Origin of the sequence: Sporosarcina sp. P20a (assembly GCF_002743175.1) — a bacterium.
In the GTDB taxonomy this organism is placed as follows: domain Bacteria; phylum Bacillota; class Bacilli; order Bacillales_A; family Planococcaceae; genus Sporosarcina.
The window spans coordinates 1-57,671 of the sequence record NZ_PDYT01000008.1 but is presented as its reverse complement, the minus strand read 5'-3'; the positions used below and the strand labels follow the sequence as shown (position 1 = coordinate 57,671).

Annotated in this window: 47 protein-coding genes; 28 read left to right on the top strand and 19 right to left on the bottom strand. The window is 40.6% G+C overall.

The genetic code is table 11. The features are described from left to right. Positions 1-294 precede the first annotated feature (294 nt). Positions 295-1,194, bottom strand: coding sequence for a diacylglycerol/lipid kinase family protein (locus tag CSV72_RS09190; RefSeq protein ID WP_099678082.1), 900 nt, complete (start codon positions 1,192-1,194; stop codon positions 295-297). A gap of 131 nt (positions 1,195-1,325) precedes the next feature. Between CSV72_RS09190 and CSV72_RS09185 the strand changes: the two genes are divergently transcribed. Then, entirely contained in the window at positions 1,326-1,883 is a 558-nt protein-coding gene (locus CSV72_RS09185; protein WP_099678081.1) for a DUF488 domain-containing protein, read from the top strand. Between the two features lie 33 nt (positions 1,884-1,916). Here CSV72_RS09185 and CSV72_RS09180 read toward each other — a convergent pair whose 3' ends face one another. Then, positions 1,917-2,282 carry a DUF2188 domain-containing protein gene (locus CSV72_RS09180; protein WP_099678080.1) on the bottom strand — a complete coding sequence of 122 codons (366 nt, stop codon included), beginning with the start codon at positions 2,280-2,282 and terminating at the stop codon, positions 1,917-1,919. 371 nt (positions 2,283-2,653) lie between these two features. On the opposite strand from CSV72_RS09180, the gene CSV72_RS09175 reads away from it, so the two are divergent. Next, positions 2,654-2,845 carry a hypothetical protein gene (locus CSV72_RS09175; protein ID WP_233191198.1) on the top strand — a complete coding sequence of 64 codons (192 nt, stop codon included), beginning with the start codon at positions 2,654-2,656 and terminating at the stop codon, positions 2,843-2,845. Beyond that, a complete protein-coding gene (locus CSV72_RS09170; protein ID WP_099678078.1) occupies positions 2,838-4,256 on the top strand; it encodes an amidase in 1,419 nt (472 codons plus the stop codon). The genes CSV72_RS09175 and CSV72_RS09170 overlap by 8 nt, the downstream gene beginning before the upstream one ends. Before the next feature lie 339 nt (positions 4,257-4,595). On the opposite strand, the gene mgtE is transcribed toward CSV72_RS09170, so the two are convergent. Together mgtE and CSV72_RS16730 are read right to left on the bottom strand one after the other, a co-directional pair. Then, entirely contained in the window at positions 4,596-5,954 is a 1,359-nt protein-coding gene (mgtE, locus tag CSV72_RS09165) for a magnesium transporter (RefSeq protein WP_099678077.1), read from the bottom strand. A 302-nt stretch (positions 5,955-6,256) separates the two neighbouring features. Beyond that, on the bottom strand, positions 6,257-6,394 hold the full coding sequence (locus CSV72_RS16730) for a hypothetical protein (RefSeq protein WP_158232185.1): 138 nt from the start codon (positions 6,392-6,394) through the stop codon (positions 6,257-6,259). A gap of 273 nt (positions 6,395-6,667) precedes the next feature. Between CSV72_RS16730 and CSV72_RS09160 the strand changes: the two genes are divergently transcribed. Next, positions 6,668-7,249, top strand: a complete 582-nt coding sequence (locus CSV72_RS09160; RefSeq protein ID WP_099678076.1) for a 3D domain-containing protein — start codon at positions 6,668-6,670, stop codon at positions 7,247-7,249. Between the two features lie 117 nt (positions 7,250-7,366). Here the strand turns inward: CSV72_RS09160 and CSV72_RS09155 are convergent, their stop codons facing one another. The 3 genes from CSV72_RS09155 to CSV72_RS09145 form a co-directional block, all read right to left on the bottom strand. Continuing rightward, positions 7,367-8,779: a GGDEF domain-containing protein gene (locus tag CSV72_RS09155; RefSeq protein ID WP_099678075.1), complete on the bottom strand. Its 1,413-nt coding sequence runs from the start codon at positions 8,777-8,779 to the stop codon at positions 7,367-7,369. A 247-nt stretch (positions 8,780-9,026) separates the two neighbouring features. Next, on the bottom strand, positions 9,027-9,326 hold the full coding sequence (locus CSV72_RS09150) for a hypothetical protein (RefSeq protein ID WP_099678074.1): 300 nt from the start codon (positions 9,324-9,326) through the stop codon (positions 9,027-9,029). Positions 9,327-9,417: 91 nt separating this feature from the next. Beyond that, complete coding sequence (locus CSV72_RS09145; RefSeq protein WP_099678073.1) at positions 9,418-9,894, bottom strand: VanZ family protein; 477 nt, start codon at positions 9,892-9,894, stop codon at positions 9,418-9,420. A 323-nt stretch (positions 9,895-10,217) separates the two neighbouring features. Between CSV72_RS09145 and CSV72_RS09140 the strand changes: the two genes are divergently transcribed. Beyond that, the gene (locus tag CSV72_RS09140; protein WP_099678072.1) at positions 10,218-11,204 is read left to right on the top strand and encodes an S-layer homology domain-containing protein; all 987 of its coding nucleotides are present in this window, start codon (positions 10,218-10,220) and stop codon (positions 11,202-11,204) included. Positions 11,205-11,389: 185 nt separating this feature from the next. Then, complete coding sequence (locus CSV72_RS09135; RefSeq protein ID WP_099678071.1) at positions 11,390-12,895, top strand: FMN-binding glutamate synthase family protein; 1,506 nt, start codon at positions 11,390-11,392, stop codon at positions 12,893-12,895. 39 nt (positions 12,896-12,934) lie between these two features. Here the strand turns inward: CSV72_RS09135 and CSV72_RS09130 are convergent, their stop codons facing one another. Further along, positions 12,935-13,618 (bottom strand): C40 family peptidase, encoded by a 684-nt coding sequence (locus tag CSV72_RS09130; RefSeq protein WP_099678070.1) that lies wholly within the window; start codon positions 13,616-13,618, stop codon positions 12,935-12,937. 183 nt (positions 13,619-13,801) lie between these two features. Then, complete coding sequence (locus CSV72_RS09125) at positions 13,802-14,431, bottom strand: YflT domain-containing protein (protein ID WP_099678069.1); 630 nt, start codon at positions 14,429-14,431, stop codon at positions 13,802-13,804. A 282-nt stretch (positions 14,432-14,713) separates the two neighbouring features. Between CSV72_RS09125 and CSV72_RS09120 the strand changes: the two genes are divergently transcribed. The 4 genes from CSV72_RS09120 (at position 14,714) to CSV72_RS09105 (ending at position 16,691) form a co-directional block, all read left to right on the top strand. Next, a complete protein-coding gene (locus CSV72_RS09120) occupies positions 14,714-15,055 on the top strand; it encodes a hypothetical protein (RefSeq protein ID WP_099678068.1) in 342 nt (113 codons plus the stop codon). Between the two features lie 303 nt (positions 15,056-15,358). Beyond that, complete coding sequence (locus tag CSV72_RS09115; protein WP_099678067.1) at positions 15,359-15,943, top strand: TetR/AcrR family transcriptional regulator; 585 nt, start codon at positions 15,359-15,361, stop codon at positions 15,941-15,943. An 84-nt stretch (positions 15,944-16,027) separates the two neighbouring features. Further along, positions 16,028-16,414, top strand: a complete 387-nt coding sequence (locus tag CSV72_RS09110; RefSeq protein WP_099678066.1) for a DMT family transporter — start codon at positions 16,028-16,030, stop codon at positions 16,412-16,414. Next, the gene (locus tag CSV72_RS09105) at positions 16,377-16,691 is read left to right on the top strand and encodes a DMT family transporter (RefSeq protein ID WP_099678065.1); all 315 of its coding nucleotides are present in this window, start codon (positions 16,377-16,379) and stop codon (positions 16,689-16,691) included. Before CSV72_RS09110 ends, CSV72_RS09105 begins: the two co-directional genes overlap by 38 nt. Before the next feature lie 97 nt (positions 16,692-16,788). Here the strand turns inward: CSV72_RS09105 and sda are convergent, their stop codons facing one another. Continuing rightward, positions 16,789-16,905: a sporulation histidine kinase inhibitor Sda gene (sda, locus tag CSV72_RS09100; protein ID WP_233190482.1), complete on the bottom strand. Its 117-nt coding sequence runs from the start codon at positions 16,903-16,905 to the stop codon at positions 16,789-16,791. Between the two features lie 763 nt (positions 16,906-17,668). Between sda and ilvD the strand changes: the two genes are divergently transcribed. The 9 genes from ilvD (at position 17,669) to CSV72_RS09055 (ending at position 30,431) form a co-directional block, all read left to right on the top strand. Next, positions 17,669-19,336: a dihydroxy-acid dehydratase gene (ilvD, locus tag CSV72_RS09095; RefSeq protein WP_099678064.1), complete on the top strand. Its 1,668-nt coding sequence runs from the start codon at positions 17,669-17,671 to the stop codon at positions 19,334-19,336. 359 nt (positions 19,337-19,695) lie between these two features. Then, the gene (ilvB, locus tag CSV72_RS09090; RefSeq protein ID WP_099678063.1) at positions 19,696-21,444 is read left to right on the top strand and encodes a biosynthetic-type acetolactate synthase large subunit; all 1,749 of its coding nucleotides are present in this window, start codon (positions 19,696-19,698) and stop codon (positions 21,442-21,444) included. Further along, positions 21,441-21,956 (top strand): acetolactate synthase small subunit, encoded by a 516-nt coding sequence (gene ilvN, locus CSV72_RS09085; RefSeq protein ID WP_099635050.1) that lies wholly within the window; start codon positions 21,441-21,443, stop codon positions 21,954-21,956. Before ilvB ends, ilvN begins: the two co-directional genes overlap by 4 nt. A 32-nt stretch (positions 21,957-21,988) precedes the next feature. Then, positions 21,989-23,023 (top strand): ketol-acid reductoisomerase, encoded by a 1,035-nt coding sequence (gene ilvC / locus CSV72_RS09080; RefSeq protein ID WP_099678062.1) that lies wholly within the window; start codon positions 21,989-21,991, stop codon positions 23,021-23,023. After that, the gene (locus CSV72_RS09075; RefSeq protein WP_099678061.1) at positions 23,010-24,551 is read left to right on the top strand and encodes a 2-isopropylmalate synthase; all 1,542 of its coding nucleotides are present in this window, start codon (positions 23,010-23,012) and stop codon (positions 24,549-24,551) included. The genes ilvC and CSV72_RS09075 overlap by 14 nt, the downstream gene beginning before the upstream one ends. 66 nt (positions 24,552-24,617) lie before the next feature. Then, positions 24,618-25,718 (top strand): 3-isopropylmalate dehydrogenase, encoded by a 1,101-nt coding sequence (leuB, locus tag CSV72_RS09070; RefSeq protein ID WP_099678060.1) that lies wholly within the window; start codon positions 24,618-24,620, stop codon positions 25,716-25,718. Positions 25,719-25,862: 144 nt separating this feature from the next. After that, a complete protein-coding gene (gene leuC / locus CSV72_RS09065; protein ID WP_099678059.1) occupies positions 25,863-27,275 on the top strand; it encodes a 3-isopropylmalate dehydratase large subunit in 1,413 nt (470 codons plus the stop codon). Positions 27,276-27,288: 13 nt separating this feature from the next. Further along, complete coding sequence (gene leuD / locus CSV72_RS09060) at positions 27,289-27,873, top strand: 3-isopropylmalate dehydratase small subunit (RefSeq protein ID WP_099678058.1); 585 nt, start codon at positions 27,289-27,291, stop codon at positions 27,871-27,873. Between the two features lie 290 nt (positions 27,874-28,163). Further along, positions 28,164-30,431 carry an S-layer homology domain-containing protein gene (locus CSV72_RS09055; RefSeq protein WP_099678057.1) on the top strand — a complete coding sequence of 756 codons (2,268 nt, stop codon included), beginning with the start codon at positions 28,164-28,166 and terminating at the stop codon, positions 30,429-30,431. 361 nt (positions 30,432-30,792) lie between these two features. On the opposite strand, the gene CSV72_RS09050 is transcribed toward CSV72_RS09055, so the two are convergent. Then, positions 30,793-32,817, bottom strand: a complete 2,025-nt coding sequence (locus CSV72_RS09050; RefSeq protein WP_099678056.1) for an S-layer homology domain-containing protein — start codon at positions 32,815-32,817, stop codon at positions 30,793-30,795. 309 nt (positions 32,818-33,126) lie between these two features. Between CSV72_RS09050 and CSV72_RS09045 the strand changes: the two genes are divergently transcribed. The 3 genes from CSV72_RS09045 (at position 33,127) to CSV72_RS09035 (ending at position 38,733) form a co-directional block, all read left to right on the top strand. Then, positions 33,127-34,596 carry an O-antigen ligase family protein gene (locus CSV72_RS09045; RefSeq protein ID WP_099678055.1) on the top strand — a complete coding sequence of 490 codons (1,470 nt, stop codon included), beginning with the start codon at positions 33,127-33,129 and terminating at the stop codon, positions 34,594-34,596. A 589-nt stretch (positions 34,597-35,185) separates the two neighbouring features. After that, positions 35,186-37,462: an S-layer homology domain-containing protein gene (locus tag CSV72_RS09040; RefSeq protein WP_143561162.1), complete on the top strand. Its 2,277-nt coding sequence runs from the start codon at positions 35,186-35,188 to the stop codon at positions 37,460-37,462. A 122-nt stretch (positions 37,463-37,584) separates the two neighbouring features. Further along, positions 37,585-38,733, top strand: coding sequence for a polysaccharide pyruvyl transferase family protein (locus tag CSV72_RS09035; RefSeq protein WP_099678053.1), 1,149 nt, complete (start codon positions 37,585-37,587; stop codon positions 38,731-38,733). Between the two features lie 80 nt (positions 38,734-38,813). On the opposite strand, the gene CSV72_RS09030 is transcribed toward CSV72_RS09035, so the two are convergent. Continuing rightward, positions 38,814-39,488 (bottom strand): LytTR family DNA-binding domain-containing protein, encoded by a 675-nt coding sequence (locus tag CSV72_RS09030; RefSeq protein WP_233191196.1) that lies wholly within the window; start codon positions 39,486-39,488, stop codon positions 38,814-38,816. Positions 39,489-39,691: 203 nt separating this feature from the next. Between CSV72_RS09030 and aceA the strand changes: the two genes are divergently transcribed. Both aceA and CSV72_RS09020 read left to right on the top strand, forming a co-directional pair. Continuing rightward, complete coding sequence (aceA, locus tag CSV72_RS09025; protein WP_099635062.1) at positions 39,692-40,972, top strand: isocitrate lyase; 1,281 nt, start codon at positions 39,692-39,694, stop codon at positions 40,970-40,972. A 227-nt stretch (positions 40,973-41,199) separates the two neighbouring features. Then, complete coding sequence (locus CSV72_RS09020) at positions 41,200-42,369, top strand: pyridoxal-phosphate-dependent aminotransferase family protein (protein WP_099678106.1); 1,170 nt, start codon at positions 41,200-41,202, stop codon at positions 42,367-42,369. A gap of 1,346 nt (positions 42,370-43,715) precedes the next feature. Here the strand turns inward: CSV72_RS09020 and CSV72_RS09015 are convergent. After that, entirely contained in the window at positions 43,716-45,389 is a 1,674-nt protein-coding gene (locus CSV72_RS09015; protein WP_099678052.1) for an N-acetylmuramoyl-L-alanine amidase, read from the bottom strand. Positions 45,390-45,605: 216 nt separating this feature from the next. Next, the gene (locus CSV72_RS09010; RefSeq protein WP_233191195.1) at positions 45,606-46,493 is read right to left on the bottom strand and encodes a C40 family peptidase; all 888 of its coding nucleotides are present in this window, start codon (positions 46,491-46,493) and stop codon (positions 45,606-45,608) included. A gap of 316 nt (positions 46,494-46,809) precedes the next feature. Between CSV72_RS09010 and CSV72_RS09005 the strand changes: the two genes are divergently transcribed. Further along, positions 46,810-47,907, top strand: coding sequence for a glycosyltransferase (locus CSV72_RS09005; protein ID WP_099678050.1), 1,098 nt, complete (start codon positions 46,810-46,812; stop codon positions 47,905-47,907). Beyond that, complete coding sequence (gene murJ / locus CSV72_RS09000) at positions 47,904-49,187, top strand: murein biosynthesis integral membrane protein MurJ (protein WP_099635654.1); 1,284 nt, start codon at positions 47,904-47,906, stop codon at positions 49,185-49,187. The genes CSV72_RS09005 and murJ overlap by 4 nt, the downstream gene beginning before the upstream one ends. 1,089 nt (positions 49,188-50,276) lie before the next feature. On the opposite strand, the gene CSV72_RS08990 is transcribed toward murJ, so the two are convergent. Continuing rightward, on the bottom strand, positions 50,277-51,869 hold the full coding sequence (locus CSV72_RS08990) for a SulP family inorganic anion transporter (RefSeq protein ID WP_099678048.1): 1,593 nt from the start codon (positions 51,867-51,869) through the stop codon (positions 50,277-50,279). Between the two features lie 202 nt (positions 51,870-52,071). On the opposite strand from CSV72_RS08990, the gene CSV72_RS08985 reads away from it, so the two are divergent. Beyond that, positions 52,072-52,809, top strand: coding sequence for an SDR family NAD(P)-dependent oxidoreductase (locus CSV72_RS08985; protein ID WP_099678047.1), 738 nt, complete (start codon positions 52,072-52,074; stop codon positions 52,807-52,809). Positions 52,810-52,879: 70 nt separating this feature from the next. Here CSV72_RS08985 and CSV72_RS08980 read toward each other — a convergent pair whose 3' ends face one another. From CSV72_RS08980 to CSV72_RS17040, 4 genes are all read right to left on the bottom strand, one after another. Beyond that, the gene (locus CSV72_RS08980) at positions 52,880-53,569 is read right to left on the bottom strand and encodes a C40 family peptidase (protein ID WP_099678046.1); all 690 of its coding nucleotides are present in this window, start codon (positions 53,567-53,569) and stop codon (positions 52,880-52,882) included. A 351-nt stretch (positions 53,570-53,920) separates the two neighbouring features. Next, on the bottom strand, positions 53,921-55,573 hold the full coding sequence (locus CSV72_RS08975; RefSeq protein ID WP_099678045.1) for a b(o/a)3-type cytochrome-c oxidase subunit 1: 1,653 nt from the start codon (positions 55,571-55,573) through the stop codon (positions 53,921-53,923). A 3-nt stretch (positions 55,574-55,576) separates the two neighbouring features. After that, positions 55,577-56,077 (bottom strand): cytochrome c oxidase subunit II, encoded by a 501-nt coding sequence (locus CSV72_RS08970; RefSeq protein WP_099635645.1) that lies wholly within the window; start codon positions 56,075-56,077, stop codon positions 55,577-55,579. Between the two features lie 26 nt (positions 56,078-56,103). Beyond that, positions 56,104-56,241: a cytochrome c oxidase subunit 2A gene (locus CSV72_RS17040; protein WP_233190525.1), complete on the bottom strand. Its 138-nt coding sequence runs from the start codon at positions 56,239-56,241 to the stop codon at positions 56,104-56,106. A 339-nt stretch (positions 56,242-56,580) separates the two neighbouring features. On the opposite strand from CSV72_RS17040, the gene CSV72_RS08960 reads away from it, so the two are divergent. Beyond that, complete coding sequence (locus CSV72_RS08960; RefSeq protein WP_099678044.1) at positions 56,581-57,285, top strand: glucosamine-6-phosphate deaminase; 705 nt, start codon at positions 56,581-56,583, stop codon at positions 57,283-57,285. Positions 57,286-57,671 lie beyond the last annotated feature (386 nt).

Sequence of the window (57,671 nt, the reverse complement as noted above, 5' to 3'; positions counted from 1 at the left end):
ATACCATGCTATGTGAAATATTAAATGGTATTGTTCATTAAAAAGAATAGGTGAGGGATAAAGGTTGGAGGTATACACAGTTAACTGTTCTATACATAGAAAAGAAGAGTTTCCTTACTGACTAGCGATGCAGAAATAACGTCTTGAGCACAGCATCGATTAGTAGTCTGGAAGGACAACTCAGCGTGGAAATAAATAACTTCACTTATGTACCAGATGGGATAGTACGATTTTGCAGTAGGATTTGGAATTTACATAAGGGAGTGCGATATAGCCAATTGCAGAGTTATTATCTTAGAGCGCGTTTACATGAATCATTCGTAAATGACCAGGTAACACGGTAATTTGCTGTGCAGTTTCTTCATACATTTCTCCGTCCATATCGACCTTATTCCCAATAGGTTGCATGATTTCTAGAGCTGTGACTTGAATGTATTCGAGTTCGTTTAATTGCTCATTTTCCACAGTCGGATTTTGTAACGCAAATAATTCGCGAAAAGCAGCTAAGTTGGAATCACGCACAATTAAAACATCTAATTTACCATCAAAAGGAGATAGAGAAGCGATGGGAAGTTGAGTTGTACCGATATAGCGACCGTTAAGAACGAATAGTAAAATAGCGTCACCTTCTAACTCAGTGTCCGTAGATTGGATTTTATAATGAAATGGTTCTGTCCGATTCAGCGTACGTAATGTACTGAGCACATAACTGATAGAACCAAGACGTTTCTTTTCATCTGAATTGATGTTTTCTGATGTTTCGGTGACAAGTCCGATACCCCAAAAATTCATAAAGTAGTGCTCGCCAACTTTCCCGATATCGGTATCGATAATGGAGCCATTAAGTAGAGAAGTAGCTGCTTCGTTAAGAGATTGCGGAATACCTAAAGTACGGCTGAAATCATTTGATGTACCACCAGGTAATATTGCGATGATAGGACGTATAGCAAGAGGTGCGATACTATTTAAGCAAGTGTGTACAGTGCCGTCACCGCCAAGTATGATGAGCAAATCGACTTGGTCGCTATATTTTACGCAAGCTTGTTGAAGTTGTTCTTCGGAAGTAGTGTTCAACACGATGAGTTCATCTACTGCTTGTGCAAAAATATGGAGTGTCTTCTCAAGCTTTAGATGTGTATCATCTTCTCCAGCTGTCTGATTATAAACAAAGAGTGCGCGGTTGAAATGAAGCATAAGTGTCACTTCCTTTTTTCCTTTAGTATTCCCTAATTCAAGATGTAGAAACCATGCGTTGAAATGAAGTAAAGCAAATGGTTATTTATGAAAATCTCGGGGAATGGTAAATATAAAAGGGGTGAGAATATATGGATATCTATACAGTTGGTCATTCCACGCATACAAAAGAAGAGTTTTTGAAGTTATTGGATGATGCACGTATTGAGAAGTTAGTCGATATCCGTGCGTTTCCTGGTAGTCGCAAATTTCCGCATTTCCATGAGGATCGGATGAAAGTATGGTTACCTGCACATCATATCGCCTATGAACATTGTGGTAAGTTAGGTGGTCGTAGAAGGAAATCCAAAACAATTGATGATGAAATAAATGATGGTTGGAACAATCAATCGTTTCATAACTACGCGGATTATACGTTGACAGAGGAATTTCGAGAAGGAATTGCCAACTTGATGAAGGAAGCTAAAGAACAGCGAATTGCCATATGCTGTTCCGAACGGCATCCGGCAAGATGCCATCGCTTGTTGATTAGTAATTGGCTAGCTACACATGGTTGGAATGTGAAACACATTATAGATGGCCCGAAAGAAAAGGCGTTGATAGAAAACCATGTCGTAGGAAAGTGGGGTGCGGAACCTGTAGTGACAAAAGATGATGAAGTAACATATCCCCCTGATAAGGAAAAATAACAGGAAAGCCCTATGAAGCAAAGGGCTTTCGTGTTATTCGTACAATGTTTTATCGTGCGATCCATCTGCATGATAAACAGATAATATACCTTCGTGTTCTGTAACGTACTTTTTTGCCTTTTCAAGTAAAGCTAATTTAGTATCTTCTTTAAATAGGACATGACCGCTCCCGGACTTTTTGAAAATCCACTCATCTTCCCGAGGCTTTACTTCATAATGCACACGACCTTCACTACTACCTTCTACATATTCATGGGCTTTCGTAGTGGCTATAGATATAGCGCGATCTTCTTCATAATTCTCACGCAGCAAAGCGTTGGCAATTTCAATCGCTTTATTACGTACTTTGGGATTTAGATTTTTTAATGAAGCAGGGTAATCCTGTTTGCTCCATGGCATCAGACATCACCTCCTGTTTCAATAATCCCCCTTTTCATCCAACATAAACAACTAAATAGGAGAAATGCGAACGATCTGAAATGTGATAATCGGCTAAAGTAATGAAGAGTACTAAATTAATTTTTTATACAGCTGATCAAAATGTTGCTAACTGTTTCTGTTCCTATGTCTAGAGGTAGAGATTTGTTTTACTCATTCATACTAAAGAAGGATTAACTGTTACTCAATTTACAATAGTTTGATTATTCATTTATTGAATGATAGAGTATATATATTCTTACGTACTTAGCAATTTAGCTTTGTTTTGATAGTCGACCATTTCTTGTGATCTCAATAGGATAACCCTATAAAGATAAATATTAACTTGAGGAGTGAAGGTATTGTCTCTGTCCGTTAAGCAATTATTGGATAACAAAGGGATTCAGGCCAAGCCCGAGCATCTAGAAGTCTTGGAAAGTCGCTGGAAGGGGATGCAAGAGTTAAGAGGAACATTAGAAGGTGTGAAAATCGAAGACGCCGATATCGGACTTCGAAATATCCCCGGAGGTGATCATATTGGCTAAAGAATTGATTCAGAAACCGGTGGAAGAATTGGCGCCGCTCTTAAAAGATGGATCATTATCGCCAGTTGAGTTAACTAATGCTGTGCTAGACCATGCTGAAGAAACGCAACATACAATAAACGCTTATATGACAATCTACCGCGAGGAAGCGGAACAGTCGGCACGTGAAGCAGAGAAAGAAATTAAAAATGGAAATTATCGAGGGATGTATCACGGAATTCCGATGGCTTTGAAAGATAATTTATATTTTAAAGGTAAAGTCACCACCATGTCTTCTAAAATTCATAAGGATTTCATTCCAGAAGACGATGCGACTGTAGTAAGCAAGTTAAGAGATGCAGGAGTCATTTTCACTGGTAAACTGAGTATGCATGAATATGCTTGGGGAATTACAAATAATAATCCTCACTACGGAGCAGTTAGAAATCCTTGGAACACGGACATGATTCCAGGTGGTTCGAGTGGCGGCTCAGGTGCAGCTGTTTCGGTTGGTTCAAGCGTCGCTTCTCTCGGAACTGATACAGCGGGATCTATCCGAATCCCATCATCCATCTGTGGTATTGTCGGTTTAAAGCCAACGCACGGGCGTGTCAGTAAATACGGATGTTATCCGTTGGCGTGGTCGCTTGATCATATCGGGCCGATGACAAAGACAATCAAAGATGCAGCTGGGATGATGGATATCATTTCAGGGTATGACGAAAAAGATCCAACTTCTATTAATACACCTGTTGATCAATACTTGGAGAAGATTAAGGGCGACGTAAAGGGTCTGGTCATTGGTGTAAATGAAGAATATTTCTTCAATGAAGTGGACAACGAAGTGGATCAAGTAGTGCGTGGAAATATTAAAGCACTAACTGATCAGGGGGCGAGAGTTGAAGTGGTGAAGATTCCAACTCTAAAATATGCAGAGTGGGCGGAGCTTGTCACGTCACTTTCAGAAGCGTCTACAATTCATCACGAAGACATGTTGAAGCGGCCACAGGATTTCGGTGACGATATCCGAATGCTGTTTGAGCTTGGTGAACTACCATCAGCTGTTGACTATCTTCAAGCACAGCAAGTACGTCGTCAACTTAAGCAGGAATTCGAGGAAGTATTCCAAAAAGTTGATGTGCTTATAGCGCCGACATTGCCAGTAGTAGCTAGTAAAATCGGCGAGGATACTGTAGAGCTGAACGGCAACCAAGTGGACCTAATTGACAATATTATACGCTTTACTGGACCAGGTAATTTAACAGGTCTTCCTGCATTATCAGTACCAGGTGGTTTCAAAGGAGACCTTCCAGTCGGAGTGCAAATTATTGGACCAGCTTTCTCAGAAGCGTTGTTGCTTGATGTTGGTTATGCAATCGAGCAAACAAATCCTATGAAGAATAGGAAACCACCTTTACTCTTAAAGGCATAATAAAACAAAAAGCCCCGCGGTCAACCCATGGCCGCGGGGCTTTTTGTTATGTACTCGCTCTTCGACGAAGCGGTACAGACTATTCGACTTTACTTCTTCGCTATCACAAACCCAGCTGCACCAAACTTCAACCCAAATCCGTTTGTGCAATTGCTGTTACTAGTAGTATAACCTATCAAAAACGTAATAAACGCAAATCATCAAACTGTGAAGAATGTCATCTTTCTGTAGTGTTTGGCATCAAATTGAGATAAGTTACATGAACCTTACACTAACCTTTCATTAACATATAGTATGCGGAATGTTCTAATTATATACACGAGTGATCAGAATATTCAATTACATTAATTTCGAGATAAACATCGTCGCAATTCCAAAATAAATCAGTAATGAAAGGATGTCATTGATCGTCGTAATTAAAGGGCCCGAAGCTACAGCTGGATCTATTTTGAATTTATTGAGGATTAAAGGAATAACCGTTCCTGCAATCGTTCCAATAATCAGTGTGGCCACTAAAGAGGAACCGACTACTAATCCTAGTGTAAAACTACCTTGCCATACATAGGCGATCACGGAGATGACGGTACCACAGACGACACCTAATATAATACCGACAAGTAATTCTCTAAAGACTAAGTGTAGCGACTTTTTCATATTCAAGTCTTCAGATACTAGTCCACGTACCACGACCGCTAATGATTGTGTTCCTGTGTTACCAGTCATTCCCGCAATCATCGGCATAAAGAAGGCGAGAGCGACAACCGCTTCCAACGTTTCTTCGAATTTAGAAATGATACTACCTGAAACGAGTCCGATAAATAATAATAGAATGAGCCAAGGGAGTCTACGATAGGCTGCTACTAAAGGTTTTGTGTTGAAGTCGATAGACTTACCGGAAGCAAAAAGCATTTCAATATCTTTGTTTGCTTCTCTAACAACTAAATCAAGTACTTCATCAGCCCGTATGATTCCCACCAATATATTCTTTTCATTGACAACAGGTAGTGATACGAAATCAAATCGTCCAATCATTTTGGCTACTTCGCCTTGATCAGTCGTATCAGATACCTTTGCAAGACCGGTCTCCATAATTTCTGTTACAATACAATCTGCCTTAGCGAGCAATAAATCACGGTAGGAAAGCACACCTACTAATTGCTTTTCATCATTAATGATATATACGTAATTTAAGTAATGAGCAAAGGATTCATAATGCTTAAGCTTTTCAATCGTTTTTTCAACAGTGTATGACTGATGAACCCATACATAACGCGTCGTCATAATCCGTCCTGCTGAATCAACTGGATACTTTCGGCGCTGCAAAATATTTCTCTTTTCTTCTAGGCGTAATTTAGCTATGAGTTTATCCGCTTGTTTATCTGATAGATCAGACAAAAGGTCGGACAAGTCTTCACTTTTCATTCCCTCTAGCAGTTCTGTAGAACGAATTGGCCCGACTAAATCCAGTACGCGTAACTTTTCATTTTTTGAAAGAAAGCCTAGCATCTTAACCAATTGATCTTTATCCAATACTTCTAAAAATGTAGTATGTCGTTTTCGTGGCAATCGTTTATACTGAGCAGCTATTTCTTTAGGTTGTAGTTCTTTAATTGCTTTTTTCACGGATTCCAGATTACCATCTTTGATTAATTGTATAATTGCTCGTGAAACATCATCTTGATCCCAAATCACCGGCATGTAACGCACCTCGCTTATTTGTAAATAACTATAGTCAATCATTCCCTACTATAGAAGGAAAGAAACCACATGACGCAAAGGAAGTTATTTTAGCCAATAAAAAAGCCTCCAAAGAGACTTTTTTGAATGAATTGAGTGTGTTTTTGTCAACTAATATTGAATCAGTTAAAGGATTATAGCTATAATTTTTAGCTAGTGGATTCGGGTCGATCAATGGATTTCGTTCGATTGCTCCTCGAGTAGGTTTGTGAATTTGATCTGTTATATAGGAAGTATGTGTTATTTTGGCATATAGATGTAAGTCAACCAATTCCGTATTCGAAATGATCATGATAGTGATATGTTTCTTCTTCGGAGGTACCCATTCCAATCAACGCAACCGCAAGGCGGCCTTCGATAGCATGTGTGACTGTTTGTTCAACTACATATCTTTTCTTCATAGAGTAGATCTTCCTTCAAATTAGTAGAATATGTTTTTTGCATTACTTATAAAACTCGCCCATACAATCTAATTAAAACTTGAAATTGTATGGATATATCAAAATGTAATATAGAATGCAGGACTTACTACCCCAATTGTCATTTAATTCGAATGGAAAACACGTTATTTGTAATATATTAGTAGGTACTGTCATTGCATTGTTTCACGTTTGTAATCTAACTGTAATATAGACTTGGTAAGATAAGGCTATCAAATCGTTAGGGGTGGCATATTGAAGAAGTTATTATTTGCAATGACAGTAGCCATGTTAATCACAGTATTCACAAGCGGGATGAATGAAACATCGGCCGCAGCATCAGTTCACACAGTTAAAAAAGGTGACACACTATATAAAATCTCTCTACAAAACAATGTGTCTGTCTCTAATATTCAGAAATGGAATAACTTAAAATCAACAGTTATTTATCCAAATCAAAAATTGCGTTTAGTAAAGTCTTCTAAAGTGGCGGCAAGCACACCGAAGAAACAAAGTGCACCATCTCGTTCAAATGGAGATAGTGTATCGAAAGAACTTATGGTAAGCGCAACAGCATATACAGCACATTGTAATGGTTGTTCAGGTATTACAAGAACAGGCTTGGACCTACGTAAAAATCCAAACTTGAAAGTAATTGCAGTAGATCCACGTGTTATCAAATTAGGAACAAAAGTTCACGTTGAAGGTTACGGATATGCTATCGCTGGAGATACTGGCGGAGCAATCAAAGGTAATAAAATCGACGTATTCATTCCAACTAAATCAGCTGCCTACCAATGGGGCCGTAAAAACGTAAAAGTAAAAGTTCTTAATTAATATATTGAAAGCCTACATAGCATTCTTGCTGTGTAGGCTTTTATTATTGAAGATTTTTCTTTTTCTATTTTGACAAGAAAAAACATGAATCCCGTTATACTGGTATCCATGTTTGAATTATATGAATGAAACGACTTGGTTCTTGCCATTCTTTTTTGCTTTATAAAGGGCGAGATCCGCTAAGTGAAATAGATCATTGAAGGCATTCATACTGCGCATTTTATTGTCACTGAGTCCTATGCTAATAGTTATTGGAATGGGTATCACATCTGAAGTAGATGACAATGACTCAATTTTTCCGGCAAGTAAAGTAGCTTTTCTTTTTGCATTAGCCAAAGAAATGTCTTGCATAACTAAAACAAATTCATCGCCACCGAAACGAGCTAGTACATCTTCTTTTCGTATTTCATTAATAGAAGTATGAGCAACAAATTTAATGGCTTCATCGCCAATTAGATGACCATATGTGTCATTGATAGTTTTTAAATTATCGATGTCGAATACAATACAAACTACGGATTTATTAGTTGTTTTGGCTTCCGTCAACCATAGGTTAGTTGTTTCTTCCAAATACTTCCGGTTATAAATGCCTGTTAAGTAATCCTTATTTTCATTGGTTTTACTAGAAGACCCTTGCAGACGGATTTGCAATTCGAGCGCAGCTTTAACTAATTGACTGTCTTCAATTTCATGCAATAAATCGATATACTCCTTCTGAATAATTGCTAATTCATCAAAACTACATAGATTTTCTGCCAACACAATTCGTTTTTGCTGGATATCTTTCAGTAAAGAATAATCTTTCAGTTTTTCCTCACGTTGTTTTGCCATCGTATAAAAGTGGAAAGCCTTTTCGGGCTCACCAATTAAATCATAGAATCTACCTTTTAAGATTTCAAGAAAAGCTATTTCACGTGGGTGATGATTCATAGTAGGTAATTGGCGCAAATAATCAAGACTAGTCATAGCAAGAGGAGCATTTTGTAGATTAATGGCGGATTCAATCAAGTGTAAATGCGCTCGAATCAATAGATTTTCTCTGTTTACATCTTTCATCTCTGCGAAAGAAACCGCTAATTGTGCAAATTCCAAAGCTTGATCATATTGTTCTATCTTATTGTGCAAAAGGCTTAGTTTATTGTAGGCCATGCTGACATAAGCATAATCTTCATTCTCGACCGCTATGGATAGCATGTCTTCCAATAACTTCTGCCCTCTGTCATAATCTAAAGCAAAAAAGCTGACGAAATATTGCAAATAATAAGAACGCATACAATCGGGCCTCTTGCCATGCAAAACACATTGTGTATGATGCTCTTCTATATGAAAGAGAATTTTTTCAAAATCACCTGTGTAATAATGAGAGATCGCACAAATGTAATGCGCAGATAAAACGGCATCATTGTTTGAAGATGATAGACCAGTTTTTAATAGATTTTCTGCATGTTTAATGACTAGGTCATAGCGTCCTTCGTTTCTTGCTCCATTGATTTTGCTATAAATAGCCGTTATCTCATTTTCCCTTGCCATAGCTGTTCTCCTCCGATATAGGAAGTTTTAGTATTTTATATAGATTTAATGTAATGTTCTTTATTTCCATAAGTGTAATGCTATTATACCAGTTGAATAATAAAATGACATATTAGAAAGTACCTATTTAACAAGCGTTTAACGAAAAGTAGTATAGACAATAGTTATACTTACCCCGTAGTGTAAAAGTATAAACGTCCTACCTCAGAATATGAAGTAAGACGTTAGATTATACACTGTATATTTCTTAATTGGATTGGATTTGTTTAAATATAGAAATGAAGTGTTCTGGTTCTTCTTCGATTTCAAATGTAAAAACACCTTCATTTGTATGAAGATAAAATAATCCTGTATGACCGGAGAAAGGGCGATAGGATATATCAAAAACGTTCTTTAGAGGGAAAATTCGCTCGGACGTCGTAATCCGATCTTGGAATAAGCAAATTGTGTGATAAGACTTTTGGTGCGTTTGTTCTATGCGGTCCACGACTCGGTGGATGGAAATATAACCTAGCGAAAGAATTTGCTGATCATCTGAGTTATTCATTAGATAACCTCCTGTTTCGTCAATATCATAACACAGAGTCTGTGCTCATAAAAACGTTAGGAATACTATTGACCTAATTAATACTATGGATCTAATTTTTACGTAATTGATTGGCTAAACGAATAAACACTAGAAGCAAAAGAAATGTTACGGCCCCTGCTGTATCTAAATAAACGTCTTGCATCGTAGCTGTGCGGCCTCCTGTAAAGTATTGGTGCAATTCATCAGCGCATGCTAATAGAAAGGTAAATAGAGCAGCCAATAATATGCGGCTCTTACTCTTAGGTAATAGCCAATAAATGACTAAAGATAAAAATCCAAACGTGATGAAGTGTGCAGCTTTTCGGATCAAGAATTCTACAAAATGATAATATCCACGTTCTTCAATAGAAATGGTTCTATTCCAATAAGTAAATTCCCATGTGGATAAAGAATTTATGCCGGGCTCGTTTGGTAGCAATTCTTGTAATGTTGAAACAAGTGATTGTTGTTCGTATGTCTGACTAGATGAGATCGACAGTCCGACTATAATGCTGATTAATAAAAGAAGCGCGAGTAATTTTTTCATATAGGAATTGTATCATGAAAAGCAACTTATCATGTAAGCCATGTATATTTCACTTTGGTTACAAGTAGATGTCCATAGTTAATTGTGTGATATGTCCACTATGCTTCAGGAGGAAGTTTTACAATTCAAGAGAATAATTTCTGTGATATCTCTTACCGACTGTGTAAGGGTATGCTACTATATAACTTAAGTAGCCAATAATCTCTCGATGTATGTTTGTTCTGCTGAACTAGTAATTTTGGTGAAATGGAAACAGGGTGATTTTATACTATTGTGTAAACAGCCTGCAATCGTGGTCGTAAACAAAAGGAGGAAATGTTTTCATGAAATCAAAATCGAAAAAGAAATTTAATAAGTATCTAACAGGTATAGCATCAGCGGCATTAGTAGCATCAGTGGTTGCTCCAGTTGTCACTGCAGCAGATTATACTGACGTGGCAGAGAATAACTCACACAAGAATGCTATAGAAGCACTATCAAAAGCGGGTGTTATCTCTGGTTATCCGGACGGTTCATTTAAGCCAAATAAAACCTTAACTCGTTCTGATGTAGTGAAGTTAATGGGGAAGTGGCTAGTATCAATGGATTACAAAGTTCCCACAGACTATAAGACAAATCCACGTTTCACAGATTTAACTGCAAAGTCCAATGATGAACTCTTACAAGCAGCTGCAATTGTTAAAGACAATAACGTTTTCAGAGGATATGAAGATGGATCATTACATGCAACGGGATCCATTACGCGTGAAAACATGGCGATTGTTTTGGTTCGTGCTTACGACTCAGTTAACAAAACAAATTTATCAGCATATGTACAAAAACAAAAGTTTACTAAAGATGTAATAGATTTGAATAAAGCTAAAGCTGAAGCACATACTGCAATTGACGTACTCGACTTCTTTGACATTACGAATCCAGCTGCACCAAACTTCAGACCAAAAGATACAACAACACGTGCACAATTCGCTTCATTTCTTTATAAAACTTCACAAGTAAAAATGCCAGACGGAGAAGCACCGGAAGTAGCTGAAATTACCTCTGTTGAAGCAATTAGTGACAAGCAGATTGAGTTAAAAGGAAAGAATTTGCAAGTGCTAAAGGCTGAACAACTGACAATTGAGGGTAATGAGCTAGCTTCTTTTAAAGCCAATGGAGACGGAACGAAAGCGGTACTAGATTTAAAAAACGAACTCACGTCGGGTAATGAGTGGACGCTTACTTTGACGACAAAAGCTGAAACTGAAGGACAACCAGATACAATCACTTCTTATAAGTTCACATACGAATTTAAAGTAGAGGAAATCTCATAAGCTTTCAACTTAAATGAATGGCGGAATTTCTGCAAAGCAGTCTGAAATGAATCTATAACAAAGAAGTATTATGTATGCCCTCGCCCTATTCCTTGAAGACATTCAAGGAATAGGGCTTTTTTGCGTTTAATTAGCTACTTATCATGGGTACAGGTAGAGTACAGACAATCAGAAAGGAGTGAAGCTTGAATTGGTTAGAAGGTATTAATTTTACAACTTCACTAGTAGTGCTGATCATATTAGCGATTCCGATTAGTATAGGCATCTTTTTATACTTCTATGATCGTAGTCAAAAGCAACATGCTATTTTACGTAACTATCCTATCTTGGGAAGGGTTCGCTATATGTTTGAAAAGGCGGGTCCGGAAGTTAGGCAGTATTTATTCAATGGTGATAATAGCGGCAAGCCATTCAGCCGCGAAGAATACCTACATATGGTGATGCCGGGGAAGTATTTAAATAGTGTCATCGGGTTTGGGTCTAAACGAGACTTTCAAGAGCCAGGTCACTACATTCGCAATGCCATGTTTACGAAGCAAAATGAAGAAATGCGTGTGGATAATGATAATCTATTGAGTACGATGCGCTATGAAGTCGACACGGACAATTTATTCTCGCGTAAAGAACATCGTGAAGAAGTGACCACATGGCCTTGGCTATTACCCGAGGAAGATGCGATTGTATTAGGTTCGAATTGTGAGCATCCATTTGTCGTGCGTAGCTTATTAGGTCAGTCCGGTATGAGTTACGGAGCACTCGGAGACCATGCGATTACTGCATTATCTAAAGGTATTGGTATGGCCAAAGGTGCATGGATGAACACGGGTGAGGGCGGCGTATCCGATCATCATTTGATAGGCGTAGCAGATATTATTGCGCAGATTGGCTCAGGGTTATTTGGATTCCGAACAGAAGATGGACAGTTCGATATTGAAAAAGTGAAAGAGAAAGCACAAATACCGCAAATTAAAGCGTTTGAAATTAAGTTGGCCCAAGGAGCAAAAATGCGTGGGGGACATGTAGAAGGAGAGAAGGTTACAGAAGAGATTGCGGCTATTCGAAATGTGAAACCTTATACTTCTATTAACAGTCCAAATCGTTTTAAGCAGTTCCATGATTATCCAACGTTGTTTTCATTCATTGAAGATATCCGTCATGCGGGAGGCAAACCTGTGGGCATCAAAATAGTTATAGGCGGAAAGCAAGATGCTGAAGATGGTGCAGAAGGTGGGTCGGGGGCTACCTATCAAGACTTGGCGGACAGTGTAGGCTTACCACTTCGTTCGTCCCTCATTTTGCTAGATGATGCGTTACGTAAGTTTGAAGTGCGTGATCGAGTAAAAGTGATTGCATCAGGGAAAATCATCACACCTGATAAGGCTGCGATTGCCTTGGCTTTAGGTGCGGACTTGATACAAGTTGCTCGTGGCTTCATGATTTCAGTAGGTTGCATCATGGCAGAGCGATGTCATACGAATACATGCCCAGCTGGTGTGGCAACGACGGACAAGAGTTTACAGCGAGCACTTGTTGTAGAAGAGAAGAAATTCCGTGTGACCAACTATATTTTGACGATGAGAGAAGGATTATTCCGTGTGGCGGCCGCTGCAGGTTTGGATTCTCCCACCAAGTTTGAACGACATCATGTAATCTATAAAGATGAGCGCGGAAACATCCATTCAATTGAATAAAAAACGACCCGATGAATGATCATCGGGTCGTTTTACTGATTATAATCTTCTGAAACTATTGAATTTAGATTTCCAGTATGGATTGTTTAGATTCACCACTTCGGATTTCTTACCACCTGCATGAACAAATTTATTGTTACCAACATAGATTCCTACATGCGAAATACCTTTGCGGTATGTGTTATGGAAGAATACTAAATCTCCAGGTCTTGGTGATTTAATTTTTGATGATTGTTTGAATTGTCCAGTTGTTGTTCGAGATATAGACTTGCCATTTTTCTTGAATGAATACTGGATGAATCCACTGCAATCGAAACCTCTAGTTGTAGTTCCGCCGAAACGATATGGGATTCCACGCAAGTTCATTGCTGTTTTCACAACGCCAGATCCTCCGCCTTTAGTAGGTGAAGCCGCTGCTACTGCTTTGCCTGTAGATCTCTTTAATAAGGAACTTGAAACATATCCTCTTTTACCATTGATCTTAACTTTATACCACAATTGTTTACCTGCATATTTTTGATGTGTCAGTTGAACACGAGTACCTTTTTTTAATGTGAAGACTCTTCTATGTTTTGTTCCAGCATCTGCACGTACGTTTGCATTATGTATTGTTATGTATGTACCACTCTTAGCTGTAGCTTTACTTGCCGCATCTGCTGTACCGCCTGAGAATCCGACGAACATGGCTGATGCCATCAAAATTGAACATAAAAACTTTTTCATGAATGACTCTCCTCCGAAGTAATAGATATCACTTTCTAGCTGCAAGTAATATCTTACACGACAGATTACGAGTTAAACATTACGTTCATATTAAGAAGGTGTTACAAGAATCGTGTTTTGTAAACAAAATGTAACAAAGTGAAGAACCTTCCTATAGTAAAGGAAGGCTCATAACAAATGGGATTATTCTTTTGGAAGAGTGGAAGGCCCTTTATCCTCTATTTGTTCGGATAATACGGCATCCTCTTCTTCAGAAGTAAGATCATTTGTCTGGATTGTATCGTCTTGAGTAGTAGCCACCAGAATTTCTGGATGAGGTGAGTTTTGCAAAGGTTCATATCCGCCATAAGACGGTTCAGATACCGTCTCATCAATAAATGGATCTGTCGCTTTAGTGGAGTCAATGATTGGCTTAGATACATTAGGCGATAATCCATCTGTATAGAAAGGTTCATTTTTCGAATATACGCTGAAAGCCAATCCTTCATCTACATATAGCATCATGCCACCGTGTTGGACTTCTTCGTAATAACGGTCTACTTGAATCGTATCCATCCCGATGCCATACATCATTTGTTTAATATGATTTTCTCCAGTTAAGAATCCTATAAAGCGATCTTTCCAAGTATCATATGCTGAGTATACATCCGCGCCAGTTCTGCTACGTAGCATGGATACATCGGTTTCATTTTTAGCGATTACATAAATGTTATCATCAAGGTAACCCGTTTCTTTTAATTCCTCTATCTTGCTTAGAAGGTCAGCATCGTTATAATATACACCAATAAATGTTTTGCTTATGAGTTCATCCATTGTAAAGCCTCCTTCTTTTATAGTTGCTTTATATAATATACCCGTTTCGCGTTCTTCAAAAACCTGTAGGTAGTTGGTAAAAGATTGCTTATGATTATAAACATGAAATAATAAATTGAATGACTTTACAAAGAGTAGTTACCTCCTAAATATTTGTCAATGATTTATCGATATGGTAATGTGTGAAATATAAAGAACTACAGAAAAGGACGGTTTTTCATGTATAAAAGACTGATGTATGTTCCTCTTTGTCTATCATTTTTGTTATTGGGAGCATGTAATGTGGATTCAGATAAAATAGAACCAGAAAAAACCGATCCTGTACCAAAAGTTGTTAATGAAGATATAGAAAAATCGGATATGAAAATAATTGATAATGATTTAAAAAAAGAATTTGAAAAAGAAGAGGGGGTATCTGAGCTTAGTTTAGTCATTACAGAAGATGCAGGAGGATTTATATTATTAGATTTTGAGGTGGATGAGGACATGAAACAGGAAGAAGCGAAACTCATCACTAAAAGATATTATGAAAGATTAGAAAAAGAATACTCCGCATATAGCATTGATATCCAAGCACGCAAAAGTGGAGAAACTTTCGTACATGAAACTAAAGAAGTCAAATAATGAATGTGGAAATACCGTCCTATTAAAAGGGCGGTATTTTTATCGTTAACACTTATAGATTATTATTCAACTTTTTCACTATCAAAACATCTGATAATAGTTTTAATGTGTACTTTGCATCAAATGATGGTAGATTTGAAGAGTATTAAATAAATGTAAAAGTAATCATCGTCACCATGTAGATGGTTACTTTTTATATTGCTGTACGCGTACTGACTGCTACATTCATGAATTTAGTTAATTTGTTAGAAAAGAATCATTGCGATATACTAATTAGAATCTATAGAGAGAGTGGGGAATTCATTGGGGAAAAAGACAGCGATAATACATTCAGCTATAGAAGTATTTCAAGAACAGGGAATTGAGAAAACGAAGATCTCGGATATCGTCAAGCGTGCAGGAATCGCACAAGGGACGTTTTATTTATACTTTCCATCAAAGTTATCCCTTATGCCTGCAATTGCGGAAGTGATGGTCATGAAAACGATTGAAATAGTCAAAGAAACGGTTGATGATGAAGCGACGTACCCAAAACAGTTCGAACAAATGGTAGAGGCAATATTCGAAGTGAACAAAGAGTATTACGAAATATTGGCCGTCATTTATTCAGGCATTGCTTCAACAGAACATATTCGGGAGTGGGAATCGGTATACGCACCATTTTATGAATGGGTCAGTGAAAAACTTGAAGCCGCCAAAAAGGCAGGTGCGGTTCGCCAATCGATTAAACCTGACCGGACAGCAAAGATCATTATCGGTCTTATTGAATCGACGGCCGAGCAAGTATTCCTGTATGCACAACATGATGAAAGTGAAGCCGATAGACAGAAAGAAGAAGTCCTTGATTTTATGTCGTATGCACTGCAATTTCAAACAGTGAAAGGTTAACATAGCAAAATGTTAGCTTTTATGTTAAAATGAATGATAGTCAGTCATAAAGATGTGATGAGAAATAAAATTGGAGTGAATAGTATGAATAAAGCATGGCTATATGTCGCATTAACTAGTTTCTTTGAATTAGTGTGGATTTTTGGATTTAACACAGCGACTCACTGGTGGCACTGGATATTTATCATAGGCTTTATATTTGTGGATTTTCATTTCCTCACAAAAGCCTGCGAGGGGCTACCGACAGGAACGGTCTATGCAATATTCGCGGGAATCGGAACAGTCGGTACATCTTTAATGGATGTCATGTTCTTCGGTGAACATATTAGTATAGGGAAGATCTTTTTCATCTTCATTCTAGTACTGGGTGTTGCAGGATTAAAGATAGCGGATGGGCAGGATGAAAAGAAAGCGCTGAAGGGAGTGAAAGACGATGGGTTGGATTCTAGTATTCTTGGCAGCTCTAAGTGAGTTTGCCGGTGTTATCGGCTTGAAAAAGTTTAGTGAGAACAAGACATTGGGTAACGGCTTGCTATACTACGGAGGGTTCGGTATAGCGTTCTTCTTTCTGTACAACTCCTTTAAGTTCCTGCAAGTTAGTACAGCGTATGCCGTGTGGATTGGCATAGGTACAGCGGGTGCCGTACTCATTAATATGGTGTTCTTCGGTGAATCGAAGAGTACAGGTAGAGTAGTGAGTCTTATCCTCATCGTCATCGGTGTAGTTGGACTCAAAGCTTTATCATAAATTATATCTCCTATATATAGAAGGAGATGTACTAATAGAATGGAAAATGGACATGCCTATGTCAATTAGGCATGTCCATTTTATTGTATCCGAAAGATCAGCTACTGAGTTTTATCGATTCCAAGGCACGTTTACGTATCTCGTGTTCTAACATTTGGATGAACTCGAGATTTAGTTGATACTTTTGCGCCTGTTGATAGGAATAGAGTAACATTTGATCCGATAAATGTAGCACAGTAGAATCGCCTCCTTTAGGATGAATTGATTGAAATCAGTCTGCATGCTTCTCTCTAGATGTTATCTCTTACTTTACCAAAGGAATCCAAAAAGAACAAGCGTTCGAATTGTCCACAGTACCGGTGGGTAAGCTGTGGGTAATATGTGTATCGTTTACATAAACTGCCAAGATATGCGGTGTATAATGTGTATAGAGTTATGAACAAAATATAAATGTCGAATGCTGTCGAGCGAAACTTGTCATCTGCAATGAATAAAAAACGAATTCTTGAATAGGGCCAGCAAAGTAATAGTTGAAATCTAGAAAATTGATACGTAAGTAGAAGTGTGAACTAGTGAGGAAGAAAACGAAAAATCTGATCAATTCATACCAAGTAATAGGGTCTGGGTGGATTATTGATTGAAAGTACAACCTTGTCATCTATTTATATAGTATCGATATTACCTAAGTTTCCTTTCTTCAATGAAAGAAACGAGATTAAGTCAAAAAAAATTTAATGAATTTCGATATGCAATATATCGCACTGTGGTGCGTGTGTAAGCGTATTCAGATGTTTTTAATTAGTCACAATTAACGAAAAACTTTAAAAATACGGTTGACCTTTATTCATATACAAGATATGATTACAACAATCTAGTTCATAGCGGTGAACATTTCACTAGCTGTTCAGAATATTCAACTGAATGAAATTAATATAATTAGCAATTGATTCGTTCAATTAGTTTAGGAGAGATTGCAAATGAGAAGTGACATGATAAAAAAAGGAATCGATCGTGCACCACATCGTAGCTTACTATACGCAGCTGGTGTTAAAACGAAAGATATGAACAAACCATTTATCGGAGTGTGTAACTCCTATATAGATATTATTCCGGGACATATGCACTTGAACAAATTCGCGGAAGTAGTTAAAGAAGCGATTTGGGAAGCGGGCGGCGTGCCGTTTGAATTTAACACAATCGGTGTAGATGATGGAATTGCAATGGGGCATATTGGTATGCGTTATTCATTGCCAAGCCGAGAGTTAATTGCAGATTCAGCAGAGACAGTCATTAATGCGCACTGGTTTGATGGAGTCTTCTATATACCTAACTGTGACAAAATCACACCAGGTATGCTGATGGCAGCTGTTAGAACAAACGTCCCTTCTGTATTCGTTTCAGGTGGACCGATGGAAGCTGGTGTTTCCGCAACAGGCGATGTTCTATCATTAACCTCTGTGTTTGAAGGTGTTGGAGCTTACAAGAGCGGTAAGATGTCAGCTGAAACGTTGCTTGATATTGAGCAGAATGCTTGTCCTTCATGCGGATCTTGTTCAGGCATGTTCACAGCGAACTCCATGAACTCGTTGATGGAAATGCTCGGTATGGCTCTTCCAGGAAATGCGACAATTCTTGCCACGTCGGATGATCGTCATAGACTAATTAAAGATGCAGCGAAACACTTAATGAATTGTATTAAAAATGATATTAAACCACGTGACATCATCACGAAAGAAACAATCGACGATGCATTCGCACTTGATATGGCAATGGGTGGTTCGACGAATACAGTCCTTCACACATTAGCGATCGCTCACGAAGCAGAAATTGATTACAATATTGAAGATGTTAACGAGGTAGCAAAACGAGTGCCGTACTTATCCAAAATCATGCCAGCTTCCGATTATTCGATGGATGATGTTGAAAAAGCCGGTGGTGTCAGTGCAATTATCAATGAATTGTGTCAAATTGATGGAGCGATACACAAAGATCGTATTACAATCACAGGCAAGACGATTGCAGAAGATGTTGCAGGACATGAAATTACGAATACAGATGTCATACGAACGAAAGATAATCCATATAGTCCAGTAGGTGGCCTGTCCATTCTATTTGGAAACATTGCTCCTGAAGGTTCTGTCATTAAAGTGGGGGCAGTTGATCCCTCTATCACGGAGTTCAGAGGAGAAGCAATTGTCTTTGAATCACAAGAAGAAGCGCAAGAAAATATTGATAATGACACTGTCAAAGCAGGCCATGTTGTCGTCATTCGATATGAAGGACCTAAAGGTGGACCGGGGATGCCAGAAATGTTGGCACCAACTTCCGCGATTATGGGTAAAGGGCTAGGTAAAGAAGTTGCGTTGATTACAGATGGTCGTTTCTCTGGGGCTTCGCGAGGTATTTCAATTGGACATATCTCACCAGAAGCAGCATCCGGTGGACCGATTGCACTTGTAGAGAACGGAGATATTATCGAAATTGATCTGACGAAACGTACGATCGAACTTGTAGTATCTGATGAAGTTCTTGCAGAACGTCGTCATGCATTGAAACCATTTGAACCTAAAATTAAAAAAGGATATCTTGCTAGATATTCGCAATTAGTTACTTCAGCAAGCACTGGTGGAGTTATGAAAATTTAATATACAAAACGTTGATGAGGTTAAAGTAGATAGAAAATGTATTCACAGAGAGCCGGCGGTGCTGCAAGTCCGGCAATACAGCTATTTGCGACATCCCCTCGGAGTGGATTGCTAAAAGGTATACCGATTAGGCAGTCTCGGGCTCGATTATCGGGCTCGTTAGCAATGAGAAAGTACAGCTTCGGCTTGCTTTTTCTTAAGGTGACTAACGTCACGAACTAGGGTGGTACCATGAAAGCTTTTTCATCCCTATGTAAAGAGAGTAGAATTCTTTGCGTGGGATGAAAAGGTTTTTTTTTTAGGAAAAAACGCCATTGGCTAAAATATATATAGTTGAAAATTGTAAGGAGGAGTTCAGTATGAGTGCTGAAGTACAAGAAAAACAGACTGCATCTACTATGCCAAAGGAACAAGCCGTAAATAAACCTGCAGATGGTTCTGCCATCTTGATTCAATCGCTTAAAGAACAGAACGTAGAAATAATCTTTGGATATCCTGGAGGAGCAGTTCTCCCAATCTATGATGCGCTATATAACGATCCGATACCACACGTATTAGCACGTCACGAACAAGGTGCAATTCACGCAGCAGAGGGATATGCAAGAGTTTCTGGGAAAACAGGTGTGGTCATTGCCACATCAGGTCCAGGTGCAACGAACTTAGTAACGGGCATTACAGATGCCATGATGGATTCACTTCCATTAGTAGTTATTACAGGTCAAGTAGCAACTACAGTGATTGGATCGGACGCTTTCCAGGAAGCGGATATTATTGGAATTACTCAACCAATTACAAAACATAACTATCAAGTGCAAAGTGTAGCGGACATTCCACGTATTTTGCGTGAGGCTTTCCACATTGCCTCCACAGGAAGACCAGGCCCGGTCGTAGTCGATGTACCGAAAAATGTTGCAACAGATCTCTTTGTACCCGTTGAAAAAGAAGATAAAGAAGTGAATTTGCCTGGTTATCAGCCAACTACTACACCAAATTATCTGCAAATTCAAAAAGCTTCGAAAGCTATCTCTAGTGCAAAAAAGCCCATGATTCTTGCAGGTGCAGGTGTACTTCATGCAGGCGGAACGGCCGAGCTGAAGGAACTTATCGAAACGCATCGTATTCCAGTAGTCAATACATTACTTGGCTTGGGTACAATCCACGGAGAGCATGAACTGTTTTACGGAATGGCTGGAATGCACGGTACGGCAACTGCCAACTATGCTCTAAGCGAATGCGATTTATTGCTCAATGTGGGTGCTCGTTTTGATGATCGTCTAACAGGTAACTTGGATGCATTCTTGCCGAATGCACGGGTCATTCACATAGATATCGACCCAGCAGAGATTGGTAAAAACGTTGTGACTGAAATTCCTATTGTAGCTGATGCGAAAGAAGCGTTAACAGCATTGCTGAAGGCGGATTTCAAATCACCAGACACAGTAGAATGGGTAGGCTATTTGAATGGTTTAGCAGACAAATATCCACTTTGGTATCAAACGGATGAGGGAGCATTATTACCGCAACAAGCACTTGAGATTATACATCGGATTACAAATGGTGATGCGATCGTCACAACAGACGTTGGACAGCACCAAATGTGGACTGCTCAATATTACCGTTTCAATAATCCGGATAACTGGGTAACTTCAGGTGGATTAGGAACAATGGGCTTTGGCTTCCCAGCAGCAATCGGTGCACAACTTGCAAGACCGAAAGATCGTGTCATTGCAATTGTTGGAGACGCAGGCTTCCAAATGACAGCACAAGAGCTTTCACTTCTTCAGGAAATGCGGATTCCGGTGAAAGTCATCATTTTAAATAACGGTGCACTAGGTATGGTACGTCAGTGGCAAGAGACATTCTACGAAGAACGTTACTCACAGTCACTAGTTCCGGTACAACCAGACTTCATTAGATTAGCAGAAGCATACGACCTGAAAGGGTATCGTATTCACAATGTTGAAGAAGCTGAAAAGGTATTTACAGAAGCGCTATTATCTGACGAGCCGGTCTTGATTGATTGCCGAGTGAAACAACGTGAAAACGTCTATCCGATGGTTGCTCCAGGTAAAGGATTACAAGACATGATTGGAGTGAGTCCTCAGTGAAACGAATTATTACAGTAACAGTAATTAATCAGAGCGGGGTATTAAACCGTGTAACGGGACTGCTAATGAAGCGTCAATTCAATATTGAAAGTATGACTGTTGGTGCTACGGAACAGCCAAATAGATCCAAGATGACCTTTCAAGTTCACGTAGAAGATGAAACTAAAATTGAACAACTTGTAAAACAGCTGCAAAAGCAGATTGATGTTATTACAGTGAAAGATATAACAGACAAAGCAATCGTGTTACGTGAGTTAGCGCTAGTAAAGGTCATCTCTCCACCACAGATTCGCTCTGAGATGAATAGTATTGTGGAACCTTTCCGTCCGACTATAGTCGATTCCGGAAAGAATGTAGTAACGTACCAAGTAACGGGTGACCCAGATAAAATCGAAGCGTTTATCGATTTGCTGAAACCATATGGCATCAAAGAATTAACACGAACTGGCGCAACCGGCTTTGCCCGAGATATGCAAAAGGTTCAAGCACCACAGTTGTCGATTTTAAAATAATAAAACACACACACACTTAGGGGGAAATTAAAATGACGAAAATGTATTATAACCAGGATATCAATGAAGGACTATTAGAAGGAAAAACTATCGCAATTATTGGATACGGTTCACAAGGGCACGCACACGCACGTAACTTGAAAGATTCAGGCTTTAACGTAGTAGTAGGTGTTCGTGCTGGAAAATCATTCGACCAAGCAAAATCGGATGGTCTTGAAGCACTTTCAGTAAAAGAAGCTTCTGAAAAAGCAGATTTGATCATGATCCTACTTCCGGATGAAAACCAAAAAGCAGTATACGAAGCAGAAATTGAACCAGCTCTTGCTAAAGGAAAATCTTTAGTATTCGCACACGGCTTCAACGTACACTTCGGTGAAATTAAACCACCTGCTGACGTAGATGTATTCTTAGTAGCTCCAAAAGGACCAGGACATCTTGTACGTAGAACATTCGAAGCTGGCGGCGGAGTTCCTGCACTATTCGCAGTATATCAAGACGTATCTGGCCAAGCTAAAGACGTTGCTCTTGCGTATGCAAAAGGTATCGGATCTGCTCGTGGCGGCGTTTTGGAAACAACTTTCGAAGAAGAGACAGTTACTGATCTATTCGGAGAGCAAGCTGTACTATGTGGAGGCTTAACTTCACTAGTTAAAGCTGGATTCGAAACTCTAGTAGAAGCTGGGTACCAGCCTGAACTAGCATATTTCGAAACATTGCACGAAACAAAACTAATCGTTGACTTAATGTATGAAGGCGGAATGGCTGGAATGCGTTACTCCATCTCTGACACTGCTGAGTGGGGCGACTTCGTTTCTGGACCACGCGTAGTCGATGCAGATACAAAAGCACGTATGAAAGATATTCTAACTGACATCCAATCAGGTAAATTCGCAAAAGAATGGATTGAAGAGAATGAAAACGGACGTCCTAATTTCAACGCAATCGAAGAAGCAGAAGCTAAGCACCAAATCGAAGAAGTAGGACAGAAGCTTCGTTCTATGATGCCATTCATCAACGAAGGAGCTAAATCAAAAGAGGAAGAAGTGGTAGCGAGTGAGAAAAATTGATCTTTTCGATACAACTCTTCGCGACGGTGAGCAATCTGCAGGTATTAATTTAAATACGGTAGAAAAACTAGAGATCGCTCGTCAGTTAGAAAAACTAGGGGTAGCAGTTATTGAAGCAGGATTTCCTGCTTCTTCCCCAGGTGATTTCGAAGCCGTTCAACGCATTGCCAATACAGTGAAAAATTCTACTGTTACGGGTCTTGCTAGAGCAATGAAAAATGACATTGATATAACATGGGAAGCGTTACGTGGCGGAGAACAACCGCATATCCATGTGTTTTTAGCTACATCACCCATTCATATGGAGTATAAGTTAAAGAAGTCTCCGGACGAAGTAGTGGATATTGCAGTAGATGCAGTCAAATACGCCAAACAGTATTTCCCTCTCGTTCAGTGGTCAGCAGAAGATGCTTTCCGTTCTGATAAGGAATACCTTGTACGTATTATTAATCAAGTAATTGCGGCAGGAGCTACGACTATTAATGTTCCGGATACTGTAGGCTATGCAACACCTGCAGAATATGGCGCTCTATTCAAGTATTTGAAAGAGAATGTAACAGGAATAGAGAACGTGAAGCTTTCAGCTCATTGTCATGATGACCTTGGGATGGCTGTTGCAAACTCCATTGCAGCAGTTGAGAATGGTGCGGACCAAGTAGAATGTACGATTAACGGTATTGGAGAGCGCGCAGGCAATGCAGCATTAGAAGAAATTGCTGTCGCCATGCACATCCGTAAAGACTTCTACAATATAGAAACTGGGATCAACTTAAAAGAAATCAAAAAAGCTAGTCAGCTTGTTAGCCGGTTGACAGGGGTAGTTATCCAGCCAAACAAAGCAGTCGTCGGAAAGAATGCATTCGCCCATGAATCTGGAATTCACCAGGATGGCATGCTGAAAAACCGTGAGACATACGAAATTATCACGCCAGAATTAATTGGTGAAACGGATATACCGTTAGCATTAGGTAAACACTCCGGACGTGCTGCGTTCAAAGATCGGGCAATGACTATGGGGTTTGAATTGACTGATCACCAATTAAATGAAGCATTTGATGACTTCAAAAAATTAGCAGACCGTAAAAAGGAAATCACAGAAGACGATTTGTTTGTTCTATTTACAGGACAACAATTGGCGGATACGGATACACCGATTTACGAATTGCATAATGTTCAAGTACAATACGGTACAAATAATATTCCGACAGCTACTGTGACAGCGACAGTGCCAAGCGGAGAAACAGTTACTGTGGCAACGACTGGTGCAGGTTCTGTTGAATCGATCTTCAACGCACTGGAATTGGCAATTAAAGGTGAAGTACTCATTCTCGATTATCGTGTAACATCGATCGGTAAAGGCCGCGATGCACTGGGAGAGGCAGTAGTCAACTTAAGACATAACGGACTCGAGCTTACGGGCCGAGACGTAGCGCAAGACGTGCTAGAAGCGTCTGCAAAAGCTTATTTGAATGCTATCAATCGTCAACTAGTTCGCGAACAATTGCGGAAAGAAGAGTTAATGAAATAGGCAACATATCAAAGGGATAGAGTATTCGATCGAGTGATACGAGATTGATCAAGGAGGAGAAGTTCTATGGAAAAGAAAGTAGCAGTATTACCCGGAGACGGCATAGGCCCCGAGGTAGTAGCAGAGGCAGTTAGAGTATTGGAAGTGATCGGCAGACGTTTTAACCATACATTCCATACAGAATATGGACTAATCGGTGGAGCGGCGATTGATGAAAAGAATAACCCACTTCCTAAAGAGACAATTGAGTTATGTGAGTCAAGCGACGCCATTCTTCTAGGAGCAGTGGGTGGCCCTAAATGGGATCAGAATCCATCTGAATTACGACCGGAAAAAGGGTTGCTTGCGATACGTAAACATTTTGATCTATTTGCAAACCTTCGTCCTGTTGCAGCTGTACCTTCTTTGATCCAAGCTTCTCCTTTAAAAGAAGAAATCGTCAAAGAGGTCGATATGATGATTGTTCGGGAATTAACTGGAGGTCTTTACTTCGGTAAACCGAGCCGTCACACAGATCAATCGGCTGTTGATACGCTTGTATATACACGTGAAGAAATCGAACGTATTGTCGACAAAGGTTTCGAGTTGGCTCGCCTACGTAAAGGCAAAGTAACTTCTGTGGACAAAGCGAATGTGCTCGAATCTAGTAAGCTTTGGAGAAAGATTGTAGATGAGAAAAAGTTGCAGTATCCAGATGTGGAAGTAGAGCATCAGCTAGTGGACTCCGCAGCGATGAAGTTAATTACAAACCCTGCATATTTTGATGTAATCGTTACTGAGAATATGTTTGGAGATATTTTGAGTGATGAAGCGTCTGTTATTACAGGATCACTTGGATTACTACCTTCAGCGAGTGTCCGTTCAGACGGTTTGGGTCTATATGAGCCAGTACATGGTTCGGCCCCAGATGTAGCAGGGCAAGGCGTAGCTAATCCAGCGGCAACTATTCTTTCTGTCGCTATGATGCTGAAGTATTCATTTGGATTAGAAACTGAAGCAACAGCAATTGAAAAAGCAGTCAATACAGTATTCGAAGAAGGTCACTTTACAGCAGATTTAGCTGGTAAGGATCAACGTTCATTAACGACTAAAGAATGGACAGATAAGATTGTAGATGAACTGGATCTTCAGTTCGTTTCCAACAGTATCATGTTCTCGTATATTTAAATAAATACCGCTGTCTATGTCTCGACATGCACATGAGGGCATACCGAAACTGGTGCGCCCTTTGTGTGTAGCTAGAGAAATGACTGACGAGTTGAATCTGATGCCACACATTCATATGGTAATGGCTTGGAAGGGGAAACAATTATGGCTAAAACAATTATTGAGAAAATATGGGATGAGCATATTGTGTACGAAGAAGAGGGAAAGCCGGATCTACTATATATTGATCTTCATTTGATTCATGAAGTGACATCACCACAGGCATTTGAAGGGTTGCGTCTCGCAAACCGTAAAGTGCGTCGACCGGATCTTTGTTTTGCTACTATGGATCACAACGTTCCGACTAAAAATTTACCGGTAATCAATGACCCAATTGCCAAGAAACAAATTACAACACTTGCAAAAAACTGTGAAGAGTTTGGCGTTCAATTGGCTGATATGGAACATCCGGATCAAGGAATTGTACATATTATCGGTCCTGAACTTGGATTGACACAGCCAGGAAAGACCATTGTTTGTGGTGACAGCCATACTTCAACACATGGTGCATTCGGAGCGATTGCATTCGGAATCGGCACAAGTGAAGTAGAGCATGTATTATCTACACAAACACTATGGCAAGGTAAACCGAAAACGATGGAGATCCGCGTGACAGGTAAAATCGGCTTTGGCGTAACAGCTAAAGATATTATACTTGCAATTATTTCAAAGTTTGGAATTGGTGTAGGTACTGGACATATAGTCGAGTACACAGGAGAAGCAATTCGTGGACTTACAATGGAAGAGCGTATGACAATATGTAATATGTCCATTGAAGCGGGAGCAAAAGCAGGTTTAATTGGTCCAGACGAAACAACAATCATTTATCTACGTGGTCGCCGTTATGCATCACAAGGCGAAGAATTTGAAGCGGCAGCAGAGCGTTGGCTCGCATTGAATACGGACGAAGGCGCAGTCTATGATCAAGTTCTCGAAATTCATGCAGACGAAATCGAACCATTTGTAACGTGGGGAACGAACCCATCTATGGGATCTGGGATTTCAGCTAACATTCCTACAACTGCAGACTATGTATCTGAAACAGACAAGTCCGCACTTCGTTCCGCGATGGAGTACATGGGACTTGAAGAAGGAATGGCGTTAACGGATATTGAAATTCAACACGCATTTATTGGTTCATGTACAAATGCGCGTCTTAGCGATTTGGAAGCAGCGGCGAATGTGGTAAAAGGTAAACACGTTCATCCGACTGTAACTGCAATTGTCGTACCAGGTTCACGCACTGTGAAAAAGCAGGCGGAAGATATCGGTCTCGATAAAATCTTCACGGATGCAGGTTTTGAGTGGAGAGAATCAGGATGTAGTATGTGTTTAGCTATGAATGATGATGTAGTACCAGCCGGCGAGCGCTGTGCTTCTACATCCAACCGCAACTTTGAAGGACGCCAAGGTGCAGGCTCACGCACACATCTAGTCAGCCCATCCATGGCTGCAGCGGCTGCTCTACACGGACATTTCGTAGATGTTCGTAAAATTGAAGCAGCAGTGCAAATTTGAGGAGGGTATTCAGATGGAACCTATTAATAAAATAGAGAGTGTACTCACTCCATTAGATAAAAATAACGTTGATACAGATCAGATCATTTCCAAGGAATTCTTAAAACGCATTGAGCGTACTGGCTTCGGACAATATTTATTCTATCACTGGCGTTTTAATGCAGATGGCACAAAAAATGAAGAGTTCGTGTTGAATGATCTTCGATATGATGGTTCAACTATCCTCGTTGCACATGAGAACTTCGGTTGTGGGTCATCCCGTGAACACGCACCTTGGGCAATTTTGGATTACGGCTTCCGTGTAGTCATTGCTCCAAGCTTTGCAGATATCTTCTACAGTAACTGCTTCAAAAATGGAATATTACCGATTACGTTATCTGTTGCAGAAATTGATGAATTTTTACACAAAGGGAAAGAAGCCCCGTATACATTAACAGTTAGTCTTGAAGACCAGACTGTAGCGGGCGAAGATGGTTCGGTGTATAGCTTCAATATCGATCCATATTCTAAAAAGATGTTGTTAAACGGTTGGGATGAGATTTCGCTAACTTTCCAATATGAAGACAAGATTACAGAATACGAACAGAAGCATGCATGATTCAAAACAGTTCATCGCTTACTTAGCATGAACTGTTTTTTACGTATTCGGGTACCTGTTGAAAAAGTAAAAATAAGTTGTGAAACTTTGAAACTAATTCTGTCTTTTTGCGTCTGTACGGTGCGGTTTCGGAAAATAGAAAAGTGGCCTTAGTAAGTATCGCAGCTAGATGGTATGGAATCTTCTTCCTCTACGATGATAGTCCAATTGAAATGTTTGGTATGCTATAATTGTCGAAGGAAACTACATACTAATACCAAGAAATTTAAAGACTGGGGTTGATTTTAAAGATGTTCAGCGCATCAAAGAAAAGTACATTCGCAATTTTAAATTCATTTCTAATCGCGACGTTAGTATGCTTCATTGCACTACCAATCAATGCGCAAGCAGAAACGGTAAACCAGCGTTTCTCCGATGTAAGCAATGAATATTGGGCAAAGGATGAAGTAACACAACTCGTAGAAGAAGGAATCATTAACGGGTATCAAGATTTACAATACCGTCCCGGAATTAGCATCAAACGTGGGCAAGCTGCAAACTTGCTGACTGCTGCATTGAAATTGCCTGAAGCTCCCTATCAGCCGATATTTAAAGATGTCAGCTCAAAATCTTCCTACTTACGCGGTGCCATGTCTACTTATCAAGAAGGCATATTTAGAGGGAAGCCCGATGGCAACTTCGGTGTTAGTGATGAATTAACACGTGAACAAATGGCAAGTGTGTTAGTTAATGCATTTAAATTAAAAGACACAGGAGAAAAAGTACACTTTACGGATGAGAAAAGTATTAGTGAATCTCACAGATATGGCGTAAAAGTACTGATGCAGCACGGTATTACAACAGGTAAAGAGGATGGATCTTTTGCGCCGAAACTTTCCGTAAACCGTGGTTCATTCGCTGTATTCCTACATAGAGCAATGATTCAAGCAGGACTGCTCGAAAAAAAACAACCGATTGTTTTTAATAAAACACAAACTATGGGGAAATTTGAACCCATTCGTTTTAATCAATATCTTACGGAAGTGCCCTTAACACAAGAGGGACAGACGTACTTACGTTCAAACCATTACATGTCTTTATCCGCTAAACGGGTAAAAGCACATGGACATGCAACAGATCATATTTATGTCTATGGCGTTAGTGAAAGAAAAAGCACGAGAGTCACTGTAACGAAACGAGAATTGCCAAACGGTGATTACTTTACATTCGTTGAGTTAAGAAACCCGGACCGTCTGCCGATCCGTGTCGACTTGGTACGTATCGATGGCGATATCCAAACGAATACAATAGAACGATTTGACAAATTCCCAATGAAAAAAGATGTGGATGATACATTCGGATTCGATATTGCTACTTCGCCAGTTGGTGTTCTTGAAACAATTTCACAACAAGGTACTGGACAGCAAATGATTTCGAAAACATATCGTTCACGTGAACTGGAGTTAAAGTATCGTAATGGTGCAGTCAGCCGGACACGAGAACTTCAGGACGAGAAAGAAACTTACAGCAATATTTTAATGGGCAATAATCGTGTGTCAGTGTATGAATTAAACTCTAGAGGATACGATGTGGTGGATCAATGGTATCTTTCATCCAATAAAAAACTATTCTCGTCAAAGGAAAGATTGGATTCATGGCTTCGTGAATCTATTACCAACTATAAAAAGCGCAACAAATGGTATACAGCTGAAGGCCCATACAATAAGATGGCAACAACTATCGAACCAATGCCTGCTTCAGGGCGAGGATATGGTCGGAATTTACTTCTAGTAAAAGAAGATCGTGTCATGTTGTTATACAATCAAACGAAAGAACGCTATTATGAAGATATTTTGCATAACTCCTTTACGAACTTAGCTGTCTTCAGAGGAAGTAAGCCATATTGGGAAACTGAAGTGACGAGTACGTATTTGACAAATTTATATAACTTCACAGCACCTTTCGTCGATACGCGTTTCAATGAACAGATTGCCTTATTCCTTTATAATGGAGGAAAAGCATTCAATCATACAGACTACAACGAAGGTTTGCGAAACTATGCGAACCTACTTGTACAGCAACATAGAAAAGGGAATGTAAACTTCCTGTCTCCAACTGCATATTATATCCCGGATTACTTCCCAGCAAAATCACAGGTGAAGACCCATACGTCAATGAACCATTTACTTGGCGGCATGAATATACTCTTGCTCGCGTTCCAGGAGTTCAATGATCCGGTCTATTTGGAAAATGCCAGTGCCATTGAAAAAGCGATACGATTTGAAGAAAAGAACTGGACCCGTTCTAATGGGGACATTTGGTACAAACGTGCACCAAATGGTCAGTTTTCAGGAACAGATTATGTTCATCTGACATTGGAAGACTTGATTCACTCTTATGAAAAATGGTCGCAAATCGATCAATCGAAAGCCAAAGTATTTGAGCGGATGATTAAGTCGAAAGCTGGTTATTTGAACAGTACGAAAAAAGGTTATACGACTAAGATCAAAGAAGGTCTAAAACGCATCAACATGTCTAACTTATTGCCAGCAGGTAAAGAGTATACGGACGCGTTATAATAATGAAGACACCATCTCCGTTCGTTTAGGAGATGGTGTTTTTTTGTTGTTTTGCGGAGTAATTATGGGAGATGAAAATGTTGTGTGACGTTTCAGGTTATCCTTCTGAAGAGTAATAGAGCGGTTACTAACGGGCATAGAGCGCTTGCCGAGATTCATAGAGCGATTAATTAGTTAGATAGAGCGCTTTCGAGGGACCATAGAGCACTTCTCAAGGTTTATGAGCGGATATCGTGGAACTATGAGCGTTTCCTCTTAAGGAAATGACAGTAAGCGACTGCCGATCAATCAATATTGATTACTCTTCACACTAAAAACCACCAACTCCAAAGCTTCCGGAGATGGTGGTTTCATTGTGTATTTAATTAACGAGCGTCACTAGATCGGAACGGATCCAGCCGTATGGTTCGTTGATTTGTTGCGTTCCTGGATTACTATCCATGCGCACCTTGTACCAAATGAAGCCATCCGCGCCTGTCGTACGATCTGTAACAATCAACGGATAACCGAATGCTGCCAGATTGCCTGGATGCTTAGGCTTGTACGAGAATAGAATATTATTTCTATTCACCGCTTCAGGGCTTGTCCGGATATTAACCGCAGTATTGCCAGTGTATGAAATCACAGCTAATTGCGCTTGGTTTGCATCTTTATTCCCGAGGAACTGATCGATCCGCCACATATGGCCGGCAATCTTGCTTCCCCAGAAAGGATCGGATGCATACTTCATATTGAAACCGACTGCTTTATTACCCGGAGCTGCGCCATTGGCATAAGCGCCGAGTGGATTCGCATAGTTTAAGTTGATGTAGCGAGTGATGAATGCATCGACACTTCTCGTAGGGTTACCGTAGACTTCACCTTTATCCGGTGAAGAGTCGAATACGCGGATGCCGAAAATATTATTTTTCTGCTGAGCATTGCCACTCATGCCGTAATCACTCTCATGTATAGCGGTTGCTAAGATGAACATCGCATTCACATTATGCTGTTTCTCCATTTGTTTCACATACGTACCCAGTCCAATTAATTTAGACTTGGATGTAGCGTTTTTATAGCGTGCAATACCTGTCTTCTGTCTTGCTTGTAATGCATTAGAAATAAAACGATCCAGTTCCTGTCCTGTGTAAGTGGAAGGCTGGCGCACCGATTGGAATTGGAAATACGGATAATAGGTAATCGTTGCTGAACCGTTCATTTCTTTAAAATGAACTCCATCGTTACTCGTATAGCTCTGTCCTTTTTTCATTGCAGAAGAAGCAGGGCCTACTGTATACTCTGCGTAACTACCTTTATATTGTTTCGTTTTGGCATCGTAAGTACGATAATAGGGTTGGTGAATTAGTAAGCCATCACTTGTTACTTTATATTGGCTTGCACCTTTAGATAACAGTGAAGGGACTAGATCGATTTCCGCGTGTTTCGCATAATAGGTATAGCCACCTACGTCTACGACAACGCGTTCAGGGCTACTGCCTATATAGTCTAGTTCATAACCTTTTTGCACATATGTCACTTCGTTTTTTAATGCAGGATCACTATATAATGACGTATATTGCTTAGGGTTTTCTGAAGCAAACGCCTGACCTGACTTCATTTTGATAATTTTATTATTAACGGAAATGGTCTGAACGATGGAAGAAGCATTATATGCAGCCAATGCGTCTTCAAACGTGATGTATGATTCATCTGTTACATTCAGCTGACTGTTGGAAATCGAGCTAACTTTATGCACTTTAGGATTCTCCGTACCGCCAACATTCGTAGGAGGACGGGTACTACCTTTTCCATCAGCCACTGCGAACATACGGAATAAAAATGCAGAAGCATGAGCAATCGTTGCGTTACTTGTCGGTTTGAAATACCCTTGATCGCCTCGTATGATATTCAATGAAGAAGCCGCAGAAACAGCCGGTACGAAGTTCGACGAGATTTTCTTGCTATCTTTAAATTGAACGGTAGTTGAATTGACAGGGATATTAAGGAAGCGGAATGCTTTAAATATCATGCCTGCCATTTGCTGTCGGGTAATCTGCTGATTCGCTTTAAATGTACCATCGGGATATCCTGCTAAAATTCCAGCGCCTGCAGCGTTTTGAATTTCAATTGTGCGGGAATGGTTTGCTGTTAAATCTTTAAAGGTATATCTTGTCGAAGCAGGTAATTCGAGTGAACGTGCCAAATAAGAAGCAAATTCTCCTCGTGTCACCGCACGATTCGGATAGACATTCCCTTTGGCATCCTTTTGAATTACTCCTTTATCTACCCAAAATGTCAGCTCTTGCTGCATTTGATGACCAGTGAAATCATTTGCACTCGCCACCGGTGTGAAGATAGGAGAAGCAACTAAAAGTAAAAGTGTCAGTAATGTAATCAAACGTTTCAAATCAAAACCTCCTATATAAATCTCCTACTATTGTAGCAGAAAGGACTAGTATTGGTAAGCGCTTTTTGGTATATTAATAGACCCTTATTATAATAAACTCCTATATGGTAGTGGGTGTATATAGATCAATAGGGTGAAAGTGCATACTAATTATGTGAATTACTCATTCGCGTTGAAATACCAAATATAGCAATAAACGACAATCTACAATTATTCGAAAAGATGCAACGAATGCTTTCACTATTCCGTCCTAGATAGTGATATAATGCAACAAGGAACTAGCAAGCGTAGAAAGGGTTTTATAGACTAATGAATATATGGAAACAGCGAGTAGAAAAACAATCTACAAGTACAATACTGATTGCAGTAGCTGTGATGCTCATTGCATTATTGTTACCATCAAAAATAGCGTTACTCGGAACGGCCTTATTTTTTGTCCTATTTTCTATTATTAAACCACAGCAAAGTATTCTATTTCTGGTCATCTACGTCAACATCCGACCATTTTTGCTGGAAGTGAATAGTGGACTGAAGTTGATAGGAGACTTAATTATTTTTGTCGTATTTGCGTGGACTTTGTTCCATTACCGGCATAATATCCGTTCACTATTTACATTCAAATGGTTTGAGTGGTCCTACTTCGCCTTTATTTTATTTGGCTCAATCGTAGGATTCCTAAACGACGTGACACCAACATCTATCATTTTCCAAGTTCGAACATTTTTGATTATGTATTTGCTATACTACATCATTTCAAGAATGACGTTGACGAACAAATGGTTGCAACAACTTGCCTGGACGACGGTTTGGTTGAACATTGTGATGTCGCTTCATGGCTTAGTAGAAAAACTGTCATTGCGTCAGTTACTGCTACCTGAAGAATGGAAGTATAAAGTTTTATCTGCAACAAACGCTGTGCGTATTTACGGACTTACCGGTAATCCGAACTCTTTGGCATTATCTCTGTTTTTCGGGATTATCGGGATCGTTTATTTGCAACATATCTACCAGCAAAATAAATACAAATGGACATTCCGTGTTTTGCTTGTATTGTTCTTCGGTATTCTAGTTCTTACTTATTCAAGAGGAACTTGGATTTCAGCAGTAGTGTTCGGTATAGTCTTCATTCTCATGACAAGAAAATGGTATCTCTTGAAGCGATTGGTGATTGCAGGTGTTGCATCAATTATCCTGATATATTATCCAGTTAACCTAGCTGTACAATATATACAAACGTTGGGTGTAGAAATAGAAGTGAAGCCTGACGGAGCTGGAAGTATCGGAGGCCGCTTCGGCGAAACGTTTGATGAGAAGAACTTAGCCCTCATGACAGAAAGCGGACGATTCTTCTATATAAGTAAAGGGTTTGAGATCTTCAGCGATCATCCTATAACGGGTACCGGATTCGGTTCATTCGGTGGTTCGGCCACTTTGTCTTACGGTTCACCGATTTATGATCACTATGGCATCAGTTCGGATATCTATGGAGGGAAGTATTTTTATTCAGACAATCAATATATTCAAGTCATTGCAGAAACCGGTGTAATCGGCGTATTGATTTTTGCGCTCTTCTTGCTTAGTATGCTGTGGTACTTCTGGAAATCACGACACACGAATTTCGGTGTGTTTATGATTGCGCTATGGTTTTCAACAGGCGTTTCCGGAATGTACTATAATATTTGGGAACTGAAGATGTATACTTTATTCTACTTTATCTTGCTTGGCGCATTTGTTGCGTTTAGCAAGCAGCGCGACTCATTGAAACTTACGAATGGTTAATCCATTCGTAGGTTTTTTATTTGGTTTGTTCGCGCATAGTTTTATGTAGGTGATCATAGTAAGGGGATAACCGCTCATTGTTCTTGTGCGACCGCTCTATGCTGTATGGGATTCGCTCTATGTCGGCCGCTATCCGCTCAAAGCTGCCCCGCAACCGCTCACTGCCGGCCGTTATCCGCTCAAAGCGACACGATAACCGCAGAAGGCCGACCGCTATCCGCTCATAGCTACGCCGAAACCGCTCAATGTGGGCCGCTATCCGCTCATAGTTGCTCCGCAACCGCCCAAAGCCAGCCGTTATCCGCTCAAAGTGACACGGCAACCACTCAATGTCGGCCTCTATCCGCTCATAACTACCCCGCAATCCGCTCAAAAACGTCATAAACCCAATCCAATCTATCAAGAAAACCCAAAATCACTCTCAAATTCCATAATTCCTCATTTCTTTTACTTTTTCGTTCAAACGGTACATGAAAACATAGGCCTAATTTGATAGACTATAGATTGATAAGAGTAGGAAAGGTGGAGTTGTGTTATCGTACAAAATACTTTGCTGTCTCGCACGAAGCGGAAAGTAGTCGTTACCGCTATGTCAGCAGCTATGCTAATTTCATTGCCATTTTCAGCGGCAGCAAGCACGAAAGTTGTTTCTAGTTACCCCGTGTCTTCAGGTGTTACCTATTCTCACTATACATATTCAGCAAGTAGTCACATCAATCACATAGGCGTTGATCTGAGTGACCCGTTCACGAAACTGAAAATGGGTCTTCCCGCACCTATATCAAAAACAGCGCCTACATTGACTTTGGCAAACCGAGATTCTAAAGAAGGCCATCGCGTTGTAGGTGCAGTAAACACTTCGTTCTTCGATATGAAGACAGGTATGCCGATGTATTTGTTGTCCGAAGGCAATGAAATCGTTAATGGCGGCGTCATCTCGAGTGCGAGCTCATATTATGTCAGCCATCCGATTGCGTTTGGTGTAACGAGTAACGGTCTTTCAGAAATTGATTATTTTAATCTAGGAATTGAAGTCGGAGTCAATGGCAACGCCTTTCAAATGACGGGTCTGAACCGTGAGCGTCAGGCAGATGAAACGATCGTCTTCACCCCGCAGCATGTGAAAAACACGACCGGTTCCAATGAATACGGTATTGAATTAGTTGTTGAAACGAGTGCGCCGATCACATCGACACATTACGGACAGAAACTTCAAGGTAAAGTGGTTAACGTACGTGGTTATGGAGATAAAAAACCAGTAACTATACCGAAAAATGGTTTTGTCGTATCCATCCATGGAAAAAAAGGATTGGATCGCTTTAAATCCGTCGCTGTTGGAGATCCGCTTTCATTGAATCTATCGATCGATGATAAATGGAAAGACTCTGAATTCATGATGGCGAGTGGCCCGATGCTTGTTAAAGACGGACAACGTCATATCACTATGGATACGAATAACTGGCGTGCCACAGCAAAGACGGCAAGAACGGCTATTGCGATTAGCAAAGATAAAAAACAAGTGCATATGGTGACGGTTGATTCAAGAGCTGGATACAGTAACGGCATGACATTGACTCAATTTGCAAATTATCTTGTATCTCAAGGATATGACCGCGCGTTGAACTTCGACGGTGGCGGTTCCACTACGATGGGAATTCGTAACTACGGTAGTAACCAAGTAGTCTTGGCTAATCGTACATCCAATTCTACACAACGAAATATCTCAGCTATTCTCGAAGCGGTAAGTACTGCACCAACAGGACAACCAGCATACGTAAGTGCTTCCCGGTCACAAATGGGGGAGATGTTAGTCGGTGCAACTGCTGATTTGAAAATCAATCATGTATTGGATGCGCATTATAATCCCATTGTGCCGAATGCATCCCAAGTGAAGACGACATCTGCAAAAGGAACGGTTGAAGGAACAGGTCTGACATATAAAGCAGTTCAGGCAGGAGAAGATCGTATCAGCGTCAACTATGGATTAGCTGAACAATCTTTCCCAGTCACTGTCATTGACCAGCCTGCAAGACTCGATGTGAAATCTTCTGCATCAAGCGTCAAGCCAGGGGAGAAAATCACATTTACTGCGACTCCGGCGGATGCTTCTGGAAAACCGATCATCTATCAACCGCACCAATTAGTATGGAGCGTTACAAATGATCTGGGTTCCATCACTTCTTCTGGAACATTTACGGCAACGAAAGCAGGAAAAGGCCAAGTACAGGCGACTCTAGGTAAGAAAGTGATCTCTGTATCGGTTGAAGTGAAGTCAACTGAAGCTCCGCCTAAACCAGTGGAGCCAGGTCCTGTGCCGCCTATTGTAGATAATCCAAGTAATGAATTGTTCAAAGATGTACCGTTGTCTTATGCTTACGCGACAGAAATCTATTTCTTACGTGATCGCGGTATCATTAATGGAGACACGGACGGAACATTCAATCCTGGTAATACGTTATCAAGAGAGCACGCGGCATTAATTTTAAGTCGAGCTTTCAATCTACCACCAGCAGAGGAAGCGCGAAGAGAGTTCAGTGATGTACCAAAGACCCATCGCTATTACAATGAAATCAGTGCAATCGCCAATGCTAATATCGTAGGCGGCCATTCTGACGGGACATTTGATCCAACAGGACAATTGACTCGTTCGCAGATGGCGATGATTTTAGTCAAAGCCTATAGTTTAGAAGGAGAGTCTACGAAGAAATTCATAGACGTCTCACCGCAACATGGTGCGTACAAGCAGATTCATATTTTGGCGAACCACGGAATTACGACTGGGAATGAAAAAGGCGAATTCATGCCAGGTAAACCGGTCAATCGTGCTCAATTCAGTGCATTCCTATATAGAAGTATAGCGAAGTAATTATAGAAGCTTTCCAATCCCTGGTATGTCCTTGGATTGGAAGGCTTCTCTGTCTTTTGAATACACTATAAAAGGTCACTCTGCTATACTTATAGCAAATGAACTGTAGAGGATGGTATAAATTGAAAATAGGAATAGTAGGGAACTATGGAAATGACAATAACGGCGATGAAGCCATTTTATTGAGTCTCATTTCACAAGTTACATCGACCTTCAATGTCCCAAGCGACGTCATTACGGTATTCAGCAATAACCCGAAGCAAACTGCGAAACGCTATCAAGTGATGAGTGCACCTTTATATTATAAAAAGGGAAACGCAGTGAAAACGTTCGGTGCCACGTATCTTCAAAACAAAAAAATCGTTAAAACATTCGACTTGCTCATTATAGGCGGTGGCGGAATTTTAATGGATCTTTATAAACGCGAAGCACCATTATATGGATCGTACGCTATGATGGCTAAAAATTCTGGTGTTCCGTATGTCATTTACGGTTGTGGAGCAGGTCCGCTCAGTAGTGAATTAGGTAAATGGTTCATTCGTTACATGGGCAAACATGCTGAAAGTATTTCAGTGAGAGATCCTGAATCAGCTGATTTATTGAAGGCAGTAGGTGTACAAAAACCTGTAGAAGTGATAGGGGATCCAGCATTTTCATTAAAACGTGAGCGCAAAGCGACAGCTGATCGTCCGTTGAAAATCGGTATAACAGCTGTACCTTATTATCATGCGGGGTACTGGCCGGAGAGTAAGGAAGATATCTATCAACAGTATATAGAAGGAATGGCGAGAAATTTGGACGAACTGGCGGCTAAACAGCCTGTCGAAATCACATTCTTCGCTACCAAGTTTCCTCAAGATGCCGACGTTACGAAAGATATTCAATCCTTAATGAAGGAAGCCCAAAAAACTACGGTTATCGATCGTAATCTATTACCAGTTGACTTACTGCAAATTTCTGCTGAACAAGATATAGTAATTGGCACAAGACTACACTCATTAATTCTAGCTACATGTACGGCAACACCTGTCATAGCCGTTTGTTACCATCACAAAGTGACAGATTTCATGAAACTTGCTGACCTATCAGAAGTGGCGATTCCAATCGGTGAAATGCATAAAGCAGACGACCACTTCTCCAAAGCCTTTGATTCACTGGCGGTAGATTGGAAAGAGACGTGTGCTAAAACTGAAAAACTTTCCGCTTCATTATATGAAGAAGCAATGAAAGGGACAAAACAATTTACAGACGCAATTAAAAAGAACAAATAAAAAGGCATATGAAATGAATCATATGCCCCTGCTGAAGACCCATCCTAAATAAATTGGAACGGTCTTCAGTCTTTTTTATATTAAAATCCTAAAAGCGCTCGCACTTCATTTAAATACGTCTGACTTACTGGTAGCTCCGTACCGTCAATCAGCTTAATCACAAGATTCGAAGAGAAATCCCGCGAAATCTTTTCAATACAATCCATATTAATAATGTACGAACGATGAATCCGTAAGAAATTCCTCGGCAAACGAAGGTGTAAATCTTTCAGCGTGAAACTAATATTATAATTATCGCTCGCTGTGTAAAACCACGTCTTTTTATGTAAACTTTCTACATAACTGACTTGATCCAATGGAATAGGGAACCACTCATCATCTTTCTTCCCTGTTAGAAACTGCAACTGATCTTTCTTGAGTACATGGAAGTTAGGGGGAAGGATAATGATTAACGCACCATTTTCACCTTGAACATCAATAGGATAGCCAATACCGAAGTACGATGTACCATAAAGAGAGTTATCCATGACGACTTCCACTTTCCGCTGATCTTTGATCGTAACTTCAGCAATACTGCCCGTCTGGATATGTTGACCTTCCCGCAAATGAATATCATGCATGCCTGGAACGTAATAAATATAGTGATCAGAAACGGCAATAGCTATAGAAGCGTCTTTTGGAACCCAGTCTTCCAATACAGAAGCGTATTGATTCAGAATTTTCTTTGGGATATCGATATTTTCCATAATCTTCATAAAATCCCCTTTTTATATAGTTATATTCCAATGTATGCCCTTTCATCCATTCTACCATTCTTTCATCCGCTAAAAAAGCCTTTTTGTCGAAATGGACTGACAATTCTGATTGACTGTTATATAGTAATAACTAACGAAGGAAGCTGTTATGAAACAGATTATAACAGTTACCAGTCGAAAAACCTGGAAGGTGTGAAGTTATAATGTCAACTAGACAAGAACAAATTGCACAATTAGAGAAAAGCTGGGCCGAGGATAGCCGTTGGAAAGGAATCAAACGTAACTACTCTGCTGAGGATGTAGTTAAACTAAGAGGTTCACTTCTAATTCAAAATACACTAGCTGAAAAGGGTGCTGCTCGCCTTTGGGAATCTCTTCATGAAGAAGATTTCATTAATGCACTAGGTGCACTAACGGGTAACCAAGCAGTTCAACAAGTTAAAGCTGGTCTACAAGCTATTTATCTAAGCGGATGGCAAGTTGCTGCTGATGCAAACCTTGCGGGACAAATGTATCCTGACCAAAGTTTATATCCAGCAAACTCTGTACCTGCAGTTGTTAAGCGCATCAACCAAGCACTTCAACGTGCTGACCAGATCGACCATGCAGAAGGCCGTGAAGACGGATTTAACTGGTTCGCTCCAATCGTTGCTGACATGGAAGCTGGTTTCGGTGGTCCATTGAACGTATTCGAACTAATGAAGGGCATGATCGAAGCTGGAGCTGCTGGTGTTCACTTGGAAGACCAATTAGCATCAGAAAAGAAATGTGGACACTTGGGTGGTAAAGTACTTCTTCCAACTCAAAACGCAGTTCGTAACCTGACAGCTGCACGTCTAGCTGCTGACGTACTAGGTGTTGATACAGTAATCATCGCTCGTACTGATGCTGACGCTGCTGACATGGTAACTAGCGACATCGACCCAATCGATGCTCCATTCATCACAGGAGAGCGCACGAACGAAGGATTCTTCAAAACTACACCAGGTATCAAACAAGCAATCGCACGTGGACTTGCTTATGCTGAATACGCTGACCTAGTATGGTGTGAAACTTCTCACCCATCACTTGAAGAAGCTCAAGAATTCGCTGATGCAATTCACGCGAAATTCCCTGAGAAAATGCTTGCATATAACTGTTCACCATCATTCAACTGGAAAGCGAATCTTGATCAAGAAACAATCGCGAAGTACCAGGTTGAACTTGGTAAGATGGGGTACAAGTTCCAGTTCGTAACACTTGCTGGTTTCCACTCATTAAACCACAGCATGTTCGAATTGGCACACGGTTACAAAACTCGCGGAATGGCTGCTTACTCAGAGCTTCAGCAAGCTGAGTTTGAAAACGAATCAAAAGGATATACTGCTACTCGTCACCAACGTGAAGTTGGAACAGGTTACTTTGACGAAGTTACACAAGTTATCTCTGAAGGACAATCTTCAACAACTGCTATGTCTGGTTCAACTGAAACAGCACAGTTCTAATAGCAACATGGCTTTACCGAGTGTGACTTTTGGGAGAAAGTCTCGTTCGCTTCAACAAAAGGGGTATTCATATGATAACGAGGTCACAACATCTTTAACTAGATGAAGTGAATTGTGGAGGGAATTGGATAATTACATCCAATTCTCTCCTTTTCTTTTATTTGAAATAGTTAGATAGTTTGTATAGTATATGAGATATGTACTTCATTATGAGGAGGAATTAAATGATGAGAAATAAAGAAATGCTGTTAATCCCTGGACCCACACCAGTAGTGGATTCTATATATGATGCAATGGCGAGCGAGACATGGTCACATACGGATCCACGTTTTGTGAAAATCTATAAACATACTATTGATCAGACAAAAGAGATCTTTAATACAGATGGTGAGGTATTTGTAGTCGCTGGTTCGGGAACGATCGGAATGGAAATGGCGATTGTCAATACGATTGCAGAAGGAGAAAAACTTCTCGTCGTCAGCCAAGGCTACTTTGGAGACCGCTTTATTAAATTAGGACAAGCATTCGGTATTCAAGTAGATGTATTGCAATCCGAATGGGGGCAGCAAGTATCTCCTGAAGAAATCGATGAGAAATTGTCTGAAGGTAATTATAAAGCAGTTACTGTGACACACGCAGATACGTCAACAGGTGTACGAATTGATTTGGAAGCAGTTGTGCCCGTAATTAAGAAGCACGGTGCTCTTGTTATCGTAGACGGCGTTTGTGCAACAACTGCAATGGATGAGGATATGAGTAAAGAATACGGCGGAGTAGGCAACACAGTCGATATCGTTTTGACTGGCTCACAAAAAGCCATTGGTGTTCCACCAGGTATTGCGCTTGTAGCATTCAATCAGAAAGCTTTGGATGCACGTGCCGCTATGGAACGTGTGCAAGCTTACTATTGTGATATTTATAATTGGATTCCGGTCATGCATGATCCTTCAAAATACTTCGCAACGCCTGCAGTAAACTTAGTGTATGCGCTAGAAGAAGGGCTACGTATCGTATTGGAAGAAGGATTAGACGCACGTATTCGACGCCATCAAGCATTCGGTCGCGCTGTCCGTCAGAGTTTAGCAGTCTATGGTATGAAGGCAATTGCTTCAGAAGAAGTGGCGGCACCGACGTTGAGCTGCATTTTGTATCCTGAAGGGATTGATGACGGGAAGTTCCGTGTGGCTATGGCGGACAAGGGGACGGTTCTATCGGGCTCGCTCGCTCATTTAGCGGGAAAGGCGTTCCGTATCGGGCATATGGGGAATACAACAGCCGATATGTTGGAGAAGGCGGTTATGCAGATTGGTGAAACGTTGAATGAGATGGGTCATGAGGTAGATATTTCTAAGGCGCAAAATGTTTTTGCGAAAGAGGTTAATCAGCTGACTGTATAGTGTGTGGATCCGTTATGAGGAGTTTACTTCTTGTAACGGTCTTTTTTGTTTGTTTTTTATTTTGATTTCGTGAGTAAGTGGGGGAGCAGGGGAGTTTATGGATTATGTTTCTGTTGATGGTGCGTAAGAAGCAGCGCTGGGTTGTGGTTCTTGCAGGTGTATTTTCTTTTCCTTGTTTGATCAGGAGGTTGTGGTTTAGCTGCCTATGTAAGTGGCAAGTGCATTGTCGCCACTTCGGCGCTGGTGGATGGCTTTCGCGAGGAGCCAGAGACAGGATAGTTCGCCTGTCTTTGTCTCATCGCTACGCCTACCACAGCAGTCGCCTTCGTTGGATTGGCTGTAGGGCAGCTCGGGTTGTTGTTTTTAGTCGTGGAAGTGCTGGCTTATTACGTTTCTTTCAAACGTAAGTAATAAGCTGCATGGGGTTGTGGTTCTAGCACGTTCATTTTCTTTTTCCTGTTTGATCAGTAGTTTGTGGTTTAGCTGTCTATGTAAGTGGCGAGTCCATTGTCCCCACTTCGGCGCTGGTGGATGGCTTTCGCGAGGAGCCAGAGACAGGATAGTTCGCCTGTCTTTGTCTCCTCGCTACGCCTACCACAGCAGTCGCCTTCGTTAGATTGGGTGTACGGCAGTTCTTACACTTCTTTTGCTAGAAATACATACTAGATATCACGATGTCACTGATCTTCTTCCTATAAGAACCACAACTAGAATAAATACCACTTAGTAGCGCAGGCACAACTGCGGGGTAGGCCGTGGCCGGGAGACAACTGGCAGCACCACCGCCAGCTGGCTCCTGGCTGTAGGCAATCCCCCACGTGCCTGCGCGGGTCCAGAAAGCAGACACTCACTAACTTCCGTCCCCAATAACCAATCGAGCAACGACCCCAACAAAAGTGCCAAAGACCCGCAGCCGCCTAGTCTTTCCGCTAACCGCGTTTGCAGGTTGGGTATGGCACACAATTTATCATTTTTAGAACCACAACCTAAATAAATATCACTCAGCAGCGCAGGCACAACTGCGGGGTAGGCCGTGGCCATGAGACAACTGGCAGCACTACCGCCAGCTGGCTTCTGGCTGTAGGCAATCCCCCAAGTGCTTGCGCGGGTCCAGAAAGCATACATTCGATGACTTCAGTATCAAACAACCAATCGAGCAACGACCCCAACAAGAGTGACAAAGACCGGCAGCCGCATAGTCTCTCCTCCAAATGCGTTTCTTAGTCGGGTACTATACACGATCTCTCAGTTTACTAGCTCACTGAAAAACACAACCAAAAAAATGACCACACAGCTGCATTCATTCCATAAAAAAGCCTCCTAGAACATGTCTAGGAGGGAGAACATTATTGCTTGCTGTAATACTGGTATAAACCTGTGTAGATTGCATCAGCATAAATATTCAAATACTGCTCGCTTGTTAGCTTGGCATAATCTTGAGAGTTTGTAATGAAGCCTAACTCCACAAGAACAGCTGCTACGTTATTATTCTTGATTACATAAAAGCCTTTATTCTTCACGCCGCGATCAGACATATTGGCTTTTTGCACAATATTACGCTGAATGAAAGAAGCTAAATCACGGCTTTCTGTTGCGTTTATGTTAGAAGAAGAATCATAGAAAACTTCTGTGCCTTTTGCAGCAAAACCTGCAGAGTTCACGTGAATGGCAACGAATGTTTCTGCGAAGTTTTTCTTAGCGAAATCTGTACGTGCTTGTAGTGAATAATACGTATCGTTAGAACGCGTCATAAGAACTTTAGCGCCAGCATTTTTTAACTTCGCTTCTACTTTCTTTGATACATTCAATGTGATGGCTTTTTCTGTTTGACCACTCTTGCTTGTGCCTGGGTCATGTCCACCGTGTCCAGCATCGACCACAATGATACGGTCCTTTAATGGATTACCTGTTTGATTCAATAACTTCAAATACGTCTTGTGCACATAACCTGTTGTACTGCCCGTACGAACCTTTGCCCAGTAACCAGACATGGACAGGACTTCTACTTTCTGACCGGCTTGTAGCTTACCGACAGTTGGGGCACTGGAGTTACCTGCAGAACGCATGTTTAAATTATTTACCGTTACTTTACCCATTGTTTTGGCAACAGGTGTCGGTTTTGGTGTAGTAACAGGTGGTGGTGTTGGTGCGGGTGTATTTGGTTTCACGTCATTTAAATTAGGAGTCGTGAAATATTCATGGATAAATCCTTCAACACCATTAATACGTACATTCAGCCAGATCCCTTGATTACCAATTACTTCTACCAGTGTACCGTTAGGCAACACATGGATAATAGCAGAAGACTCAGAAGGTGCGCTGCGTACGTTTAGTGGATCTGTGTCGTCACCCGTTGCTACGCGTACGTACTTTACGCTAGATTGTTGATCTGGTGTTTTAACAGCCAATGCAAACTGCTTGTCCATCGCACGTGCAACGAATAATGCGAATTGTTTACGTGTTAACAAATTATTCGGTAAGAATTTCTTGTTGTCACCTTGTGTAATACCTGCATAATACAAGCCGTTGATCCGGTCAGCGTATTTATGGTTTTTCACATCATCCATACCAAGAGGTTTTTGGCTAGTTACTTTTTCGGATAGGTTAAACGCTACTGACATTGCATAAGCCATTTCATCCCGTTTAATTTCTTCGTTCGGTTTGAAGTTGTTAGCGTCAGTGTTCGGGAAATATCCTTTTTGAAGAGCTATATTAGCAAACTTGTATTGTTCGCTAGTTGGCTTCAATCCGTTAATTTCCATGTTTTTTAACTGTGTATTTTGTGTGCCCGTTGCAATAACAAGCATCTTGGCAACATGTGAACGTCGTAAGTTGTCTTGAGGATTGAATTTAGGAGTTTGATTAATAATGCCTTTTTCCGCTATGTAATGGACTTCTTTGAAATATTCACTATTGGCTGGGACGTCGGAAAACTTAAAGTTTGCAAATGACTGGAGAGGTGAGAGAGCTAAGATGGTTAGCAGCAACAGTCCGACTGTTGCCCATTTAAATTGTTTCATGAGATCCTCCTTAAAATATAATGTATTACTAGACTCATAGGTTCATTTTACCAGTTATGAAAACTAATTACTAGATATTTTTGTCATGGCTCGTAAAAAAGAAATGTTAATTCTATGATTCTTCATTACTACTTAAGGAAGGATGGGGCTGAAGGGGGAGATAGCGCTGAATTCAGAGAAAACCGAATGCTCTAGTTTGAACATTCGGTAGGATCATTAATTATTGATACGATCAATGAATTTATTTAGTTGTCCAACTGATACTTTGTCTGATAAACCATACGTACCATCTAAGTAACCAGTTGTAATTTCGTGATGGAATAAAATATTGATATATTCTGTTGCCCAGTGACCATTAGGAACATCAGAGAAATTCGCAATAGCAGAACCTCTTAGTTCAAATGCACTTACTAAAACTTTTGCCATTTGAGCGCGAGTTAATTCTTTATTTGGATTGAAGTTACCTGCATCGCCAGAGAAGATATTCGCTTCAGCGACTGCGGAAATTGCTTCGTAATGAGGATTTGATTCATCCACGTCTTTAAATGTTGTGTTAACTGTTGTCATATCAAGGTCTAACTTTTCAGCAAGTACCTGTGCTATTTCACCGCGAGTTGCATAAACAATTTCTTTAACAGGAGCGGATGCAGCCACCTTTTGTTCTTCTTTAACGACGTTATCAGTGAAGTTCGCTACGCGACGTGCACCAATATAACGGCTCTTCCAGTAGTATGGATCATCCAATGATGATACCATGACACCTTTGCTCACAGAAGCATGGATGAAGTTATTAGATCCTATATAGATGCCAACGTGTGATACGCCGCGACCTGATGTATTAAAGAATACTAAATCTCCAACTTCTAGATTGCTTTTGGAAATGGAAGTACCGACTCCGATTTGTTGACCAGTCGTTCTTGGTATAGAAAGACCTTCTTTATTGAATACGTATTGTGTAAATCCTGAACAATCAAAAGCTGTTGGGGTTGTCCCACCTAAACGATAAGGTGTTCCCATATAATTTTTCGCTGTGCTTACTAATGACGTTGGTGAGTTTGCGGAAGCAAATTCTGGTACAAATGAAAAGAATAGTAGACTTGCCATGACCAGAGTTATTAGACGTTTCATGCTGTTCTCAAATTCCCCTTTCGCACAATCATTGTTGCGCTTTGTAATCTAGGAATATATTAGCACGGATAAACATAGAAATTATTACATTTATATTACAAGAAAATTACACGCTGACACACAACTGAAATGTTAGTATAAAAAACTAATTGAATTTTAATTATACGGAACAGATAAAATATTCAGTTAAACGCTATTGCGACTTTATATCCCTATATTTTGTGGTATAATCATTCAACATATAAAAGAGCTTATTAGTTTATGACAGTAAGTAATAAAGGATGAGTTATGAGTGCCTAAAGTAGTAGTGTTTAGTAATATGTATCCATCCACAGAGCATCCAACCTATGGAATCTTTGTGAAAAATCAAGTGGAACAATTAAAGAATGATGGTGTAGACGTTAAAATCATCGCCATACATGATCCGGGCAAAGGGGAAATCGGAAAAATAACCAAATATCTATCATGGGGAACACAATCCCTTCTATATGTCCTACAGCATAAAAAGAAAATCAGCATTACACATGCGCATTACGCGTTTCCTACTGGACTGGTGTCGTTGCTTGCAAAGAAATTATGGAAGATACCGTACGTTGTAACAGTGCATGGTGGAGATCTAGATAAAATGGCTAAAAAAAGTCCACGTATCGCAAAACTCACTAATCGTATTTTACAAGAATCCTCAGAAGTTATTACAGTGGGGGAGAAGTTGCGAAATGACGTCATCGATGACTATGGTATTGCCTCTAGCAAAGTAGAAGTTATGAGTATGGGTGTCGATACGAGTATCTTTAAACCGATGGGTCAGGAAGAGGTTCGGCTTTTATTGGACGTGCCTTTGAATGAACGAGTAATTCTCTTTGTAGGAAATGTGATCGAAGCAAAAGGTGTCATGGAATTGATCGATGCATTTGAACAATTACAAGAAACATATAACGATCTCCTTCTATATATAGTAGGTTCACAGAAGGACCAGCGTTTTACGACAGAAGTGAAGGCGAAAGTCGGCAACAATGCAGGGATTCACTTTAAAGAGCCGGTTAGCCAGACTGAACTTGCGAAATGGATGTCGGCAGCAGATATTCTCGCTTTACCTTCATACCACGAAGGGTTCGGCTTAGTGGCACTCGAAGCGCTTGCGTCGGGAGCTAAAGTCGTAGCGACGAATGTTGGAGGTTTACCTTATTTATTGAAAGAAGATGTCGGAACCCTAGTTGAGCCACGTAATGCACAAGCTTTAGCCGCTGGACTCGAGATAGCACTTGCGAATGAAGTGACAAGAGAGCAGCATGAAGTCACGCAACAAGTGATTCAGCAACATTCTTCAACAGTAATCGTCAAAAGGTTGAACGATATCTATGAACAGAATGGAAAGGGATCTTCCAAATGAGTAAATTATTTAAGATCATTGGCACTGTCGCCATCATTAATATTGTAGCAAGATTATTTGGCTTCGGTCGTGAAGTCGTGATTGGCATACAATATGGTACATCGACAGTGGCGGATGCTATCGCGACTGCGTATACGATACCGAACTTTATTTATCTAGTGCTTGGCGGAGCGTTAACGACTGCCTTTATATCAATCTATCATTCCTCAAATATGGACAAACCATTATTTGTGCGCAAGGCATTCACGACAGTTGTCATAACTGCCACACTCGTTACATTAGTCATTATCGTATTGACGAATCCAATACTGAACCTATTCTTTAAAGATTTAAGTGATGAAGACTATACATTAGTAAGAAATCTTTTCCTTTGGATGATGCCATCTTCAATCGTATTGGTCATGTCGACATGGATGAGTGGATTATTGAACATTAATGATCGTTTTCAGTTGTCGAGTCTAGCGATCTTACTGTATAACGCGGCGTTTGTTGGAGTAGGCTTTGCGCTAACAAAATGGCTTGGACCTGAATCATACGGTGTCGGTGCAATGGTCAGTGCAATCTTAATGGGACTCTTCCTATTTTGGGGAATCAAACGTGCAGATCTCTCTTCACTGAAACCTTCATTCGGCATGCCGACGGATATTAAGAGAATGTGGTGGCTAGCCCTTCCGATTTTATTCGGTGGCGCATCCTTGCAGTTCTACTTCATTATTCACCGTATTGCAGCAGGAGGATTAGGAGAAGGTGCGATTTCTTCTATTAACTACGCATCGAAACTAACAGGCTTTCCACAAGCCATTCTCATGACAGCCGTAACGACGGTCATTTATCCGATGCTCGCGAAGAAAGAAGGCGAAGGGGATACGAAGACGGTCAAGGCGCTTTACAAGAAAGGTATGCTCTACATGGTCGCGTTACTATTGCCGGCGACGGTGTTCTGCTACTTCCTAGCTGAGCCGCTAATCCGTTTAGTATTCGGTTATGGGAATTTCGATGAGAAGTCCATTATGTTGACGGTACCGGTGTTCAAAGTATTTGCGCTTTCGATGTTCTTCTTGGCGGCTAATACATATGTCACTCGTTTTTATTATGCCAAAGGAAATTCAATCACACCGATCATCTTTAGTTTGATCAGCGTGTTTGGAATTAATATCGGTATTATATTTGCGTTTGTTGATCAGATTGGTGCGCAGGCCATTGCGTACGGTACGGTCATTAGTGCCGCGGTCAACTTCTTGTTGCTTGCGGGCTATGCTCGATTTAAATGGAAGTTGTAATGATAGGAAAAAGCTTCCGCTCAGTTATCAGTTGAGTGGAAGCTTTTTTGTGGTTTTAAGTAACTGAGTAGGGGAGTTGTTGCTTAAAACGAAATTGGGACTAAGTGATTTTGGGATTACATTTCTGTTAAGAGTGCGTAATAAGCGGCTTTGGGTTGTGGTTCTTGAATGTGCATTTTCTTTTTCCTGTTTGGTCAGGAGGTTGTGGTTTAGCTGCCTATGTAAGTGGAGAGTTCATTGTCCCCACTTCGGCGCTGGTGGATGGCTTTCGCGAGGAGCCAGAGACAGGAAGTTCGCCTGTCTTTGTCTCCTCGCTACGCCTACCACAGCAGTCGCCTTCGTTGGAGTGGGTGTGGGGCAGTTCGGGTAGTTGTTTTTAAAGGAGTTAGTTCGTAAGTGACTAATGAATTACGTTTCTGTTTAGCTTGCGTAATAAGCGGCGTTGGGTAGTGGTTCTTGCAGGTGCTTTTTCTTTTTCTTGTTTGAGCAGGAGGTTGTGGTTTAGCTGCCTATGTAAGTGGCAAGTTCATTGTCACCACTACGGCGCTGGTGGATGGCTTTCGCGAGGAGCCAGAGACAGGAAGTGCGCCTGTCTTTGTCTCCTCGCTACGCCTACCACAGCAGTCGCCTTCGTTGTATCATGTGTAGGACAGTTCGTAGAATTCTTTCGCAAGTGATACATAATAGATATCATGATGTAGCTGATCTTTTATCTTATTAGAACCACAACCAAAATTACTACCACTTAGTAGCGCAGGCACAACTGCGGGGTAGGCCGTGGCCAAGAGCCAACTGGCGGAACTTTGCCAGCTGGCTCGCTGTAGGCAATCCCCCACGTGCCTGCGCGAGTCCAGAAAGCAGACACTCACCAACTTCCGTCCTCAACAACCAGTCGAGCCACGCCCCAAACCAAAAGTGAAAAAGACCCGCAGCCGCATAGTCTTTCCGCCAACCGCGTTTAAAGGTTGGATAAGGCATGCTAATTAGCATTCTTAGAACAACAACCAAAATTACTACCACTCAGTAGCGCAGGCACGCACTAACTTCAATCCCCAACGACAAGTCGAGCGGTGCCCCAATCACCAACACTCACAACATAAAGAAGTTATCCTCACCAATCTTGTCATACAACCCACTACGTTTGAACAAGCTCACTTTTTCAGGAGGTACTCTCTTGAAAATGAGTCGCTTGTTTTGGCGAACTGCTTCGTCAAGCATGGCAGAAAGGGCCGCTTCGCCTGTTGCGTCGATAGCTGTTAGATTTTTCATGTCTAAAATGATCGTCTTCTGCTCAAGATTCAATAGTTCAGGATATCGATCCTCGAAGTGTTTCGCTGTACCGAAGAACAGGGGACCGGATAGTTTGAACTTAATTAGCTCGGATTCACTTTCTGTAGACAACTTGAACTTCTCAACGTCACTCAGTTTACTCTTTTTAATTTCCAAAGAGCCACTCATTTTGCGTAAGAACGATAGGGCCGCAAGCAAGATTCCGACTTCGACTGCGATCGTTAGATTCACGAATATCGTCAACAGAAAAGTTGTCAGTAACACAATCGAATCGCCCGAGCGTAACGAAGCAATCTGAGCGAAGGCTTTTCGTGAACTCATATTCCATGCGACGAACATCAAAATGGGTGCCATTGCGGCTAACGGTATATAAGATGCGTAAGGTGCGAATAGTAATAAGAACGCTAATACAAATAAACTTTGCACGACGCCGGATATCGGGCTGACTGCACCTGAGCCTATATTTGTGGCGGTACGAGCGATGGCGCCTGTAGCTGGAATTCCACCGAATAACGGTGTAATGATATTCGCGATCCCTTGGCCGAATAATTCTTTCTTGGAATCGTGCTTTGGAACTTTACTTTTCATTCCGTCTGCAACGACTGCGGAAAGCAAGGACTCAATCGCACCGAGTGCAGCAATGATTAAAGCGGGTTGCCAGAGGTTCACCAGTTTAGTAAGTGTAATCTCGGGGAAATGAAAACTAGGCAGATGTTGCGGAATGCCGCCGTATGCTGTACCGATCGTTTCCACTTTACCTGGGAAGAACCAAATCGAACAGATAGTAGGAACCAGGAGCGCAATAAGTAGCAATGGAACCTTAGGTGCGATTTTCGGTAAAAGGAAGATGACGACCAAACCAATTGCGGCAGTTAAGATACTAAATGTATTGATTGTATGAAAATGCCGAGCGATTTCCATCATGCTTTCATGGAAGAACTCTTTTTTCTCAACTCCCGTTAATCCAAAGAAGTTTTGGAATTGGCCGGTGAATATAATGACTGCTATCCCAGCGGTGAATCCTATCGTCACCGATCGCGGCACAAAATGAATGAGATTACTGACACCGAGAAAGCTCATGATGACGAGGAGAATACCAGCAAGAAATCCAGCGATTAGAAGATCTTCATAACCATATTGCAAAACAATAGCTAGTAATATGGGAATGAATGCACCAGTAGGACCCGCAATCTGGTAACGTGAACCACCTAGCAAGGCGACTAAAAGACCTGCGATGATCGTAGTATACAGTCCGTATTCGGGTTTCACACCAGAAGCAATAGCAAAAGCCATCCCAAGCGGAATGGCTACAATTCCAACAGTAATCCCTGCAATTAGATCCTGCCGGAAGCCCGCTGCATTATAATTAAGATAACGTTGGTCTTTGAACATAATTGTTCACTTCTCCCACTTATAGAGTATATATACATATATTATTATACCGTATGCATATGGCCTATACAAGATGTGTATAAAGTGAGAGGGGGAGAAACGTTCAACATTTGATGAAGATATTGACGATCCGAATAATTGAACCAAATGTAGTTTAGTGTTAAAGTATATGACAGTAACAACAATAAAGGAGAGATATAGTATGAGCAGATTACAAGATAAAGTAGCATTCATTACAGGTGGAGCATCCGGTATGGGTGAAATGATGGTAAAGCAATTTACAGCAGAAGGTGCGAAAGTAATTGCAGCTGACATCAATACAACAGCACTTGAAGAAAAGTGGGGTGGACAAGACAATATCTTCACAATCAAGTTGAATGTGACTGAAGACGCAGAGTGGGAAGAAGCTATGAAAAAAGCTGTCGATCACTTCGGTAAAGTTGATATTCTTGTCAATAATGCTGGTATCTCAACTGAAAAAACTGTGGATCAGATCACGATTGAAGATTGGCGCAGACTTTCAGATATCAATAGCTTCGGTACATTCCTAGGTATGAAGCATGTTTCAAAATACATGAAAGAAGCGAAAAAAGGTGCAATCGTCAATATTTCATCTTATACTGCTTTGATTGGTATGGGCTTGAATCCGTACTCGGCTTCAAAAGGTGCAGTACGTGCGATCTCCAAAGCAGCAGCGGCAGAATATGGACATGCAGGTATTCGTGTGAATACAGTATTCCCAGGAGTTATCCAAACGCCAATGGTAGCAAATCTTGAAGAGTCTAAAGCTCAACTAGATATGTTGATTAAAATGACACCACTTCAACGTTTGGGTCAGCCGGAAGATGTAGGCAATGCTGTACTCTTCTTAGCATCCGATGAAGCATCGTATATTACAGGTGCAGAGCTTGTCATTGATGGCGGGTATTCTGCACGATAATCAATACAATAAATAAAACGGGTTGTCCTACAAGTCATGATGACTTCTAGGGCAACCCGTTTTTTATTGATTATTTTACATCTACAAAGCGCTTGAAGCCCATGAAATGTGATTTCCAATAGGAAGAGTCTAGTGAAGCGATTTCAATTGCTTTCGTCCCTGCGTGAATGAACTCATTACCGCCAAGATAAATACCGATATGTGAGATGCCGGGGCGATATGTATTTTGGAAGAATAATAAATCTCCTACAACCGGATCTTTTATGAAAAGTGAACGGTTATAGAAACCGATTGTATCTAATCGAGGAACTTTAACGCCGGCTTGGTTGAATGCGTAGAAAATGAATCCGCTACAATCAAATCCAGATGGCGTTACACCTGCCCATACATAAGGAGTTCCTAGTAACGGTTGTGTAATATCTACTAATTTTTTACCGAGCGCTTGGTTAGTAACAGCAACAGGAGGCTGTACTACGGGCTTACTTGATGATAATGTACCGAATGAATTAGTAGAAGAGACAGCTTTTGAAGAGTTCGTCTTATTTTCTACTATTAGTTTCTGTTTAACTTTGATATCATTAGAAGTGAGAGAATTCAGACGTTTTAATTCAGTTACCGTAATCTTGTACTGATTGGAAATCTTGTAAAGAGTTTCCCCTGCTTGCACGATATGCGTTTTTGATGCAGCGGCAACACTACCAACTGAGATGCTTGTAGCAAGCATAAGAGAGGCGATCGCGGCTAGAGCAATTTTCTTCATTTCGACGTATCTCCTTTAAGTATACTAGATTTGGTACTTTATACTGCTGCGTGTTAATTTATGTTTAAACCTATGAACCTATCATACAATACAATATTGGATATTAAACGTAACTTTAGACTTATTTTTCATTGATAAATCATTAGTGAATTAGTTTAGACATATGTGTAAATACTAGAAAATATATATATTTTGCTTCTTATAGGTTCTCAAGACCTACTACTTGTAAATGGTCACTATGTATTTTATAGGTAATTATAATAACTATATTTGTCATATCGTAAGTCAAACTATAAAAAAAGCCCTTGAATCCGTAGTAAGACTTCGGATTCTTCAGGGCTTTTCTGCTGTTTAAGATCGTCCGATTGGCCAGTCAAATGGAATGGAGCCAGGAGGGGAGTGCTTAATGATATCGATCATCGGTATCGTATACGCGAATAGAATCAATGCGATCGTAATACCAATCCATAAATACCAGTTCTCCAAAATCTTCGGTGATTTCTCAGCATCTATCTCTTCTTCAGCGATTGGATATTCTTCATAACCACGTGGAGCGAAGAATGCCAGTTGAATGAAGATGTAGAACATCAACAGAATACCAACGAATAAGATGATTCCACCGACAGCTTGCCACATCTGGTAGCTAATCCATGTAGAAACTTGATCTCCACCTGCGTACTCAGAGAATGCTGAACGACGAGGTCCGCCGATTAGCCCTTGAATATGCATGGAAGTGGACATGATCGTCATACCGATTGCCCAGATAAACGTCTGAATGATTCCTAATTTATTTAATCTAGGAGTCAAGCGGCGCCCCGTCAAGTGAGGAATCAACCAATAAGCAATCCCGAAAAACGTTAAGATCACTGTTGTTGCAACTGTTAAATGGAAGTGACCTGTAATCCAAATCGTGTTGTGGACAAGAGAGTTTACTTGGTGAGAAGCGTTAATGATACCGCCTGCTCCACCCGGGATGAATGCTACCATACCAACGAATGGTGCTAAGAAACGAACGTCTTTCCAAGGAAGCTTTTTGAACCAGCCGAATAGGGATTTATAGCCTTTTCTTCTACCTGTAATTTCAAATGTAGCGAATAAAGAGAATGCAGTCATCAATGAAGGGATGACAACCATGAATGTTAAGACTACTTGAATGAACTTCCAAGTTGGATCAATACCTGGCTCAGTTAATTGGTGGTGGAATCCGACCGGAATCGAAAACATCAACAATAGAATGAATGCAAGTCTTGCAAGTGAATCACTAAATAGCTTTCCGCCGATAATTTTCGGGATAATTGCGTACCAAGCCATATAAGCAGGTAATAACCAGAAATAAACTAGCGGGTGACCGAAGTACCAGAATAATGTGCGTGTCAATAATACGTTGACTGTTGCTACATACCCTAGAGACCAAGGTAGAATCAATACAATAACTGAGTACGCTACACCAAGTGTCGCAACGAACCACATAATCATGTTAATAACGACCATGAATGCAAGTAAAGGAGACTTTTCACCTTTATGGGCTTTCTTCCATACATATAGTTGACGGAAGTTAGTGAAAGCTGCAATCCAGCTACCTACAATTACTAATGTCAGACCGATGTAGAAAATAGGATGCGCGCGAAGTGGAGTATAGAATGTATACAATACAGACGCTTCACCTGTTAAGATCATCCATGCTGATAATACTGTACCCACTAACATGACCCAGAATGAAATCCAGCCCCACAGTAATTGTTTGTCTGAAATTCCGACTGTTTTCCCCATAAGAGAGAATTGGAAACCGACGATGAAGAACGTAGTCAATACTAGACCGAGTATGACACCATGCGTGGTTAAGATTGTATAGTAATCAATGTTGAATGGTAACGTATATTTACCGGAACGTACTAAAGTCTGAAGTAGTCCCATCAATCCACCCACTAAAAGGGAGATGAATGTGACATGCATAAAGGCCATATACAATCTGGATTCTTTTTTTGAGAAATTAAATAATTCCATGGGTTAGTACACCTCCACTGTGCCGAACATCAAATGGTGACCGATGCCGCAATATTCGTTACAGACTACTGTGAATTCGCCGCCATTTTTCATGACCGATTCGAAGCGACTGATATGTCCAGGTTCGACCATCATGTTGACATTTGTACCTGCCACTTGGAATCCGTGAACGACGTCTTTACTTGTTACTTGGAAAAGAACCGTGGAACCTTTCGGTACGCGAATCGTCTTAGTAGCGGTTCCGTCTTCTTCTTTACCGAAGTCATAGTTAAAAGCAGAAGCGACAATATTGACAACGTATTTTCCGTCAGCCACTTCTGTCAGACCCAGATTTTCAGGTTGGAATGATTCATTTGCTTCGACGTTTTGTGGATCAATTGTTTCGATGTGACTTTGTGGATGTGTTCCTTTCCAGAATGCTGCAAAGCCAATAATGAGTAAGAATAAAACCAATGATGCTAAACCGAACACAAGCCATACTTTTTCATACTTATGCAAATGCATAATGTTTCCTCCTTTGTTGCTAGATATTATCTAGATAAGAATAATCCGTAAGCGCCGAACCACATGACAAGGATGACGATCCCGACGATCATTACCATGATCAAGGTACCTTTTAAATTCGTTTCTTCTTTTGGTTGATTTGTAGAAGATATCTTCTTGCTCAATACGGCCACCTCCTTGTCTAAACTGAATTCGTACTTTCATCATAATCCTCGTGGGGGAATAAAGAATTAGGGAAATCCCTATGATTTGAAGATTAAAAGCAATGTTCACAATATGTTCAATCACTTTACATGCTTTTGTCATACACATTTCACTAGAATTGTGATTCGAACTAGGATGAAAGGTCTGTCTGAATAGTTCATCAGTTGCGTAATGGATTTTAGCGTGTACAGTGAATAGAGTGATGAATACAGATTGAGATAATATGTACTCAATATTGACCGTATGTTGAATAGAAATTATAATATACTAAGGTGAAACCTAGGAAGCCGGTGTGTGAAATGGAAAATGTAAAATGGATTACAGTAAAAAGCCCTGAAGAAGGTGCGAAGGAAGTATTCAAACTGATTTCTGAAGAACTTCAAAATAATAGATTGCATGTACTTGGGCTAGCTACAGGCAGCACGATGATTCCGATTTACGATGAATGGACGAATTCGTCGTTAGACTTTTCGAATGTTACGGCATTCAATTTAGATGAATATGTCGGTATTGACGCAGACAACCCGAATAGCTATGCATACTTTATGGATCAGCATCTATTCAGCAAAAAGCCATTTAAAGAAACACATATTCCGAATGGTATGGCTGAAGATTTAGATGAAGAGTGTAAAGACTATGAGAATCAATTGGACTCTCATCCGCTAGATATTCAACTTCTTGGAGTAGGGGAGAATGGTCATATCGCATTCAACGAACCAGGAACGTCATTCGATTCAGTAACACATGTTGCGACATTGACGGACTCCACATTGGGCGTGAATAGTCAGTATTTCGAAAACGATGATAAGATACCGAATATCGCGTTGACGATGGGGATCTCTTCTATTGTAAAGTCGAGGAAGTTAATCATGGTTGCATTTGGTGAGAAGAAGCGTGCGGCAATGGAGAAATTAAAAGCTGGAGAGGTTACGAAGGAGTGGCCGATTACAAAGCTTTTGCGTCATGAGGACGTCATTGTAATCACGGATTTACAGCTTGATTGAGTAGAATAAAGTATGGTTAGGGGCTATCCCGGAAGTGCAAGCTGACTTCCGGGGTGGCCTTTTTTGTATGAAGGGGATTTGTTTGTTGTGGTCGTTGGCTTTACTTTGGCGCTGTGGCAAGCGTCTGCTTTGAATCGTTGAAGTGCTGGGGGATTGCGTTTCTGTTAAGTGTGCGTAATAAGCGGCTTTGGGTTGTGGTTCTTGCACGTGCATTTTCTTATTCCTGTTTGGTCATGGGGTTGTGGTTTAGCTACCTATGTAAGTGGAGAGTTCATTGTCCCCACTTCGGCGCTGGTGGATGGCTTTCGCGAGGAGCCAGAGACAGGAAGTTCGCCTGTCTTTGTCTCCTCGCTACGCCTACCACAGCAGGCGCCTTCGTTGGATTG

Excerpts from the sequence above, each read along its gene's own strand:
- CSV72_RS09155 (WP_099678075.1), bottom strand. The coding sequence starts at position 8,779 with ATGGCAAGGGAAAATGAGATAACGGCTATTTATAGCAAAATCAATGGA.
- CSV72_RS09015 (WP_099678052.1), bottom strand. The coding sequence starts at position 45,389 with ATGAAACAATTTAAATGGGCAACAGTCGGACTGTTGCTGCTAACCATC.
- CSV72_RS09190 (WP_099678082.1), bottom strand. The coding sequence starts at position 1,194 with ATGCTTCATTTCAACCGCGCACTCTTTGTTTATAATCAGACAGCTGGA.
- ilvB (WP_099678063.1), top strand. The coding sequence starts at position 19,696 with ATGAGTGCTGAAGTACAAGAAAAACAGACTGCATCTACTATGCCAAAG.
- leuD (WP_099678058.1), top strand. The coding sequence starts at position 27,289 with ATGGAACCTATTAATAAAATAGAGAGTGTACTCACTCCATTAGATAAA.
- leuB (WP_099678060.1), top strand. The coding sequence starts at position 24,618 with ATGGAAAAGAAAGTAGCAGTATTACCCGGAGACGGCATAGGCCCCGAG.
- CSV72_RS08985 (WP_099678047.1), top strand. The coding sequence starts at position 52,072 with ATGAGCAGATTACAAGATAAAGTAGCATTCATTACAGGTGGAGCATCC.
- CSV72_RS09030 (WP_233191196.1), bottom strand. The coding sequence starts at position 39,488 with ATGAAGATTATGGAAAATATCGATATCCCAAAGAAAATTCTGAATCAA.
- CSV72_RS09145 (WP_099678073.1), bottom strand. The coding sequence starts at position 9,894 with ATGAAAAAATTACTCGCGCTTCTTTTATTAATCAGCATTATAGTCGGA.
- CSV72_RS09010 (WP_233191195.1), bottom strand. The coding sequence starts at position 46,493 with ATGGCAAGTCTACTATTCTTTTCATTTGTACCAGAATTTGCTTCCGCA.
- CSV72_RS08980 (WP_099678046.1), bottom strand. The coding sequence starts at position 53,569 with ATGAAGAAAATTGCTCTAGCCGCGATCGCCTCTCTTATGCTTGCTACA.
- CSV72_RS08990 (WP_099678048.1), bottom strand. The coding sequence starts at position 51,869 with ATGTTCAAAGACCAACGTTATCTTAATTATAATGCAGCGGGCTTCCGG.
- mgtE (WP_099678077.1), bottom strand. The coding sequence starts at position 5,954 with ATGCCGGTGATTTGGGATCAAGATGATGTTTCACGAGCAATTATACAA.
- CSV72_RS09125 (WP_099678069.1), bottom strand. The coding sequence starts at position 14,431 with ATGGATGAACTCATAAGCAAAACATTTATTGGTGTATATTATAACGAT.
- aceA (WP_099635062.1), top strand. The coding sequence starts at position 39,692 with ATGTCAACTAGACAAGAACAAATTGCACAATTAGAGAAAAGCTGGGCC.
- sda (WP_233190482.1), bottom strand. The coding sequence starts at position 16,905 with ATGTTACTCTATTCCTATCAACAGGCGCAAAAGTATCAACTAAATCTC.
- leuC (WP_099678059.1), top strand. The coding sequence starts at position 25,863 with ATGGCTAAAACAATTATTGAGAAAATATGGGATGAGCATATTGTGTAC.
- CSV72_RS09180 (WP_099678080.1), bottom strand. The coding sequence starts at position 2,282 with ATGCCATGGAGCAAACAGGATTACCCTGCTTCATTAAAAAATCTAAAT.
- CSV72_RS09045 (WP_099678055.1), top strand. The coding sequence starts at position 33,127 with ATGAATATATGGAAACAGCGAGTAGAAAAACAATCTACAAGTACAATA.
- ilvC (WP_099678062.1), top strand. The coding sequence starts at position 21,989 with ATGACGAAAATGTATTATAACCAGGATATCAATGAAGGACTATTAGAA.
- CSV72_RS09150 (WP_099678074.1), bottom strand. The coding sequence starts at position 9,326 with ATGAATAACTCAGATGATCAGCAAATTCTTTCGCTAGGTTATATTTCC.
- CSV72_RS08975 (WP_099678045.1), bottom strand. The coding sequence starts at position 55,573 with ATGGAATTATTTAATTTCTCAAAAAAAGAATCCAGATTGTATATGGCC.
- CSV72_RS09185 (WP_099678081.1), top strand. The coding sequence starts at position 1,326 with ATGGATATCTATACAGTTGGTCATTCCACGCATACAAAAGAAGAGTTT.
- CSV72_RS09105 (WP_099678065.1), top strand. The coding sequence starts at position 16,377 with ATGGGTTGGATTCTAGTATTCTTGGCAGCTCTAAGTGAGTTTGCCGGT.
- CSV72_RS09130 (WP_099678070.1), bottom strand. The coding sequence starts at position 13,618 with ATGAAAAAGTTTTTATGTTCAATTTTGATGGCATCAGCCATGTTCGTC.
- CSV72_RS08960 (WP_099678044.1), top strand. The coding sequence starts at position 56,581 with ATGGAAAATGTAAAATGGATTACAGTAAAAAGCCCTGAAGAAGGTGCG.
- CSV72_RS09020 (WP_099678106.1), top strand. The coding sequence starts at position 41,200 with ATGAGAAATAAAGAAATGCTGTTAATCCCTGGACCCACACCAGTAGTG.
- CSV72_RS09140 (WP_099678072.1), top strand. The coding sequence starts at position 10,218 with ATGAAATCAAAATCGAAAAAGAAATTTAATAAGTATCTAACAGGTATA.
- CSV72_RS16730 (WP_158232185.1), bottom strand. The coding sequence starts at position 6,394 with ATGAAGAAAAGATATGTAGTTGAACAAACAGTCACACATGCTATCGAA.
- murJ (WP_099635654.1), top strand. The coding sequence starts at position 47,904 with ATGAGTAAATTATTTAAGATCATTGGCACTGTCGCCATCATTAATATT.
- ilvD (WP_099678064.1), top strand. The coding sequence starts at position 17,669 with ATGAGAAGTGACATGATAAAAAAAGGAATCGATCGTGCACCACATCGT.
- CSV72_RS09055 (WP_099678057.1), top strand. The coding sequence starts at position 28,164 with ATGTTCAGCGCATCAAAGAAAAGTACATTCGCAATTTTAAATTCATTT.
- CSV72_RS09110 (WP_099678066.1), top strand. The coding sequence starts at position 16,028 with ATGAATAAAGCATGGCTATATGTCGCATTAACTAGTTTCTTTGAATTA.
- CSV72_RS09040 (WP_143561162.1), top strand. The coding sequence starts at position 35,186 with ATGTCAGCAGCTATGCTAATTTCATTGCCATTTTCAGCGGCAGCAAGC.
- CSV72_RS08970 (WP_099635645.1), bottom strand. The coding sequence starts at position 56,077 with ATGCATTTGCATAAGTATGAAAAAGTATGGCTTGTGTTCGGTTTAGCA.